The following is a 54,175-nucleotide window of genomic DNA, read 5'->3' as shown; positions in this document are numbered from 1 at the left end:
GCCCAGCCGGTGGTGCAGGTCGAGGATCTCGACGTCTATTATGGCACCAGCCAGATCCTGTTCGGCGTCGGCCTCTCGGTGCGGCAGGGCGAGACCATGGCGCTGCTGGGCCGCAACGGCGCCGGCAAGTCGACCACCATGAAGGCGATCATGGGGCTGGCGCCCGCACGCCGCGGCAAGGTGACCTTGCGCGGCCAGCTGGTGTCCGGGATGAGGCCGCATCACATCGCGCGGGCCGGGCTCGGCTTCGTGCCGGAGGACCGGCAGATCTTTCCCGCGCATAGCGTCGAGGACAACCTCGTCATCGGCCAGAAGAAGGGACCGGACGGCGAGGACGAGTGGTCGATCCGCCGCGTCTACGACGTGTTCCCGCTGCTGGAGCCGCTGCGGCACCGGATCGCCGGACGGCTGTCGGGTGGCGAGCAGCAGATGCTGGCGATTGCCCGCACGCTGATGGGCAATCCGGTGCTGCTGCTGCTGGACGAGCCGAGCGAGGGGCTGGCGCCGATCATCGTGCAGCGCATCGGCGAGCTGCTGCGGCAGCTCCGCGGCACCGGTGCCACGGTATTGATCGCCGAGCAGAACATGCATTTTTGCCTTGGCCTTGCGAGCCACGCGACGGTTATCGACAAGGGACAGATCGTCTACACATCCTCCATCGAAGAGCTGAAGGCCAACGACAACATCCGGCAGCGCTATCTGGCGCTGTAGGGCATGATCCGGAAAAGTGCGCAGCGGTTTTCCGAGAAGATCGTGCCCAAGAGAATAAGGCTCTTCGACAGCTGTGGGAGGACAAATGGCGGGCGAACGCAAGCTGACGCCGACGCACGAGGCGCCGTATCGCGGGCTGAAAGTACTGGATTTCGGGCAAGGGATCGCCTCGCCCTATTGCGCGATGCTGCTCGGGGTCTACGGCGCCGACGTCATCAAGGTCGAACCGCCCGAAGGCGACTGGTCGCGCTATCTGGGCACGACCTACGGCAATCACACGACGCTGTCGGCCGTCTATAACCGCGGCAAGCGCAGCCTGTGCCTCGACATGAAGCACAAGGACGGGATCGCGATCGCGCAGCTTCTGGCGCGCGAGGCCGACGTGCTCATCGAAGGGTTTCGTCCCGGTGTCGCGGAGCGGCTCGGGCTCGGCTATGAGAGCCTGTCGCGCGACAATCCGGGCCTGGTCTACCTGTCGGTCAGCGGATTCGGGCAGAACGGGCCGTATTCGAAGCGACCCGGCTCGGACTCGGTCGCGCAGGCGTTCTCCGGGCTGGTCTCGGTCAATATTGGTACCGATGGTGTGCCGCATCGGGTCGGCACCACGATCTCCGACGTCGTCACCGGCGTCTACGCATTCCAGGCCATTGCCACGACCCTGTTCGCGCGTGCGAGGGTCGGCACCGGACGCTGGATCGACGTCAATCTCTGCCAGTCGACGTCGGCGCTGCTCGGCCACAAGGTCGCGGAGTTCATCCTCGAGGGCGGCGCGCCGCGTGCGCTCAACGTGCCGGCCGGCACCTACCAGACGCAGGACGGCTGGATGATGGTGACGCTGGTGAACGAGCCGCAATACAGGCGGCTGTGTGGTGCGATCGGCCGCGAGGATCTCGCCGCCGATCCGCGCTTCGCCGACTTCGCCCGGCGTGCGGATGCGGCCGACACGCTGATCCCGCAGCTGCGCGAGGTCTTCTTGACCCAGCAGACCGATGCCTGGCTGGCGCGGTTGCACGCCGCCGATATCATAGCGGAGCGGATCCTCGATCCCGGCGAATGGCTGCGCAACGCCCATGTCGAGGCGACCAGGGCGTCGGTGTGCCAGGATACGCCCGGGGTCGGCCCCGTCTACACGCCGCGCACACCGGGGATCGCGAGCCTGTCCGAGGATCATCTTTGTCCCGCGCCTGATGTCGGGCAAGATAGCCGCGCTGTGCTGGCAGAGGCTGGTTTCGGTACCGCCGAGATCGATGGCTTGCTGCTGTCGGGCGCGGTGCGGCAGGCCAAGGCGATGACAGGAGGCAAGACATCATGAGCACAGACCTCGTTCGCTACTCGGTTCGCGATCAGATTGCGGAGATCGTGCTGGATCGCGCGCCGGTCAACGCGCTCAGCATCCCCTTGATCGACGCGCTGCTGGCGGCGCTGGCAAAAGCGCGCGATGATGACGCGGTGCGCGCCGTCGTCATCAGCAGCGCCCACAAGGTATTCTGCGCCGGCCTCGACCTCGACATCGTCAGGGGCAAGCCCGCGATCGAGACCAAGACATTCCTCGAGCGGCTGTATTTCGCGCTGAATGATACGCAGTACCGCATGGGCAAGCCAACGATCGCGGCGATCGATGGTGCGGTCCGGGCTGGCGGCATGACGATCGCGATTTCCTGCGACATGATCGTTGCGGGCGACGGCTCGACCTTCGGCTATCCAGAGATCGATGTCGGCCTGATCCCGGCGATCCACTTCGTGCGGCTGCCGCGGCTGGTCGGCAAGCACCAAGCGTTCGGCCCGCTATTCCTCGGCGAGCCCTTCGACGCGGCGACCGCCTTCCGCATGGGATTGCTCAGCGAGGTGGTGCCGAAGGGCACCGCGCTGGCTCGGGCCCATGAGATCGCACGCAAGCTTGCGTCGAAATCGCCCATCGTGATGAAGATCGGCCGCGATGCCTTCACGCGCGCGGTCGATGCCGATTTCCGCCGCTCGGTCGAGAACACGGCGGAAAGCTTTGTGGTGGTCGCATCGACGGAGGACTGCCAGGAAGGGCTGAATGCGTTCGTTGAGAAGCGAACGCCCAACTACAAGGGACGGTAAATGGCTGGATTGTATTTCGAAGAGTTCGAGGTCGGGCAGGAATTCCATCACGAATTCAGCCGGACCGTGACGGAGATGGACAACACGATGTTCAGCCTCCTGACCATGAATCCGCAGCCACTGCACCTCGATGCGCATTTCGCCGAGAAGACCGAGTTCGGCCAGCGGCTGTTCAACAGCCTCTATACGCTCGGTATCATGATCGGCATGAGCGTGTACGACACGACCTTGGGAACCACGGTCGGCAACCTCGGCATGACCGACGTCAAGTTTCCAAAGCCGGTGTTTCATGGCGACACGCTGAAGGCGCATACCAGGATCATCGGCAAGCGCGCCAGCAAGTCGCGGCCGACCCAAGGCATTGTCGAATTCGAGCACACCATGACCAACCAGCGCGGCGAGGTTGTGGCAAGCTGCCGCCGCACCGGCCTGATGCACTGCAAGCCGAAGGCATAGACGATGCGATCGTTCCTGTTCGTTCCCGGCGACAGCACCCGGAAATATGAGAGTGCGAAGAAGACCGCGGCCGACGCATTGATTCTCGATCTCGAGGATTCCATCGCACCGGAGCAGAAGGTTGTCGCGCGTGGCATCACGCGCGAGATGCTCGATGCGCGCAATCCGGACCAGAAGCTCTATATCCGCGTCAATGCGCTCGATACCGATCTGACGCTTGGCGACCTCGCGGCGGTGATGCCCGGGAAGCCCGATGGCATCGTGCTGCCGAAATGCGCCGGCGCTGCCGATGTCAACAAGCTCGCGCTCTATCTCGATGCATTCGAGGCCGCCTCAGGTATCGCGCAGGGCACCACGCGGATCGTCACGGTGGCGACCGAGACGGCGCGCGCGGTGCTGAAAATCCTCGACTTCGAGAACATGAGCCCGCGGCTTTGGGGCATGATGTGGGGTGCGGAGGACCTTGCGGCCTCGCTCGGCGCAACGCGCAACCGCACCGACGGCCGCTATCACTCGCCCTTCATCCTCGCCCGCGATCTCTGTCTGATCGGCGCGGCCGCAGCCGGCGTGGTCGCGATCGATACCATCGCCACCGACATCAACGATCTCGATGCGCTGAAGGCGGAGGCGATCGCGGCGCGGCAGGACGGTTTCCTCGCCAAGGCCGTGATCCATCCCAAGCATGTCGATGTCGTCAACGCGGCCTTCATGCCGACCGATGAGGAGGTCGCGTGGTCGGAGCGGGTGATCGCTGCGTTTGCCAACAATCCGTCCGGGGTCGCCAAGATGGACGGCAAGATGCTGGACAAGCCGCACCTGCGCGCCGCCGAGAAGATCCTGGCGTCGCGCAGGAAATAGTCAGTCGGGGTCGATCAGCGCGCCCTCCTTGAGGAGGGCCGCAATCTCCGCATCCGCAAGTCCAGCCTCGCGGAGGATCTCCCGGCCATGCTCGCCGAGGTTCGGCGGATAGGTCCGGATCGAGGGCGGCGTCTTGCTCCAGGTGGCGGGCGGGCCAGCCACGCGGAGCGTGCCTTCGGTCGGATGCTCCAGTGATTGGATCAGCCCAACGGCGGTCAGATGCGGATCGTCGATCAGGCTGTCGAGGTCGTGCAGCGGCGCGTGCGGAATGTCGGCCTCTTCGAAGAAGCGCATCCATTCGGCGGTGCTGCGGGTCTTCATCATCTGCGAGAACCAGTCGTAGACGAAATCGTAGTTCCGGGTTCGCGCAGAGATGCTGTTCAGCCGCGGGTCGCGGTCGGCCTCATTGGTGAGGCCGATCTTGGCGAAGAACGCGTTCCATTGCTTGTCGGAATAGACCAGCGCGCAGATGTAGCCGTCGCTGGTTTGATATGGACGGCGGTCGGGCGACAGCAGCCGGGAGTAGCCTGATGGGCCAATCGGTGGCGCGAAGCTGCGGCCGGCCATGTGATCGCCGAGCACGAACTGCGCCATGGTCTCGAACATTGGGATTTCGATCGCCTGGCCTTCGCCTGTGCGCTCGCGGTGGAACAGCGCGGCCAGGATGGCGTGGACGGCATTGAGGCCGACGATGCGGTCAGCCATGGTCGCCGGCGAGTAGCGCGGCTCACCGGTGATCCTGCCGGTCAGCGCGGGCAGGGCGGTCAGCCCCTGGATCAGGTCGTCATACGCGGGCCGGCCGGCATAGGGCCCGGTCTCGCCGAAGCCGTGCAGGCTGGCATAGACAAGCCGCGGGTTGGTGGCGAGGAGATCGTCGGCACCGAGCTTCAGCCGCGCCATCGCCGCAGGACGGACGTTGTGGACGAACACGTCGGCATCGGTGGCAAGCCGCAGCAGCGCCGCGCGGCCGCCGGCCTTCTTCAGGTCGAGCATGATCGAGCGCTTGTTGCGGTTGCCTTGCAGGTACATCGCGCCCATCGCATGATGGCGCATCGGGGCGGCGTGGCGCATCACATCGCCATCGGGGCTCTCGACCTTGATCACGTCGGCGCCGTAGTCGCCGAGGATCATGGTCGCGTAGGGTCCCATCATGACGCTGGTGAGGTCGATGATCCTGACGCCAGCGAGCGGACCCGCCGGCGCGGATGGTTTTTCTCTCGTCGGTGCCTTGCTCAATGTGTAGCGGCCAGTGCTTCGGTGAAGGCCTTGAAGACGTCGGTGCCCGGCTTGCCGCGCTTGTCGACGTCCTTCACCCAATCCTGGGCCACCGACTTGAAGGCGGTGTCGAACACCTTCTTGTCGTCAGCGCTGAAGTTGATGACCTTCATGCCCTGCGACTTGATCTTGTCGGCAGCGGCCTTCTCGCCGTCCTCGAACCGCTTGCAGGCCTCGCGCGTGGTCTGCTCGCCGGCCTCGACCAGCGCCTTGCGCACATTCTCGGGCAGCGACTTGAATTTCAGCTCGCCGATCGAATAGGTGAAGATCGCCGTGCCGAAGTTCAGCCCCTCGGTACCCGACTTCAGGATCTTCCCGAAGTCGTAGGATGCCGAGCTCTGGTAGGAGAAGATCAGCCCGTCGAGCGTGCCGCGGGTCAGCGATTCATAGATCTCGGGTGCCGCCATCCGCACCGGAACGCCGCCGATCGAGCGCATCATCAGGTCCATCGCGCCGCCGGTGGTGCGGATCTTCAGGCCTTCGAGGTCCTTTGCCGTCTTCACATCGCGGCTGGTCGCAAGCTGGACCTGGTAGGCCGGCAGCGCCAGCGTCACCAGCGGCCGAATCTGGTTCGGCGCAAACTCCTTGGTCTCCAGGATGCCGCCATTGTGCGAGATCTTGTAGAAGGCGAGCGAGCCCTGGCATTCGCTGTCGAAGATGCCGGGCAGTTCGGCGACGGCCGTCAGCGGAAACTTGTCCGACGAATAGGACGGCACGATGTAGGAGACGTCAGCGACGCCAAGCGCGGTGAGCTGGGCCATGTCCTTGGCCTTGCCGAGCTGCTCCGCCGGGAAGTGCTGGAACGTGACCTGGCCGTTGGTCAGCTTGGTGACGAGCTCTGAAAACGGCTTGCCGACGAGCTCATGGATCACGTGGCCGGAGGGCAGGCTGTCGGCAAGGCGCAGGGTGATCTTCTCCTGGGCAAGGCCCGATGATGCGGAAGCCGCCAGCAAGGCGGTGGCGACACCTGCGCCGGCGAGGAAACGGGAAGAGAAATTCATAACAGTCTCCCAGAGATGGCCGTCTCGACCGACGGCTTCTTCAATGTTGCATGTGGTTCGGCAGCCAGAGGATGATCTCCGGGAATGCCACGAAAATGGCGATGGCGATCAGATGGGCGATGAAATGCGGGAATGTGCCGTGGAACACCTCGCCCACGGGACGATGTGCGTAGCGTGCGACGATGAAGCAGTTCAATCCGATCGGCGGGGTGATCATGCCGACCTCGGCGGTCACGATCTTGATGACGCCGAACCAGATCGGATCGAATCCGAGCGATTTGATCAGCGGCAGCACGATCGGAACCGTCAGCACCAGGATCGCGATCTGATCCATGAACGAGCCGAGCACGATGTAGCCGCACAGGATCAGCGTGATGATGATCCAGCGCGAGACGTCGAGCCCGCCGACCCACCCGACGATGTTCTGCGTCACTTGGGTGAGGGTGAAGAAATAGCCGAAGATGTGCGCGCACATGATGATCAGCACGATCATGCAGGTGCCCTGGGCGGCATGCCGTAACGTCGTGTAGAGCGAGGCCAGGTTGATCTTGCGCTTCCAGCAGGCGAGGCAGAAGGCGCCGAACGCACCGAAGGCGGAAGCTTCCGTCGGCGTCGCGATCCCGAGATAGATCGTGCCTGTGACGATCGAGAACAGGACCACCATCGGGCTGACCTGCCAGAGCAGGCTGAACCGCTCCGACCATGTCACGGCCGAAATCGTCGGTGCGCGCGAGGGATCGAGCAGCACCAGGATATAGATTGTCGACATGATGATGATGGTGACGAAGATCGCCGGGATGATGCCGCTGATCAGGAGCTTTCCGATGTTCACCTCGGCAAGCAGGCCGAAGATCACCAGCGCCACCGAAGTCGGCAGCAGCATCGCCAGCGTGCCCGAGATTGCGACGACGCCGGCCGCCATTTTGGGCTCGTAGCCCTGGCGGATCATCGCGGGCAGGCTGGTCGAGGACAACGTCGCGGCCGAGGCCGTGCTGGTGCCGCAGATCGAGCCGAAGCCCGCACCGGCCAACGCGGTCGCCATGCCGAGACCGCCGGGGATGCGTCCAACCCAGGCTGCGGCGGTCTTGAACAGATCGTCGGCGACGCCCGACAGCAGCACTAGGTCTGCCATCAACAGGAACATCGGGATCGTGATCAGTTCGTAGGAGGTGACGGCCGACAGTGGCGTCGTCTGCAGCACGCCGAGCAGGATCGGCAGGCCGCCGGTCAGATAGAGGCCGAGCCCGCCGGAGAATGCCATGGCGAACGCGACCGGCGTTCCGATCGCAAGCAGGAAGAACAGCAGCGCGAGGATGAAGGTCGGGATCATTCGAAACCTCCGGCAGCCTTGTCCGAATGACCGGAGATGGCCGGCAGCGGCAATAAATTCTCGCCGGTCAGGAGGCTTGCGGTATTGGCAATGAGATGAACGGCAAGGCGCAACGCGAGAATTCCCGCACCGACCGGCACGAAGATCGAGGACGCCCAGGTCGGCCACGGGATCGCACCGGCCATCACGTCGCCCGACACATAATTGTCGAGCGCGCGCTGATAGCCGAGCCAGGCGATTGGAACGAAGATCGCGAGGCCGACGACATTGGAGATAATGACGCAGAGGCGCTGGACGATCGCCGAGAAGCGCGGCAGCAGGATATCGACGCTGATATGGCCGTTCACCGCGTAGGTGCCGGAAAGGGAGAGAAAGAATACACCGGCCATCACGTAGAGCGAGATCAGGTCATAGGCCCAGGAGAACGGCCGGTTGAACACGTAGCGCATCACGACATCGGAGAACACGATGATCATGATCGCAAACATCAATGCCGCGGCGATGGTCGAGGTCACCTTCTCGATGGCGGTCAGAGCCTTCAGGCTTGTCTTGATCACGTTGGGCTCCGTCCGCGCTATTGGGCCGGCACGGCCGCAACGGCGGCGCTGAATTCCTTCAGGGCGTCGCTACCGTGCTTGCCGCGTGCATCGAGCCCGTCGGCCCATGCCTTGCCCACGCCCTTCGTCAGGTCCTTGAGCTTTGCGACGACGTCAGGCTGCAAGGTATCGAAGTGGACGCCTGCGGCTTCCATCGATTTCATCGTCTCGGTGTCCTGCTTCTGTACTTCCTTGCAGGCGGACGGCAGGATTTCCTCGGCGGTGTCGATCATCGCCTTCTGGATCTCCGGCGACAGTTTCTTCCAGGCGTTCTCGCTGATCGAATAGGCGACCACGAAGCTCGCGAAACCGAAGCCGTCGGTGGAATGCTTCACGAGCTTGTCGGCGCCATAGGCAACGACGCTCTCGAGCGGAAACAGCAGACCGTCCATGGTGCCGCGCGACAGCGACTCATAGGCGTCGGGTGCCGCCATGCGCACCGGCACCGCGCCGATCGCGCGCAAGGTGAGGTCCTGCGCTCCGCCGGTCGACCGCAGCTTCAATCCATTGATGTCGGCTGTGTCCTTCACCGCCTGCTTTACGGTCAGGATGCGATAGGGCGGCAGGCTCACCGCGAGCAGCAGACGAATGCCGTTTGCGGTATAATCCTGCTGCGCGATCACTCCGCTTCGCGCGGTCTTCCAATAGGCAAGCGTGCCCTGGCAGGAATGCTCGAACGCGCCGGGGAGCATCGCGACTTCGGAGACCGGCATCTTGTCGGACACGTAGGCGGGCGCGACGTAGCCGATATCGGCGACGCCGGTTTGCGTCAGCGTGAGCATGTCGGCGGCCTTGCCGAGCTGCTGGGCCGGATAGTGCTCGAACGTCACGGCGTTGTTGGTGCGCTTCTGCACCTCGGCCATCCAGGGCTCGAGCACGAGGCGGACGAGGTAGTGCCCTTTCGGAAAAGAGTCGGCCACCCGCAGCTTGATCGGCTCCGCGGCTGCCGCCAGATTGATCGATGCGATGAGGAAGCCGCAACCGGCCAGCGCTCGCCGAAGCCCGCCCATTTTTCCTGCCCCTGAGTAGCCTTGTTATTTTGAGCAGCTGCGCACAAACGAATTTGCTCGTCAAGCATGGCTCGGCTGAGCATGCCTGATCGGACATCGGGAGAGCGCGGGCCGCCATGCGCCGACGCGATTGCGAGGGCGGAAGGGATCACGCGAGGACGTCGATGCGCTTGATTTCAAGCCGTAAGCGCGCGACGGCCAACTGGCTGGAAGCTGATGCTGAGAGGCAACCAGATCTCGATCAATTTTGTCCACCACGCGGGAAATTCCTCCGGTGTGCTCGACGGTTCAGCGCCGCCGCCGGCGGCATGGCGACCGCGATCATCATCGAGCGGGTCTGACGCCGGTTAGACCGCGGGAAACTCCAGCGCGAAAGCGACGCTCTGGCTGGCGGGCAGGAGATGGATCGTACCGCCATGGCTCACCATGACGGCTTGCGCGATAGCGAGGCCCATGCCGGTGCCGCCGCTGTCGCGGCGGGTGGTGAAGAAGGCATCGAAGATCTTGTCGCCGTTGGCGTCGGAGATCGGGTCGCCATCGTTGCTCACCGTCACCCTGACGGTCGAGGCTTCGGCGGTCGCTTCGAGCTGCACCAATTTGGCATTGTGACGGAACGCGTTGTCGGCCAGGTGCGCCAGCACCATCAGCGCCTTCTCGCCGGACATCCCGATCGGGCGGTCGAGGTCGCCGCTGGCCACGATCGTCCGCTGCGCAAAGCGGCTCTTCAGGTTCGCGATGACGCCAGAGAGTGAGGTCTGCTCGTTCTGCGGAGCGCTCTCCGCGCGCGCCAGCTCGCGCAGCCGCTGGCTCATCGCATCGAGCCGCGCGACGTCGGCAAGGATGTTCGAGATGAAGCTCTGTTGCTCGGATCGGGTCAGCGTGTCCGACTTGCTTTGAAGCGAATCCTGCAGCAGCTCGGCCGCGCCCCGGATCGATGTCAGCGGCGATTTCAATTCGTGCGTCAGGTGTGCCGAGAAGGTGGCGATGTAGTCGGAACGTCGCGACAGCTGCTGAGCCATGTCGAGGAAGCTGTCGGAGAGCTGGGCCAGCTCGCGGGTGCCATAGTGCTGCAGGGGCTGAAACGCATTGCGGTCGCCGCGGCCGATCAGCACGGCGCGATCGACGAGCTCGCGCATCGGACGCGTGACCGTGCGGGAGAACATCAGCCCGATTGCAACGGTTGCCAGCAGCACGGCCAATGTGGCGAGCAGGAACTTGCCGCGCTCCTGATAAAGATGATCGAAGATGTTGCTCGGCGTTCGCGACGTGTAGATCACGCCGGCGACGTGATCGTTGACGATCACGGGCATCGCGGAGAAGACATGGACACCGACGCCGCGGCTGATCGAATAGATCGGTGGCGGAGGTTTGTCCGGCATGCGGATCCGGAGCGCGGCGCTATACTGGCCGCCCAGCGCCGCAGCCACCTCCTCGATATGGGCAAGCGACTGTCCGACCTCCTGGCGTCCGGCGATCACCACGCCTTGCGGATCGAGAATACGGAAACCCGCCAGCGTGACCTTCTGGGTCTCCAGGATGATGGGCATGAGCGCGGTACCGATCTCGACATAGGCCGGATCCGCCGGCTTCGCCGCCGGCAGCGCATCGGGCCGCCGCCGCAGCAGGTCGTTGCCGGCGAGATCGAGCGCGGGCCGGATCGGCGTCACCTGGTCGCCGCGATCAGGCAGCGCCTCCGGCGGTACCGTGGCGCCGAGCGGGATGCCATCGCCAAGCCGTGCCTTCACGAGTTCGGCGTAGATCGCGGCAAGGACACGGCTCTGCGCGATCAGCTCGGCTTGCGTCTGGTGAATCAGCTGATTGTCGTAGAGGCGAAAGAAGAACAGCCCCATCAGTGGCAGGACCGCGACCGAGGCAAGCACGGTGAAGATGACCAGACCAAGCGACGGTCGCCACTTCTGGCGGGCGCGGAACGATGTCATGCTGGCTGCTCGCAGCGACCGAGCTTGAAGCCAACGCCGTGAACGGTTTCGATAACGTTGTCGCAGTTTACGGCTGCGAGCTTGGCCCGGATGTTGCGGATGTGGCTGTCGATGGTGCGGTCGGAGACCTGGATGTTGAGCTGGTAGGCCGCGCTCATGATCTGCTCGCGGTTGAACACCGCCGTTGGCCGCGTCAGGAAGGCGCACAGAATTCCGAACTCGATCGCGGTCAGGCGCAGCGGCACGCCTGCGAATGCCGCCACGTGCTGCTCGGGATCGACCGAGAGATGTCCCCGGGAGAGCACGCCGGCCTCTGTCCTTGTCCCCGCCTTCCGCGGGGTCATGCGCCGCAGGATGACATTCACCCGCGCGACGAGCTCGCGCGGGCTGAACGGCTTGGTCACGTAGTCGTCACCGCCGATCTCCAGGCCGAGGACGCGGTCGATCTCGTCGTCACGGGCGGAGAGGAACAGGATCGGCACGTCGGACGATTTGCGGATCTCGCGGCAAACGTCGAGGCCATCGAATTCCGGCATGCCGATATCGAGCACGATCAGGTCCGGCCGCTCGCCGGCAAACCGGGTCAGCGCCTCCTTGCCGTCGCGGGCCTCGGCCACGTTCATGCCGGCTTTCTTGAGCGCGACGCGGATGACCTCGCGGATATGCAGGTCGTCGTCGACGATGAGGATGCGGTGGGTCACGAGTCGTCTCCGAAAACCGGCGCTTCGACTATCCCGGCGCGTTGCTCTGCCGCCCGTCCAGGAAACGCTGAAGCCGCCAGCCGCGAAAGCTCCAGCCGCGCCATGAGGCCATCTGCTGGCGTTGCTGTTCTACAAGGCTATTGCGGCGAGAGACAAGGACCGGGTTGGCGTAACGCAGTTGGATCGCCTGGTCGATGGCCGGAAGCGCGTTCGGGCCGAGCTGGATCAGGTAGTCCATATCCAAACTGACGCCGCTGCCCGAGGCTTCGTGGCTGTGACTGACATTATAGTCGGCGATGACGGCGGCGAAATTGATCAGAGAGCCGACATAGAGCGCGATGGTCAGTACCAACAGGTTGCCGCGGACAAGCCATTCATTCGATGCCCGCAGGGCAATGCGCACCAGAATAAGGATCAGCCCGACGGCGACGAGCAGCATCCAGACGAATGCCGCGACGCGCCAGTAGGTGAGCAAATAGGTTTGGACATAGAGATCAAGCCGGAGCATCGAGGAGATCACCAGTAGAACATTCTGCCCGACCCAGAGGTAGACGAGCGGTCGGATCACCCGCGATTGCTCGGCCGGGCCGCCCGGCCGCATCGCGACCAGAACGAAGGCCGCGGCCAGGAGTGCCGTGACAATCAGCGGATAGGCGCCACGGTGGGCGTAGGACGCGTAGGTGATGGCGGCGGGAAGCGTAGCGTTGCCCCAGAGATAGATCGCATCGAGAATTGTCTGAATCGAAAACAGCAAGTTGAACAGGATCAGAGAGCGCAGGATGGTGCCTGCGCCGAACAAGTCGATGAAATGATCGGGTTCGGCCGGACCCTGCGCGGAAGATCGCGGTCCGTTGCGCGCGACGTTGGTGTAGCGCCGCCATTTGACATGGACGAATGGCCAGACCAGCGCCAGTACGAGGATCCAGAACAGCATGCGACCGAGGCTGAGGCTGGCGGCGGGATTGCCGGGGTTCAGCTGGCTGATCCATATCTCCAGCACCGGATTGGCTGCGACGAACAGAAAGACAAACACGGTTCCGAGCAGCAACGGCACGAACCATAGGATGAACCCCCTGGTGAGGCCCGGCAGGTCGAATGCGCTGACGACGTCCCGGAACAACCTGAAAGGGCTGACCAGAAAGAGATCCACCAGCGAGGCAGCTCCCCTGGTCGCGCTGTCGAGACAGGGATTGGTCGTCAGAGCAAGCGCGGTGCCGAGCGCAAGAATGGCGAAGGCCAGCGAGACTGCGTTGACCTCCTCCAGGGCAGGGAGTAGCCCGGCCACAACGATCGCGCCGGCGATCGGCAGCCTGTGGCGAGCGACGTGACCGAAGTTGGCGGCCAGTGACACGCCGGCCAGCGCGAAGGCGAAGAGGACCACCGAGAGCCCGGCATTCTGATCATAGAACAACCAATCGGCCAGCGCGGCGAGCGCAAGCGCGGCGGCGGCCTTGGCCGGCGGCAAACCATTGGCAATCGAGTGAGTCTCGGTTTCCGGTGACTCTAGGCTTGTCATCATGACCTCTGGATTGAAGGACGTGTGGACTTCGGCGGTCGCGCTGACGTCATCGACGGGTGTCCGAACGCGATCCTGGTTGCGGCAGGGCGCACCTTGGGTTGACCGCGTGCAGACGGCGGGAAGGCGATCAGCAGGAGTTCAGGATTGTTATGCAGATTGCGTGCAGAGTGGTTTTATCCGCTCGCTGCGGCGAGTCCGGTCTGATACGGACGATACGTTCGGTTCGTTCACCCGTCGTCTCCATGCAAATCATCAAGCGCGTCGGCATTGCCCTGGCCTGGATCGTCGGGCTCGTATTCGTCTTGGCCGGCGTCAACAACAACGATCCTTATCTGGTCCCGTTGCGCGGGGCGGGCAATCTTCTTCTCGTGCTCGCAAGCATCGCCGTCGTGTTCATGCTGGTCCGCGGCGCCGCGTGGTGCAGGCGGACGCGGGCAGGAAGGCTCCTGGTGATCCTGTGGTGTCTGCCGCCGCTCGCGATGCTCGCCGCGCATGGCGTGTTCGAGGTGCGGAAGCACCGCGTTCTCCAGACTGAGCCGGTCCTCGCGCGGTCGCTGGGGCAGCATTTTATCGTCGGCTATCGGTCGTTCGACGAGGTCGCGCCGCTTGTGGAGAAGGGGTTCGTTGCGGGCATCTATGTCACCCGGCGCAACATCGCCGGCAGGACGGCTGACGCCTTGAAGGCTGACATCGCCACACTGCAGTCGAGGCGGCGGGTCGCGGGGTTGCCGCCGCTGATGGTCGCGACGGATCAGGAGGGAGGCATCGTTTCGCATCTGGCACCGCCGCTCACGAGACTGCCCGCACTGGCCTCCCTGGCCGAGCTGGCGCCGGATGAGCAAAAGGCGAAAGCCGAGGAGTTCGGGCGCATCCATGGACGCGAGCTGGCGTCGCTTGGCATCAACCTGAATTTTGCCCCGGTGCTCGACCTGCGGCCGGCGGCGAAGCACAACCTGCTCGATTTCAATACGCTGATCAATCAACGCGCGATCTCCGATGATCCGGCCAAGGTGAGCGCGATCGCGGGCGCCTACATCCATGGCCTCGAGTCCGCGGGCGTCAATGCCACCGTGAAGCACTTTCCGGGATTGGGCCGCGTGCGCGCCGACACGCATCATTTCAACGCCGATCTCGATACGCCGGTCGGCGAATTGGAGGCGACGGACTGGCGCCCGTTCCGCGATGTGCTGTCGTCGACCGATGCGCGCCTGATGGTCGGGCACGTGGCGGTGAATGCGCTCGACCCGGGACGGCCGGCGTCGCATTCAAAGGCCGTGGTCGACGGGCTGATCCGGAAGAGCTGGAACTACCAGGGCATCGTCATGACGGACGATCTGGTGATGGGCGCGATCTATCAGCACGATGTCTGCACCGCGGTCGTGGAGGCGTTGAACGCGGGCGTCGATCTGTTGCTGGTCGCCTATGACGGGTTGCAGTTCTACCGCCTGTTCGATTGCGCGACGGATGCAGCTGCGCGAGGGGGCCTCGACAGCAGCATGCTGCACGACAGCGAGACGCGGTTAAGGCGCGCGCTGCTGGTCGACTAGATCGATGGATTCAGGAATGAGCGCCGACCGCCGATTTGTTGTCCTGTCGCTTCGACCACGAGACGTAGTAGGCGACAGCCGTCATTGCCGCGAGACCGGCGAGGCTGACCGCGACCTGCCTTGTCAGTGAGTAAGGGCCGGTGATCAGAATCAAATGCGCTGCGAAGGAGAGGAACACGCCTGCACAGAACACGGCCAGCCATTCCTCGCCGCATTTGATGATCGGCTGCAGGGCGTAAGATCGCAGATACCCCCAGTCGCGCGGCACCAACCAGGTGAACAGGAATGTCAGGGTCAGGAAATGCAGGATGCGGTGAGGTGCGACATCCTCCCGGTCGTTCTGCAGCAGCATGTCGTTCAGTCCGCTGGGCATCATTTGGGCGAGTGCCGGGATATCGCTACTGGAGACGATCGTCAGCGCGAACAGCAGGTACAGCAACGCCGTGGCGCGCAGCGCGGTAACGGCCTGCATTGCGCGGATCGCGGGTGCATAGCGCGTGCCGATGAGCGCGAGCCAGCCACCCATCACGAACAGCAATTGCCAGCAGAACGGATTAAGGTACCAATCTCCGTACGGATATGAAGTCAGGTTCCAGTCGAACACGCGGGCGGTAGCGTAAAGCGCCACGGACGCGAGAAGCGTTGCGTTCGGCACGTAGAGCAATCCGAATACGACGAACGGCTGAAAGGCCATCAGGGCGATGGTGAGTTGCAGCACGTCGAGATTGAGGGGTTTGGCCTGCAGGAACAAGCCGTAGATCAGCGTTCGGATCGGGTGGTCGATGAATCCGGTGATGTTGAACTCGCTGATGATCTCGGGCGCCGCGGTCCGCGTGGCGACATAGCTGATCAACTCGACATAGATCACGAACAGGACGATGTAGGCAGCATAGAGCTGCCATACCCGCTTGAAGATACGGGTCGCGGCCACCACGAATCCACGCTCCAGCGCCATCCGGGCGTAGAAGAGCGTCACTGCATAGCCGCCAATGAACACAAAAAGGTCGGTCGCGCCGCTAAAGCCGAAATTGCGCATGGTCAGCGCGCTGACGACGTTATGCGGAACGTGATCCAGGAACAGAAACCAGTTTGCGATACCAAGCAGCAGCGCGATCCTGAGATCGCCATCGGCTCTCGCGATCTCGGCGTTTGTTGTCGAAGTCATCTGAAGCTGAAATCTGCCGGCCCGGGAAAACGATCGCTAATCTAGTGGAAACCCACGCCCGGTCCGAATAGACTCTGCGTGAACCCTATCTAGTTCGTTTCGGGTTCCGGCCAAGTGGCCGGTTCAAGAAAGATCACGTTTTCGCAACCGCCGCGTGAGCGCGGTCAGACCGGCTCGTGTTTGCGCAGGTCGCGGGCGTGATCCAGTGTATTGGCTTGCAGGTTTGCGCCGGTCGGGGCGACCTCCGGCAGGGCAGCCTCCGCGAGGATATCGTCCGTGATATCCTCAACCGAGCACTCGGCAACCTCGTGGATGAAGCTGATGTTGGTGTATTCCCCTGACGCGACCCGTGAGATGACCTCGCGCCGCGTCATTTCGGGATCGACGATCGCCTCGCGGCCACGGCGGCCATAGTCGATCATCACAACAAAATACTGCATTGCCTGGCGGTTCGATACGTTGACTTTTGTTGGCTATTATTTCCGATAATCGGAATTATGTCAAGGGAAATTGACGATAATCGGAACTCAGGCGCGGGCGCTCCGACCGATTCGGCCCGAAGGCATCCGAATCGGTCAGGCCGGCCCCTGCAGCTGGGCGGCTATTTCTCGGACGACCGTCCGCCCTGCGCCCGGGCGGATTTGCGGCCCTTCGCCGCCGTCTTGCCGCGCAGTCTTTCGATCTGGCCGCGGGGCAGGGTGACGCAGATCTCGCCGATCCATTCGAGCTTGACGCCGTTGATCGGCTTGGCATTGAAGCTTTTGAGGTTGACCGTGCCGGACGAGCTGCCCCGCTCGATCGTCTTCAGATAGCGCTCGCCGGTCTTCAGCCGGACCGCAGCTTCCTCTCCGTAGAAGCTCGACAGCGGATAGCGCTGCTCGCGATACACCACGATGACATCGCCGTTCTCGTATTTCGGTAGCATCGAATCGCCCGAAACCTCGAAAGCGACGGTTTCCTCCGTCATCGGGAACGGGAGCTCGATCTCGCCGAGACCCTCCGGCGGGACCTGCTCAAGCTCCGGCTGGATCGAGGCGCCGGCGCCGACCCGGCCCACGATCGGCACCGAGTTCAGCTCCAAGTATTCCATGATCGGGGCGATCTCCGACGCCTTGATCAAGCGGATTCCTGACAGGATTTCGGACACCGCCCCGGCCCGAACCCCCATTGCGCGGGCAAGCCCGCCCTTGCTCTTTCCAGTCTTTTCCAGTGCTCGTTCGATAAGTGCCGCGTCCAGCATGTTTCATCCTCTCCAAAGCTGGACATACTCTTACCGTTACGATTATCAGAATTCAAGCTTGACTTTTACTTCGGAATATCGGAAGGTATGCGAGGCGCCGGCGGAATGACAAAAATGGGAATTTGGAATGGATATGGTGAACTGGCTGCCGGAGCATTCGGCTGCCTTGCAGGACCTGCGCGCCCGCGGCTTGTCCTATTCGGAAATCGCTGACACGATCAACGCAACCTTCAGCACGGCCTATACACGCAACGCGGCCCTCAGCCGGGCGCAGCGCATGGGGTTGGCGGGCCTTGATCGGCCGGAGCCGTCCCTGCCAGGGCATCTCGATCCACCCAAGCCGGCCTTGCCGGAGCCACCGAGGATCGGGCGCCTGCGTGAAGGGCGGGCCGAGCTGAAGTTCGATCTGCTTCGCTGGCCGAAAAGCTTCACCGAAACGGTGGAGATGCCCCAACTTCGTTGCGCGGCGGTCGCGCCACGGCACCTTTCACTGTTCGACCTCAAGCGCGGAGACTGCCGCTATCCCTATGGCGGGGATGCCGACGGCGAAACCATGACCTTCTGTGGTCACCCGTGCCGGCCGGGCTCGAGCTATTGCACCCCGCATTTTCATCTGAGCCGCGATCCCGAGGCATCGACGAGGCCGGTCCTGAACGACGCCTGGCTTCAAGCCATCGGGGCCATCTGAGGCCGCTCACCTTCCGACTGTCCACACAACCGCGATCGCGCGGAAGACGCCGCGCGCTTTCATCACACATTTCGGAGGTCACCAATGCTGCGCGCAAAACGCCGGAAACCGTACGATCCCGCTGGAACACATGATCGGCGCTCCCAGGATCTGCCCTTCAACGCCGAGGTGGCGACCGTCGAGATCGACGATCCCCTCGCGCTCGAGCCGGGCGAGAAGATCGTTGCCTTTCGCTCGATCCGCAACGATCCGCTCGGCCGGTTGCATGCACACCGGCAGATCGACGACACCCAGTACCGAAGCGGTCGGGCCTTCCAGAACGATTGGGAGAAGGCCGAGCGCGGCCCTCGCGCGGTGGATACGACGCGTGAATATGTTGACGGCGGTCAACAACGTGAGCCGATCACGGAGGGGCAGCGCCAGGCGACCTTGCGCCTCAATCGCGCCGAGCATGAGCTCGGTGCCGACGGTTCGGCGCTGGTGCACGACGTCCTGATCCTCGGCATGACCATGGAGCAGGTTGGGCAGCGGCGCGGCTTGCGTACGCAGCGCTGGCAGGACTATTTTGCGCGGCGCCTCAAGGAATGCCTGGATCGGCTGGCGCTGATGTACGGCCTTGCCACGCCGAACAAGGTTCCCGTGAAGGACCATCAACGCTGATCCGAAGTGATGTGCTGACGCGCCGGTTGCCGCACAGGCAGCCGGCACGGCAGCGATTCATCACATTGCGGCACTGTGCTTTGCCTCACACTGAGCTCGTCCTGATCTGTTTCGAAGACGGTCGACAGCCGCGCGGACTCTCATGTAACTTCGCTCGCGTCGACGATCTGCCCGCATGGGGGCGCAGTGTGATTGCCTCCGGTGCGAGGAATGGTCTGGTACGTCCACAAGGGAGTTTGCAGCGGCCAAGCCCGCCTTGATCGTATCCTGCATCGCGAACATCACGAGTAACGTGGGTCGATGCCGGCGCGGAGTCCAATCAATTCACCCAAGGGAGAACCGAGCGATGAATCACACTGGAACCTGCTTTTGCGGCGCGGTCGAACTCAAGGTCACTGGGGAGCCTGAGGCGATGGGCTACTGCCACTGCCGTTCATGCCGCTCCTGGTCCGGCGGCCCGGTGAATGCATTCAGCCTCTGGAAGCCCGAGGCGGTCGAAGTCACCAAGGGCGCCGATCATGTCGGGACGTTCGAGAAGACCGCGATGAGCCAGCGCAAATACTGCACCAAGTGCGGCGGTCATCTGATGACGAACCACCCGACGCTTGGTCTTGTCGACGTGTTCACGGCAACCATCCCAACGCTGAAGTTCACCCCCGGCGTTCACGTCAACTATTCCGAGGCGGTGCTGCCGATACGCGATGGCCTGCCGAAGCTGAAGGACTTTCCGGCCGAATTCGGCGGCTCCGGCGAAATGATCGCCGAATAGCGCGATGGTTCTCGAGCGGGTGGCGACGGAGCGTCGCTACCCGCCAATGTCCATTCTTCCGTCGGCCGGACGCGCTGACAGATTCGGTATCCGGCGGGTTTCCTCGACATTCGAATCGTTTGACCGTGTCGGCGGTGCCGACACTACGGGACCCCCTTGCCGGTGACAGCCATGTCAGGCGAAGGTCCCGCCCTGCAAAATCCGGGTTTGGTTTTGGTGACGAGCATCCGCTAAAAGGCAGGCAGTGCCGGTCCTGGCAAGGGCCGTCGTATTTCGCCTGACAAAATAACAGAGGAAGCGTCGGATCATGACCAAACCAGAATTGCCAGGGCGCGCGCCGCGCGGGGAGGGAGTTCCGACGGCGCTCGCTGGCCTGCTGGTGGTCGACTTCACCCGAGTCGTCGCCGGCCCGGCCTGCACGCAAACGCTGGCCGATTTCGGGGCCGAGGTCATCAAGATCGAGAATCCGGACGGTGGGGACGACACGCGCGCCTATGAGCACGCTGAAATTGGTGGGGAAAGCGCAGCGTATCTGAGCCTCAACCGCAATAAGCGCGGCATTGCGCTCGATTTCAACAATCCGGCCGCGCTTGAAGTCGCGCGCGCGTTGATTGCCAAGGCAGACGTCGTGGTGGAGAATTTCTCCGGCGGCGTGATGAAGAAATTCGGTCTCGACTATGCGTCGGTGGCGCCGACCAATCCGCGGCTGATCTATTGCTCGATCTCCGCCTACGGCCGCAAGGGTGATTTCGCGCTGCGCCCGGGCTTCGACCCGATTACGCAAGCCGAAAGCGGCTTTATGTCGCTCAACGGCTTTCCGGATGGCGAACCGGTGCGCACCGGGCCACCGATCGTGGACATGGCAACCGGCATGTCGGCCTGCAACGCCATCCTGCTCGCCTTGATTGCGCGGGATCGGCTCGGTCGCGGGCAGCAGGTCGAGGTCGCGTTGATCGACACCGCAGTGTCGATGACGGGCTTCTACGGCATGGCCTATCTCATCAACGGCAACAACCCCGGCCGCTTCGGCAACTCTCCGAACGGTTCGCCGACCGTCGGCGTCTACCGGGCGTCCGATGGGCCGCTCTACATGGCCTGCGCCAACGACCGGCTCTATCGCCGGCTCGTGACCGACGTACTTGAGCGCCCGGATCTCGTCACCGACCCGGAGTTTGCTCACCGCAAGGCGCGGACCGCCAACAAGGAGAAGTTGCGCGCTATCATCGCCAGCGTGTTTGCAAGCGACACGCTCGAGCATTGGATGGCAAAGATGAAGAAGGCCAATATTCCGGTTGGCTATCTGCGTACGGTCGAGGAAGGCTTCAACGCACCCGAGGTGCGCGATCGTCATCGCCTGAGCAGAATCGCGCATCCGACCGCCGGCTCGGTTCCGAACATCGAGTCGCCGGTCAATATGAGCCTGACACCGACGGTCGATCCCGTTGCGGCTCCGCTGCTCGGTCAGCACACCCGGGATGTGTTGAGCAAGACGCTTGGCTACGACGACCGGCGCATCGCCGCTTTGGCCGAGGCAGGCGCGTTCGGCAAGGCAGGCAACACCGGCTAGCCGTTTGGTCTGAACCAAAGATCAGATACGCGCCAATCACCTGACCCGAGGCGAGAGGGAAGCCTCTCGCCTCGCAAGATGTCGTTCAGACGTCACGGTTCCCCACCGCGAGCCGGCGGCCTTCGACCCGGAAACTGGCCCGTCTGTGACCTCAGTTCGGCTTGCTGCGCAAGTTGTTCCTTGGCATACTTTCAACTTCCTCGGGCTCCGCCCGATCAATCTCGAGACGGGCCATCCGGAGTATGAGGGTTGCCGTGGTTAGGCCAAGGCGTTCGGCCTCTTGCGCTGCGGTGTCGACCTTCTGGGCCAAGCCTTCACGTTTACCTGGGTATGCCATTCGTAATCCTCACTTAAGGTGCGAGATGAAAAATCCCACATACGTTGCAGAGCTGCAGAACAAGCTCGGAGCTCCATCGAGCGAAACACTGGAAAGCCTGCGACTGTTGAAGGCTTTCCTTCGACTTGCGCCCGACCAGCGTTCCGAGGTCATCGAGCTGGTCGAACGTTTGGCGGTTGAGCCGCCGCGCGATCCCTCACTGTCCTGAGGTGTTCGCGTTTTTCCTGGATGTCAGTTGTTCATTGGCCTGGCGGGCGGCTGTGTCGCGATCACGTAGATTGCACCACCCTCGAGCGCTTCGGATTGATGCCGGGTGCCGGCAGGCAGCAGGATGGTGTCGCCGGCACTGACGACCCGCTCACCGCCGTCCCAGATGAAGTTCAACCGGCCGCTGATGATCATCAGGATTTCATCGACCGGATGGGTATGGAAGTGATGCACCTTGCCGGCTGCATCATGCTGCAGCTCGACGGACCCCTGGGCCGGGAGCAGGTTCAGGATCTCCGGATCGATGGCAAATTCGGTCTTCGTGCCCGCGATGATTTGAGTCATGCTGCCTGTTCCTTGTTCGCGATGGCTGGCGTCTTGTTCTGCGCGAGCTTGGCAAAGGGGCAGCCTCCGCTCGCATTGTTGTCGTCGTGCAGGAAGTACTGCAGATATTCGCGGCCATCGGTCGCGCCGTAGCGGCCAAGAAGCGGAGAGGGGCTCGCGCTGTCGTACGGGATCAGGCGCTTGCGCACCTCGGCGAACGCGGCAGTCGCGGCCTTTTCCGTCCCGAGGATCTTGTCGAACACCCAGCGCGGCTGGAACGTGAGCATGAAGGCGCTGGACCGGCGGCTCTGGCGCATCACATGGGCCGGCGTCGTGCACACGACGAAGATCGGCTCACCCGCAAACGAGAACTCCCACATCGGGTGGTCGATCTGTTCCGGAATCTCGGTCGGCCACGGGTTCTTGTCCAGGCGTGCGAGCTGGTCGAGCGTGAGCCACATCTTGCGATAGTAGGCATCGAGCGTCTGCACGGGGCGGGGACGCGTGAACACGATCAAGGAGGTATTGGGGCCGAACGAGCGCGCCTCTGAGACATATTGTGCGAGCTGCTCGCCGAGCACTGCGACGTCATACGGATCGAGGAAAAGATAGCGGAGCTGATCCTGGCGATGTCCGGTCACCCCGAACACGCAAGGGAACGGCCTTGCCTCGCTGCTCATCTGCGCTTCAAACTCGGAGAACATCACGCTCTGCCAGCTGCTGACCGGAAAGCTTGACGCGACTTCGCCTTTTCTCAAGAACAAGCGCTCCATAACACCCCCTACACTCATAACGACACTAACGGGCTATCAACTTGCTTCTCATCAATAGCGGCCCGGCAATGCCCGGCAGCGACATGAGAAGCAGAATGACGATCAAGGCGCTGTAGCCGCCGTCACCGATCGCGGCCTTGTTGTGCACGGCGTCGGTTCCGGAGGCGTTGCTGGCGGCAAGCATCGCAAAGCCGATGATCGGCTGCGAGACGCCGGCGAATATCCCGGCAGCAGTGGTGTTCACAGAAGCGCCGACACCGATCAGTTCGGAGGTGTAGAGCTTCTTCACGCATTTCAGCACCAGCGGGACGGTGCCGCCAGCGACGAGCCCCAAGGCCGTGAACACGACGGTGACGTAGGCGAGACCAAATGTCCGGGCGACCTGCGGCAGCAGCATCGCGATCAGAAGCATGCGCAATACGCAAATGCCGATCAATGCGCGGTCGAGCGCCGCCGCGGCACGATCGGCGGCGTGACCGAGGAAGATCGAGCCGAGCGCATTGCCGATCATGAAGGCGAGCAGCGGCGTGCCGGCAGCCGTCGGAGAGATATGGTAAAAGTGGGCGACCATCGGAATGCCCCAGACGCCCGACAGCGTCGTCACAACCGCGAAGTGCGACGCAAACGTCATTGCACAACCCCAGTTCGCGATATGGGCCAGCGATTGCCGCGCAGCGATCACGACGCCCTTCAGCGTCTTGTTGCTATGCGATGCCGGATCAGGCTTGAGCGCGAGCTTGGCGAAGGCGAGGTTGGCGAGGCCAATGCAGGCGATGAACAGGAAGCAGGCCCGCCAGCCGAACCCCGAGACGGCGGCTGCGAGCGGCGTGGTCGCGATCACGCCTCCGACATAGCCGGAGACCTGCGAGATGCCCGACATCATGCCGAACCGCTCGTCAGCGAAACTTTGTGCCACGAGCTTGAGGAGTGCCGTGAAGACCAGCGCATCGCCGCAGGCGACAATCAGGCGCGCAGCAAAAACGTCGAGCAGGTTCGGCGCCAGCGCGAACGCTGCACTGCCGAGCGACGAGGCGATCATGCTGAGGAGGACGACGCGCTTGACGCCGTAACGATCGACCAGCAGGCCGGCCGGAATCTGCATCAAGGTGTAGCCCCAGAAATAGCTCGAGGCGAGCATCGCAACACCGGCCGCATCGGTGCTGAAGTCGTGCATGAAACTGAGGCTTACCGATTGCGGTGACACCCGCTGCAGGAAGGCAATGGCGTAGGCGACGGCGACTGCCGTCCAGGCGAGATAGGCGCGGTCAGTGAAACGCGACGTCGGGGCGTAAACGGCTTGTTGTCCGAGCATCGACATCACACCCTCGCGTAACCTACCGAGAACAGGGCATCTGCTGAATTCGGAATCTTCCGCGACATCGCGGCATCGACCAGTGACGCGGTGCCACGATAGGCCTGCCGATGGTGCTTAATGTGGCCGTAAGCGCCCCGCATGATCATGTCGGGCAGTTCGAGCGGCTTGCCCGGATAGAGTGAGGTGCACATCTCGACACAGGCCGCCTGCAACGCCGGGTCCTGCGCGTCATCGAGCAACGATGGAGAAACTTTCTCGCAAATTTTAGCGTTCGCTGCCCAGACGATCGGATTGCGGGTCCGCCAGCCGTAGAGCACGTTGCCGTCGGCCCTCTCGGCGGCGCCCGAGCACTTCAGAACTTCCGCCGTAAAGAAGCCGTAGAGGCCGCGGCCCTGATGCGCCGGGAGTACTTCTGTCCCGCTGCGATAGATTCCAAGTCCGGCCGACATCTGCAGGATGCGGTAGACCGAGAAGGCCACGAGGCCGGAGCCGTCATAGACGAGGATCAGGCTGTACTTCTGGTCGAAGGGTGAGGAGGTTGCCGTCCAATGCGGCTCGGTGGCCTGCCAGTTGACGGCAATGATGCCGTTCATGGCGTCCATCAGCGGCTGGCGGTCGCAGGCTTCGATCCGGGAGGCATCGGGTAGACTGTAGATCGCGTAATCCGCCCAAGGCGATTTGATCGCCTCGTATCCGCTGCCCAGATTTCGCGACATGGCAGAACTCCAGAATTCCATTGCAAGCTATACAGGGCAGCCTCGAATGGCTTAAAGGACAATATGCCCTCGAAAACTGCCAAGCCGCCCCGGCCCGAGCCGCGCGACAAGAAAGCGACGCGGCGGATTGCGATCGTTGCCTTTCCGGGCGTGACCTTGCTTGACATCTCGGGGCCGGCTCAGGTGTTCGCGGAACTGGAGGCGATCGAACTGCCCGGGCCGGATTATTCGCTATCCTACCTGTCGACTTCAGGCGGCTTGGTGCCGACCGATGTCGATATGATGATCGACACGGCGCCGATCGCCAGTGTTGCGCCCGCCGAGGTCGACACGTTGGTGATCCCCGGCGGACCCGGCATCTGGAAGATCCGTAACGACGCCGAGTTGATGAATTGGATTGCGGAGGCGCTGCCGAAGGCGCGCCGTATCGCATCAGTCTGCCTCGGCGCATTTGCGCTGGCCTGGACCGGAATTCTCGACGGCAAGCGTGCTGCAACGCACTGGCGCTATTGTCCGCGTTTGCAGGACAGCTTTCCCGACATCCGGGTCGAGCCCAACGCGATTTTCGTCAAGGACGGACATGTCTGGTCGTCGGCGGGTGTCAGCGCCGGCATCGATCTGGCGCTCGCGATGATCGAGGAGGATTTCGGCCACACCATCGCACTCGATGTCGCACGCAGACTTGTGGTGTTTCTGAAGCGGCCGGGCGGTCAGAGTCAGTTCTCGACCGTCCTTGCGGCCCAGGCCTCGGACGTCGAGGGACGCTTCAGCGCGCTGCATGCCTGGATCATCGAGAACATCACGAGCGACCTCAAGGTCGAGACCCTCGCGGAAAAGGCCGGGATGACGCCGCGCACCTTTGCCCGGACCTATGTCAGCCGCACCGGCATGACGCCTGCTAGCGGTGTCGAGGCGCTGCGCGTGGAGACCGCGCGCTTGCTGCTCGAAAGCCGCCAGATCGGCGGCGTGGTCGAGGTTGCCAAGCGCGCGGGATTTGGCGACGACGAACGAATGCGGCGGGCCTTCCTGCGCCACCTCGGCGTGTCGCCGACCGAGTACCGAAACCGGTTCTCGGGCAGCTAGCTCGCGTCGGACGGCTCAGTTCGGAGCCGGCCGCTTGGTGTCGAAACCCGATCCCTCTCACAAGCGAATAGCTGGCCTTCGCTGGCCGGATTCGTCGGTCAAGGTGGTAGCTTTTCCGGTTTGTCTGCGGCTAATGTGCCGGCCAAATCGGGAGAAGAAACGACCATGAATGACGGGACCCCCATTCAGCAGGCGCGCAATGTCGAACTCGGCGCCAGCGGCGAGGAATTCCAGAACCTGCACGAATTCGCGCAAAAGGCCCGCGCCAGGCTGAACCAGAACGCCTGGGACTACATCGTCGGCGCCTCGGAAACCGAGACCACGATGCGCCGCAACAGAATGGCGCTCGACGAGATCGCGTTCCGGCCGCGCGTGCTGCGCAACGTCATCAATGTGGATCCATCCACCGAGGTCTTCGGCCGCAAGCTCCGGCTTCCCGTGATGATCGCGCCGGTCGGCGCGCTCGAGATATTCGATCCGGAGGCGGGCGCGGCCGTCGCGCGCGGAGCGGGAACGTTCGGCGCGGCGCATATGCTGAGCTCGGTATCGGAGCCGGGGCTGGAGAATACCGCCAAGGCGGCGCCCGATGCCTTGCGCATCTTCCAGCTCTATGTGCGCGGCGACGATGCGTTTGTCGAGGATGTGGTCAGCCGCAGCATCGACAACGGCTACGCTGCGTTCTGCCTCACCGTGGACACCGCCCATTATAGCCGGCGTGAGCGCGACATCGCCAAGCGCTACGTCCGTGAAAGCCGCATCCGCGCCACCGGCGGCGATTTCCAGAAGGGGCTGGAATGGCGGACGGTGAAGTTGATCAAGGACAAGTTCAAGATTCCGCTCATCCTCAAGGGAATCGCCACCGCCGAAGACGCCAAGATCGCCCTCGATCACGGGGTCGACTGGATCTACGTCTCAAATCACGGCGGACGGCAGCTCGACCACGGCCGTGGGTCCATGCACGTCCTGCCCGAGATCGTTCAGGCCATCGCAGGCCGTGCCAAGATCATGGTCGATGGCTCGATCTGCCGTGGCACCGACATCGTGAAGGCCATCGTCTCGGGGGCCGATCTCGTCGGGATCGGCCGTCTGCAATGCTGGGCGCTCGCTGCGGCCGGCGAGGCAGGCATTGTCCGGATGCTTGAATTGCTGGAGGACGAGGTGATCCGCTGCCTCGGTCTGCTCGGCGTCACCAGCTTCGCCGAACTGGACAAGTCCTATCTGCATCCGGCGACGCCGAACAATCTGCCGAGCGTGTTCAGCGCATTCCCGCTGCTCGATATAGATCCCTACCGCTACTGAGCCGCGCCGCTGCGAAGACATATTGAGTGATGACGCGATCGGGGCGCCGGGCACCTCGATCGCGCCGGCTCGCCGTCAATCTGTGGTGTCCATGAAGCCGCCGCGGCAAAGACAAAGTCTGATCCAAATGCCGCACTAGTCGACGCGAATGGCAAACAATCCATTCGCTGAATTTTCACTTGAGCGCGCGATCGCCTTGCGCTGGACCCTCCGTGATATTCAGGCCGGCCGGCTCAAACTGTCGCCGGTCAGCGGCGAGGATCTGGGCGTCCTCATCGAACTCGGTCTGGTCGAACTGTATGACGACCAGCCCGAGCTGACGGAGGCGGGGGCCGCGGTGCTGAACGACTGAACGGGCCGATAGCCTAGCGCGCGTTCACGAAGCTTTCGCCGGAATTGCACGGCGCGCACTGATAGGTCAGCACGTCGTAGAATTGGTCGCGCGGCTCGATCAAGGCGAGCCGCATTTGCGTGCCGCACTTCATGCACGGCATCTCTATGCTGGTCTTGAAGCGGGTGCAGGTCGGTGTTGGACGAACGGCGCGCAGCATCGGATCCCCTTATTCCCCACAAGAGACGCGAACGCGACCAACGACGAGGCCGAATCACTATGCCACAGTGCTGACACGATTGGAATCGGCCTGCGATGCAGTCCGGTCGCCGCTAGGTAAATTTTCCTCGGCTGCAAGGATGAGTGGGCCTCTCATGGTTTGGCGATACGGCGCTGACGCCGTCACAATCTATGCTAACCTTGGCAAACGCTTTTTTCAGGGGGCGCGATCATGATTGAGCCGAAGCTTGAAGTTCCCGCCGAGTTGCGCGATTTGGCGGAAAAGACCATCGACCAGGCCGAACAGGCCTTCAGCCTGTTCTTTGATGCCGCGAGCAAGTCGATGACGGCGATGCCGGGCACGGGTACCGAGATTTCAAAACAGGCGCTGTCGTTCACCGAGCAGAACATGAAGGCGGCGTTCGAGCATGCGCGCAAGCTCGTGCACGCGACCGATCTGCAGGAGGCGATGCGAATCCAGTCGGAATTTCTGCGCAGCCAATTCACCAATGCCGGCGAACATATGCGGCAGATCAGCGGAAGCGTGATGTCCGCAACCAAGGACGCCACCAAGGGCAAGTTCTAGGGGCAGGCGGCCTTCACAGCGTGTCGACGCCTAGCGCCGGCGCGCTGCAGCAACGCCGAGCAGAAACGCGACGAACAGGCTTGCGAGCGGCGCTTCGCGCGTGACCGCGCTCACGGTGGCGAGGACGCCGCCCGGCCGGCGTGAGGTCGCGATCGCGTCGCTGAGGCGATCGGCCGCCGCTCGAAGTCCGTCCGACACCTCCGTGATGGTACGCGAGACGTCCGTCGCGGTGTCGATCGCCCGCTCACCGAGTGTGGGCTGAAGCGGAGACTCGGGTGTTTCAGAGCTCATGTGCCGTGCCGCGATTTTCACCAAAGGTGGGGTGGCCGTTACCCTGGCTATCCGCGCGTGCGCGTAGCGACGTCCACATATTGGGGAAATTCAGCAGCTGGGGATTGGTTCCACCAACATGCCTCGCTTTCACATCGCGGAACCGGAAACTTACGCGCCGGTTGCGGCTTGTGTCCGTGGAGGAGACGATGATGACAATGCAGGCGCATGGCATATCGGACAGTCGTTCGATCAAGCATCGAAATCGGCACGGCGGAACGCCGCTGTTGATCGCGGCCCTGGTTGCGATCATCGGCGTGCTGGGCATGCTGATGGTCGACCACGGTCCGTGGAGCAAGCCGAAGGTGCAGCCGGCCGCTTCCGCCAACTATTCAACGACCGGCGAGGCGGCACGTGCGGCGGGCGCAAAGGTGATGCCGACCGAGCCCAAGACACCGATTGAGCCTGATCCACCCGGTCCAAAGCCCGCTCAGCCGGCAAATCCGAGCACGCCGTAATAGATGCGGGGTGTTCTTGAGATTGCATCCGACGCAAAGTGCAGGAATTGACTCGTCGGGCAAATCAGCGACACAAAGCTATAGCCGAAATGCTGCGGGACGATCAGCGCACGCTGACGAGCATGCCCCACGCTGCGGCGAACCCGGCACCGACGAGAACCAGCACCGGGCTGTCGCAGAAGATGCCGCCATACTGGCACATGGTGGCACCGATCGAACCGATCTCATGATGGCCCGCTGCATAGAACAGGCCGGACAGGACCGCGAGCACGGCAGCAACGAAATACATCGGCGCTTCCTCCTTGCAATCAAACTGCGGCGCGGGTCGACCGACGCGAGCCAAAACTGTCCTGATGTCGATCCAAATGTTGTGAGCCGCTTGTCCGCTTGACGCGTCGGGCAACTCAGCGGCACACTGACATCATCGCACCAAGCATACGGCCGATCGGCGCAGCTCGTATTGCGATTCCGGATCATGTGTCGACTTTTGGTCGAAGCGGTTTCTCACCGTCGAAGCCGACGCATCACATTTTACCGATCGCATTCAGCTCGCAAAAACATTTGACACGTCGGGCAACTCAGGGGCATAATCCGAAAATCAGAAATTGTTGAGCCCGCGCGGAGCAATCCGCGGCGGGCTTTTTGTTTGCCGTTTCACCAATCGGACGGCGGCCGCAACGTCACGACGCCACATCCTCCCAGCCCGTCGCCAGAGCGTCGCAAGCGAGCCGCCGTCCGAACCCATTGAAACGAGCATGAAATTGGCCGGTGCGCGCGAACGCGCCGGTCCTGCGGCGCGGCGAAAGCCGGCGCCGCTCGCGGCCCCACTCGTCAGGGATAAGGTTCGCGCCCCAAAGATCGCCGCCCGCTGCGCGATCTGCCGCATCTTTAATTCGATGGCCGCATCGCGCGCTGCCGGCCGATCAACGAGGTTTGCATGACTGCCCATCTGATATCGCTCGCGCTCGCGGGCCTGATCGCCATTGCATTGTCGGAGTTTGTATGAGCGCAGAGATCATACAGTTCATCCCCCGTTCGCGTCACGAACGCGAGCGAACGGATTTCCCCACGATCGCATTTCGCTCGGTAGTGCCCGATCCCGACACGGATCACTCCGATACGGCGCCTAGCGAATATCTCCCGTCCGATTGGCAGGAGAAATAGGTTGGTAAAGTCGATCACTCAGATTCGTTCGCTTGCGCGGAGCCATACGAGAAGCGCACTCAACGCACTGGTCGGTGTGATGCGATCGACCAGCGCAACTCCGGCTGCCCGCGTATCCGCAGCCAATGCCATCCTCGATCGCGGCTGGGGCAAAGCGCCGCAGGCGATCGAAAATGGTGACGGGCCGCTCGAACTTGTGCACCGCATCGAGCGAGTCATTGTTGAGCCCGAGGAGGTTGAGGACGAAGATACCTGAGAGCGGCGGCCGCAGTTCATCCAACCCCAACGGATTGCTCGAGTTACTTGGTCCAAGGTCTTTCCGAAACGTTCAATCACATCATCGAGAACTCAGACCGCTATCGGGGCCACTCGCGGCATCGTGTGCCCGGTTCTGCGGGGTTGCTCTTACCTACGTGCCAGCCGGCATGATATCAATCATAGCTTGTCCAAGCAGAGCGCCGCTATGGCGAGGGCCAATGTGGATTGTCCAAAGCTTTGTTGAGGTGCTCTTCTACTTCATCGTCGATGTAATTGGATATACCGTGGCGCGGCTCATCCTGCCGGTCGTCTCGTTTGGACGAATTCGGGTGGCCGCCTACAATTGCGACGAAGGAGAGTTTGGTTGGCTTGGCGGCCGGCGTGACGGTTTTGGGCTGTTGGAACTCGGGGCCGGCGTCGCCAGTGGGATCGGCCTTGTCATCTGCGCGCTCTATCTGGCCGCGGTTTTATGGTTCGTAGGATGATGTGACGAGCCTATTTGGGCGGCCCGTTTCGTATTTTTTGCGAAGAGATATTAGGCGGCTTGATCAAACGAGTGATCTGTTGCGCCAGCCTTGCGGTGATCGCGCATTCTGCCGCTGATCGCCTTAACAGGCGTTCTTTGTCCCCAAGACGTCAGAGCGGTCGAAGCGACGTGTCGACGGTCTCAGTGTTGCGCGCTCGTTCGAGCCTGGATCACGCGATGGCGATCGCAAAGCTGCGGGAACGCCAAATGGGGCGTGTCGCGAATGCCGAAAATTGGCAATTGCTCTGCGCTATTTCGTGGAATTTTCCGTTGCCTTTAGCTGAAGTGGAGATTGCTTGTGTGGCAATTGTTCTTGGATGAGTTCGCCAGGCGGCTTGTATCGCAAGCCGTGAAGGGCGAGGGCTGGAAGGCCGTCCCAGGAGCTCTTCCGCAATGATCTGAGCAAGCCGGAAGCGTATGCTGACCGGATTAAGCGGGAGTTCGGTCTCCGCGATTATCCTCAAGCGCGGGCTCTCTACGATTCAAACCCTGCCTACTGGGAAGACATCTACGGCAGCGATCCGAACTCCCGCAATCATCCTTCGTCTCCTCCGCGCAGCTTGTTGCCGCGCGAGGCCGCGGCGCGCGATCCCGGCTATGATTATCTCGGGCCGTCGCCGAGCCATTCCGGCGTCTTCGGCCGGTTCGGCACCGGCGGACAGTTTTCGGCAGGATCTGCTACATCGTCGCGACCGCTCTACGAGATGCAGTCGTTCGTTGGGCCGCCCGATGACCCCCCGCCGGAATCGATCAGGGAAACACCTGTCCGACGCCTGGTGTGGGTATCGCCGACAGACGAGAGCCAGGCTGATTTCGACGGCGGAGCGCCTGCCGTGCCGTTCGTTCCGTCGGCTTCGATTCCGCAGGCAGGTCAGCCCGCGACATTCGACCAACGCTTCGGGACTTTCGCGGGTGCGCCTCCGGCTTCGACCAGACCGCTGAGTCCATTCAGCGGGCAGCCAATGCGATATTTGCCGCCGTCGGTGTTTAGTCTTCCGGACGCCTCAAGCGCGGCGAATGGCAATCTGACAGACTGGCTTGCCGACCTGATCAGGGCGCGCCCTCTTCAATGACCATTCAAGCGAGATGATCGCCGCTCGGCACTAAGCGGGCGCTCGATCCGATTTGCCTTACCGAGAGCAGCCTTGTCGATCCTGAAAATTCCAACCGCAAAAGTGTTCGAGCCGCTGCTTCGGCCGGCGCGCTATAAGGGGGCATTCGGCGGCCGAGGATCAGGAAAATGCGTGATGTGGGACAAGGTTCTCGGCCTTGGGACGACGCCGCAACTCGCGGGAGACGTGAGCACCTGGGCCGGCATGATCATGGGCTTCTACTTCGGAAAGCGTACGTTTGAGAATGTCGCCCGCATCATACGAAGGTGATCCGATGCGCGAAGCCGATGTCAAAGCAATCGTGATGGAAACGCTGATCGAGCAAGATCGGGTTCGCCGAAGCGACATTGATGCCGTCGTGGTCAAGACCATCGCGACAGTTCTGACTTCATTCGGATTTGACGAGGGTGACCGACGAGAATTGCGCGCGGACTTTCAGCATCTCCGGCGGTGGCGAAAGAGCGTGGAGCAGGCGCAAAGCTATACTTTCAAGGCGGTGATCACCGTGATCGCTACCGGCTTTCTCGGCGCTGTTTGGCTGGGGATCAAAGCCACGCTCGGAAAGTAATTCGTGTTGCAGCTCGAGTGGGCGCATCTCTCTCCAGACTGGAGAACCAAGTACCTTGGCGGACAATAGAATATCGGGGTGCGAAGAATGTACAGGATACGCGAGGTTGATCCGCAGGACGAAGAGGTCGCGGATACGCTCGCCGAGCTTCATCAGCTGACCTTCTGCGATGGGACTCGTGTGCCCGACTTCGAGCAGGGGTATTGGTGGATTGCTTTCCGTGGGCTGAAGCCGATTGCATTCGCGGGCGTCGTTTCGTCAACCCATGTTGCCAACGCCGGATATCTGTGCCGCGTTGGGGTCGTGATACCGCACTGCGGCCACGGCCTGCAAGTGCGGCTTACTCGCGCGCTGGAAGCGCGAGCGCGGCGCTCCGGCTGGAAGGCGATCGTCTCGGATACGACAGACAATCATTTCTCGGCCAACAACTTCATCCGGCAGGGCTATCGCCTCTTCGAACCGGCCTCGCCCTGGGCATGGCAGCACACGCTGTATTGGCGGAAGGAACTCGTCTAGATCCTGTGAGGTGGATCTGACGACTGCTGACAGTTCGACGACGTAGAGCGCCCGGCGGTCGATTGGCGGCCGGGCTTCTTCGCGTGCCTTGAATTCGCCGGACGCAGGTTCGCGCTTCTTGATCTCTGGTGATCACTCGATAAACTGAGCCGAGCGGCCCGGTCGCGCGAATGTTTGGGAGATCGAACGAAGGAAGAGACCATGGTTGAGGTTGGCCGCGGGCTCGATGCGAAGGTGCCGCCAGGCCCGGATATGGATCGTTATTCGGTCATGGTCGCACGAGCCAGGGCGCTTGTTCCCGCGTTGCGTGAACGGGCGTCGCGGACCGAGGAGCTGCGCCACCTGCCACCGGAGACAGAGCGCGATCTGCATGATAGTGGCCTTTTCCGAATCCTGCAGCCTAAACGCGTCGGGGGCAGTGAGCTCGACTATGTTGCGCTGGTCGATTGCGCCGACGCCTTGGGGCAGGGCGACGCCTCGGTCTCCTGGAACTTTGCCAATCTTGCGAGCCACCACTGGATGCTGGGTATGTTCGCGCCCGAGGCGCAGAGCGTCGTGTGGGGCGAGAATCCCGATACGCTGATCGCGTCTTCCTTTGTTTTCCCGGCAGGACGGGCCAGGAAGACAAGTGGCGGTTATTCGCTGAGCGGTCATTGGCCGTTCTCGTCCGCGGTGGAAGCGTGCGGGTGGAACATGCTCGCGAGCGTGGTTGCCTCGGACGATGAGGCCGACGGCGTCGAGTATCGGCTCTTCCTGTTGAACAGACGGCACTACAGCATCGACGACACATGGAACGCGGCAGGTCTGCGCGGAACGGGATCGAACGATGTGCGAGTAACAGACGCATTCGTTCCCGAGCATATGACGGTTGCCGTCAGCGATCTTGCGGGTGGCGCAACGCCTGGCAGCGTCGTCAATCCGAATGCGCTCTACATGCTTCCGGTTTTCTCGTTGTTTCCTTACGTGCTGTCTGGTGTCGGTCTGGGGAATGCCCAGGCTTGCCTTGACGATTACGTCGAGATCGCGCGACACCGTGCCTCGACATACAATCGGGCCAAGCTCGGCGACCTGCAGAGTACACAGATCAAGATCGCCGAGGCTTCTGCGAAGATAGATGCCGCACGGCTGATCATGCGCACGAATTGCGTTGACGTGCTTGCAGAGATTCGGCGTGGTGATATCCCCAGCATTGCGGCGAAGACGAGGCTCCGGCGCGATGGCGCATTCGCGGTCAATTTGTGCACCGAAGCCGTCTCTCTTCTGTTTGCAGCGAGCGGGGCGCGCAGCCTGTTCACCTCGGGAGCACTGCAGCGCCAATTTCGCGATGCGCATGCAGTGAACGCGCATCTCGCCTTCAATTTCGATGCGGCGGGCACCAACTATGGGCGAGTAGCTCTTGGGCTGCCGTCTGAAAACCTGACACTTTGAGGCGAGCCGGATGTCTGACTCACCTAAACATCCGCCGGACCCGGCCAGTGAACTCGCAAGCGACAGCTCGACGATCGATCCCCGCGACTTCCGCAATGCCCTCGGTACGTTTGCGACCGGTGTGACGATCGTCACCGCGATGTCGACCGAAGGACATCCGTACGGAATCACTTGCAATTCCTTTGCGTCGGTGTCGCTCAACCCTCCACTCGTGTTGTGGAGCCTGGGGATGTTTTCGCAGGGACTGCCGATCTTCCAGAATGCCAGTCATTTCACGGTCAACGTTCTTGACGCGTCGCAGCAGACGCTGGCGATAAAGTTTGCCAGATCATCGGGTGACAAATTCGCCGGTGTGAGTTGGTCACCAGGCCTCGGGAACGCCCCGTGCTTGCCGACGTGGTCGCAAATTTCCAATGCCGGGCTGCCAGCCGCTACTACGGCGGCGATCACGTCATTTTCCTTGGTGCGGTGGAGGCCTACGCCTATAACCGGAACAATCCGCTGCTGTTCGCGCAGGGAGGTTTTGGCCGGTTCCTGGCCGACGATGACGGCAACGCCTCATGAATCGAAAGGCGCCCGTCAAGCGAACTCGTGCCAAGCAGAGGCGGCTGTCGGCCGACGATCGTCGCAGTGAATTCGTCAGCAAGGCGACAGAGCTTTTCGCGGAGGAAGGATTTGGCGGCGGCACGCGTGCCCTCGCTCGCAGGCTCGGCGTGACGCAACCGTTGCTCTATCGCTACTTTCCGAGCAAGGACGATCTCATCAAGGAGGTCTACCGCAGGGTCTATCTCGAGCCCCTTGAAATCGGCTGGGAAAAGTTGCTCTCCGACCGGTCGCGTCCACTCCGCGTGCGGCTTCAGGAATTTTACGAAGTCTACACGGACGCAATCTTCAACCGAAAATGGCTGCGGATCTATCTCTACTCTGGACTGAAGGGCATCGATATCAATCGTTGGTATGTTGGCATGGTCAAGGACAAGATCCTGACACGCATTGTCAGGGAATGTCGCCACGACGCCGGCCTCGCCACGCAGAGCAGGCCAAGCGCTGCCGAACTGGAGCTGGCCTGGGTGTTTCACGGCGGCATCTTCTATTACGGTGTACGCAAGTACATCTACGAAGCGCCCGTCCTGGAGGACAAGGCGCAGATGATCAGTGATGCGCTGGATCTTCTTCTGGCGGGATTTGAGAGGGTGGCGGAGGGTGCAACCGATCGTCGGCGGGCGCCGATCAAGGTCGTTGGCTGAGCCGGATTACCTTGCCGCCATCTGGTCCCGATACCAATCTCCAATCTCGCTCGCCGTCATGAGCGCGACGCCGTCATGACCTATCACGTAATCGAGCAGGGCCTCCAGGTATTTGATTCGATGTGGTACCCCCGTGATGTAAGGATGCACCGAGATTGCCATGATCCGCGCGTTCTCTGCGCCTTCGAGATACAACCGATCGAACTGGTCGGTACAGCGCGTCAGGAACTGTTCCGACGGCAGGTGCTGTAGCGCGTGAATGACAATGTCGTTGGTCTCGACGGAATAAGGAATCGTCGTCACAGTTCCGTGCGGTGTCGCGATGTCCTGAGGAAGATCGTCGATCACCCAATCGGCCACATATTCGATCCCGTTGAGGCGCAGGAGATCGAGTGTTTCTTCGGTCTCGGTCAGGCCGGGGCTTTCCCACGATCGCGGCGGCTTGCCGGCAAATGCGGCGATCGTGTCGACAGCACGCTTGATCGCATCCGCCTGGTCTTCGACCTTGTGCATTGGGCCCTGCACGAAGCCATGCCCCATGAATTCGAAGCCCGCCTCGCGCGCCGCCGACGCTACGCGCGGATAGCTGTTGCAGACGTTGGCATTCGTGGCCAGCGTCACCGGTATCTTTCGGTCGGTGAGGGCTTTGAATTGCCGCCAGAAGCCGGCGCGCATACCGTATTCATGCCACGACCAGTTCGGCACGTCAGGCAGCAGCGGCTGGCCCATCGGTGGGCTCAGCACGGTGCGCGGCATCGCATTTTCGATACGCCATTCCTCGACATTGAGGATGACCCAAACAGCAAGCTTCTTGCCATCAGGCAACGCCAGTTTCGGTCGATCGATCTGAGCCTGGTACGGAATGCGATCGGTGAAAGCCACGTCGAAACTCCTTAGGTCACACGGATGATCCGGCGGCGGCGTTGATCTGTGGCAAGACCTTCTCGGCCATCAGGATCATCGATTGACGACCGAGCTCGCGATCCTTCCAGTCCTTGCCGGCATAGAGCAAGGTTCCGAAGGTGCCGATCTCTTCCTGGAATGCCAGCAGTTGGTCGGCTACGCTTTCAGGCGTGCCGTAGATGATCAGCTTCTCGCAGATCGATTCGAGGGTGACCTCCGAGTCTGGTTGATCCCGCCTCGTCTTGAACAGTTCGAGCCGGCCGCCCCGCTTCAGCTTCGTGAACAACTGGTGATAATAGTACACGTAGGGGCTATCGGGCGACGTGGCATAGGCCTTCGCGGTTGCTGCGTCCTTTGCAACGAACACGCTCTTGGCAACGCGCCAATTGGCGGGGTCAGCGACCCGGTTCGCACGCTCGCAACCCTCGACGTATTTGGGCCAATGGCTCTTCACCCAGGCAGGCATCAGGAAGTTCGCCGAGATCGGATGCCAGCCGCGCGCCGCGGCTTCCGTGACGCCTTTTGAGAACGGTGCGACCGCTGTCACCACAATCGGCGGGTGAGGGGTTTGCAATGGACGGGCAATCAATCCCTGGCCAATGTCCTCGATCAAGGTCCGCTGGACCGAGACATTCCAGTATCTGCCCCGCAGATCATAGGGCGGCTTGCCTGCCCAGATATCGAGAACCTGATTGATCGCCTCCACGAACATGGCATTGCGGTCGGCATCGAGATTGCCGAACACCTCCGCGTCGGACAGCAATCCGCCGGGGCTTATTCCGAGTATGAAGCGGCCATCGAGCATGTGATCGAGCATGGCGACGGATGCGGCGACCGCTGCCGGATGAGTGTTCGGCATGTTGATGGTGCCGGTTCCAAGCTTGATCTGTCTGGTTGCGGCCGCGAGCCAGGCAATGAACGCAATACTGGAGGTGATGTTCTCGGCTTTGTCGGTGACGTGCTCGCCGACATACGCCTCCGTGAACCCGAGCTCGTCCGCGAGCAGGAAGGCTTCCCGATCCTCCCGGAGCGATTGCCGCCAATCCTTGTCGAGAGGATGGATCGGCATCGTAAAGAATCCGAGCTTCATCATCCGCCTCCCTTTGCGTTGAACTTTAGTTGGCAAGGAACCTGCGGCCTTCCCAGAGCCAAGACAAGCCCCGCTGCGCAAATAATCACTCGATAAACAAACTTGACCTTTGAGGAGGGCGGCCCTCTAATCGGACAAACCAAAATTCGGCCCGGGAGGCCACGCCCACATGAAAGCTGCGGCTTTCGCCTACGCCCGCGCGACCAGCGTCGTGAATGCGCTGGAGTTGCTTGCCGCGCATGGCGACAAGGCGAAGGTTTTGTCGGGTGGCCAGAGCCTGATGCCGGCCATGAACCTTCGGCTTGTCTCCCCGGACGTTCTGGTCGATATCGGTGGCCTCGCCGAGTTGCGTGGCATCGCCGTGAGGGCAGGCGTGCTGGTCGTTGGTGCGCTGACCCGACATGTCGACCTGCTCAGATCGACAGACGTCGCGCTGCATGCGCCGCTGCTGCGGGACGCCGTTGGCTACGTCGCTCACCCCGCAATTCGCAATCGCGGAACGATAGGCGGTAGCCTTGCGCATGCCGATCCGGCATCGGAGCTGCCGGCCTGTGTTGTGGCGCTTGACGCCACGATCGTTATTCGCGGCCCGACGGGCGAGCGCCGGATTGCTGCGACCGAGTTTTTCAAGGGCATCTACGAAACGGCGCTGTCGCCAGACGAATTGCTTGTCGCGATCGAGGTGCCAATCGCGGACCAGGGCTCGACATTTTTCTTTCAGGAGTATGCCCGGCGGCATGGTGACTACGCCGTCGTTGGTCTTGCTGCGCGGGCTGCTGTTGCAGCCGGCAGGTTCACGGATCTTCGGCTCGGCTTCTTTGCGGTCGGTGACCGGCCTCTGCTAGGGGCGGCCGCAGGTCGGTTGATCAATGCATCCGTGACCCCTGCCTTGCTTGCAGAAGCGGCGACAGCGCTGGTCGATGAACTTGATCCACCGGAAGATCAGCAGGCGACCGCGGCGATGCGCCGACATCTTGCTACGGTCTTGCTCCGGCGCTGCGTGGCGGCATTGCTGGCGCGGCCCGATCTGGCAGCGGGAGTGACTGGATGAGCACTCCGGTGTCGGTTTCGCTTCTGGTCAATGGCGAGCCCATTGATGCATTTGTATTGCCGCGTCTCAATCTCGCTGATTTCCTCAGGGAAAATCTGAAGCTGACCGGAACCCATATCGGTTGTGAGCACGGCGTTTGTGGTGCCTGCACGGTCCGGATTGATGGCGAGATCGTCCGCTCCTGTCTGATGCTGACGGTCCAGGCGCAGGGGGCGTCAGTTGAGACAATCGAGGGGCTGTCCGACAGCGGCGAAATCGCCGATCTTCAGGCGGCCTTTCGCGAACGCAATGCATTGCAGTGCGGCTACTGCACGCCCGGGATGCTGATGACGGCGCAGGACCTGCTGAAGCATTTGCCCGTACCTGATCGTCAAGCGATCCGCGAGCATCTTTCCGGCAATTATTGCCGCTGTACCGGCTATCAAGCCATTGTGGACGCGGTGGAGGCGACAGCTAGGATGCGCGCGGAGCGACCGGCATGATGGTGACCCGGGCGCCAGCGGAGACACTTTCGGTGCTCGATCGCCCGAACTCCTATATCGGAAAGACGGTGCCACGACCGAACCTCGACAGGTTGCTGCAAGGGCGTGGACAGTATGTCAGCGACCTGGAATTGCCGCGGATGGCGCACGTGGTTTTTTTACGGTCGCCTTATGCCCACGCAAGAATTGTGGCGATCGATGCCGACGCGGCACGACGTATGTCCGGCGTCATTTCCATCGTTACGGGTCGAGAGCTTGAGGCAGTCATCACGCCATGGGTCGGCGTGCTCTCGCATCTGAAGGGATTGAAGTCGGCGCCACAGCATGCGATCGCGATCGATCGGGCCTGCTGGCAGGGTGAGGCAGTCGCGGCGGTTGTCGCAACCAGCCGTGCGGTGGCTGAAGATGCAATGGAGCAAATTGCCGTCGACTACGAGGAACTCGAGGCGGTCACCGACATGCGCACTGCGCTCGATCCGGCAACGCCTGTCATTCACGCCTCGCTCGGTGACAATCTCGCTTTTGAACGGACCCTCAACGCCGGCGATGTGGACCAAGCATTGTCGGGGTCGGAGGTCGTCGAAGCCGACTTCGTGTTCGGGCGCCACACCGGCGTGACGCTTGAACCGCGAGCGGTGGTTGCCGACTGGAATGCGGCCGAGGCGCGGCTGACGATCTATCAGGGCACACAGGCGCCCCACATGGTGCAGAACATTGCAGCCCTGCATCTCGGACTAAGGGAAGCGCAGGTCCGGGTGGTCTGCAAGGATGTCGGCGGCTCGTTCGGCATCAAGGTTCACATCTACGCCGACGAAATGGCGACCTATGCGCTGTCCAAGCTGCTACGGCGGCCGATCAAATTCGTGGCTGACCGTGTGGAGAGCTTCAACACGGACATTCACGCTCGCGATCATCGATGCAGGGGCCGGATCGGCGTTAAGCCGGACGGCACCATCACGGCCTTCGAGATCGACGACCTGACGGGGATCGGTCCCTATTCGATGTATCCGCGCACCAGCGCCATCGAGGCCAATCAGGTGGTCAATCTGGTTGGGGGGCCGTACGTCACCCCGAACTATCGGGCGCGAGCGCGGGTCGTCTTCCAGAACAAGAACGTGATGTGTCAGTACCGGGCGGTCGGACACCCGATTGCCTGTTCGGTCACCGAGGGTCTGGTCGACCTTGCCGCAGCGAAGATCGGCATGGACCCCGTCGAGATCCGCCGGCGCAACTTGATAGCCGACGATGCCTATCCCTGCGCATCACCTTCCGGCATGAAATTCGAGCAGCTTTCGCATCATGCCTCGCTGGCCAAGCTGCTGCAGATGATGGATTACGACGCATTGCGTGCTGAGCAAACGGCGTTGCGCGCGAGAAATATTCACCGGGGTATCGGAATCGCCAGCTTCATCGAGGTCACCAATCCCAGTGCTGCCTTTTACGGCGTCGGCGGCGCGAAAATCTCGTCGCAGGACGGTGTTGCGGTTCGGCTCGACGCGCAGGGCTCGGTGATCTGCCAGACCAGCATCACGGAGCAGGGGCAGGGCTCGGAATCGCTGACCGCCCAGATCGTGGGCAGCGTGCTGGGCGTTTCGATGGAACGGGTCCGCGTGATCCTGGGCGACACCGACAACACGCCCTATGGTGGCGGCACCTGGGCCTCGCGCGGTGCCGGCATCGGCGGCGAAGCCGCGTTGCAGGCCGCTAAGGCCTTGCGCCAGAATGTCCTTGATATCGCCGCGGCCATCCTGCAATCGACGTCGGGCGGGCTCGATATCGTCAACAACAGCATCGTCAGTGCCGACGACGGTGCGCCACGGATCGAGCTGAGCGAATTGGCGCGGATCGTCTATTTTCGGCCGGATACCCTCCCGCCGGGCATCCAGCCTGAGTTGATGGCGACCCGACATTTCGTGCCGCGCCAGTATCCCTTCGCATTCACCAACGGGGTTCAGGCGTCTTGGCTCGAGGTCGATACCGAGACCGGGTTCGTGACGCTGCTGAAGCATTGGGTCGTCGAAGACTGCGGCACCATCATCAACCCGCAACTGGTCGACGAGCAGATCCGGGGCGGGGTCGTGCAGGGGCTCGGCGCGGCGCTGTTCGAGAAATGCATCTATGACGAGCGTGGTCAGCTGACCAACGCCAATATGGCGGACTACCTGGTCCCGATGTCCGGCGAGATGCCCGATATCGAGATTGGCCACGTGGTGTCTCCGACTCGGGAATCGGAGCTCGGAGCCAAAGGGGCGGGTGAGGCAGGGACAGCCGGCGCGGCAGCTGCGGTTGCCAACGCGGTCAACGATGCGCTGCGCCCGTTCGGCGCAACAATTACCGAGATTCCGCTCACGCCTCAGGTTATCCTGACGGCCTTGGGACGAATCTGAGGTGGAGACGTTCCGGCAAAGATAGCGATAACAAAACACAGACAGTTCTTGGGGAGGAATAGTCATGACGAACAAGGTCACCAAAGCTGGATCGATATCGCGGCGTCGCCTGCTGACGACGGCAAGCGCCGGCGCCGCTCTCGCCGTCTCGCCTTTTCGCATCAATCTGCTCCAGGCCGAGGAAGCACCCATCAAGATCGGCTTCCCTGTTCCCTTGACCGGTCCGTATGGTGCCGAGGCCCAGGACCAGGTGCGGGCGGGGCAGCTCGCTGTCGCCCAGTTCAATGATGCTGGCGGTCTCAACGGCCGCAAGGCCGAGCTTGTCGTGCGCGACGACAAGCTCAATCCCGGTGAAGCGGCAACGCGGACATTGGAACTGGTCGAGAAGGAGAAGGTGAATTTCGTCGTCGGCAGTCTGTCCGCGGCGGTTCAGCTTGCGATCAACAACGTCACCAAAGAGCGCGGCGTCATCTTCAATTCGATCAGCCAGTCCGACGCCATCAACGAGGCAGCCGACTTCAGCAAGTACACATTCCACGAAGCGCTGAACCCGCACATGACGTCAGGTGCGGTCGGCCGCTATGCCTTCGCCAAATTCGGCAAGAAGGTTGCGTTTCTCACGGCGGATTACGCCTACGGTCACGAGATGGTTCGCGGCTTCCTCGAGGTCGGCAAGGAATTCAACGTCGAGAACCTCGGCGACATCCGCCATCCGCTGGGAACGACTGACTTCTCCACGCTGCTGCCGCGTCTCCAGGCGCTGAAGCCCGATATTCTGTGCATCAGCAATTTCGGCCGGGACCAGCAGATCGCGCTGAAGCAGGCGACCGACTTTGGCATCAAGAAATCGATCCAGATCATCGCGCCGCTGCTCTCGCATGCCAGCCGTGTCGCGGCTGGCCCCCAGGCATTCGAAGGCGTCGTCGGCGGCTGCTCCTTCTACTGGGGTATCGAGGACAAGTTCGCCTCGACCAAGGCGTTCAACGATGCGTTCCGCAAGATGTACGACGGCAAGCTGCCCACCGACTACGGTGCGCTCGGCTACGGCGGTGTTCGGACCGTGCTGGAGGCGGTCAAGGGCGCCGGCAGCGTCGAGACCGACAAGGTCGTCGCTGCATTGGAAGCTCTGAAGTACGACGACTACAAGGGCCCGCAATATTATCGCAAATGCGACCACCAGTCGGTGCAATCGGTGCTCGTGATCAAGTCGAAGTCCAAGGACATGAGGAACGAGTCCGACGTGTTCGAGGTTCTGTCGACCGAAGAACCCAACGAGAAGTACCTGCGCACCTGCGAGGCGCTCGGTCACAAGAGCTGAGCTCGTGCGACGGCGTGCGCCGCGGGTCGGTGCGCGCCGTGCGGAGGGGAACAAATGGCGGGCCTGAGCTTTGACCTGATCGCGCTGCAACTGTTCGCGGGGCTGGCGCTCGGCGCCATCTACGTGCTGTTTGCGATCGGCCTCTCGCTGATCTTCGGGATGTTGACGGTCGTCAACTTCGCCCATGGCGCGTTCTACATGGTCGGCGCTTATGTCGGGCTCTATCTGATCTCGATCGGGGGCAATTTCTGGATCTGCCTCGTGGCTGTGCCGATCGCCATCGGACTGTTCGGCCTTGCCGTCGAGCGCGTGCTGATCCGGCCACTTTACGGCCGCGGCATCGACTATCCGTTGCTGCTGACCTTCGGGCTCAGCTACGTGATGGTCGAATGCGTGCGCATTGCCTTTGGCAAGACCGGCTATCCTTTCGACACGCCCGAAGTTCTGCAGGGGGCTGTCGACATTGGCGTCGGCTATTTCCCGCTCTACCGCCTGTTCGTGATAGGCGCGACGGCCGTCGTGCTGCTGGCGCTCTGGCTGTTTCTGGAGAAGACCAGCTTCGGGCTGATTATCCGCGCCGGGGCGCGCGATCCGCAGATCGTCCGTGTTCTTGGGGTCGACGTTTCCAAGGTCTGGTTGATCGTGTTCGGGATCGGTACCGCGATTGCGGGCTTTGCCGGCCTGCTGGCCGCGCCGCTTCAGGGCGTCATTCCGGAGATGGGCGGCACGATCCTCGCCGAAGCCTTTGTCGTGACCGTGGTAGGAGGGATGGGGTCGATCGGCGGCGCCGTACTGGCAGGCCTGCTGGTCGGTGTGGTGGTCAGCATGACCTCGCTGTTCGCACCCGAGATGGCCAAGGTTTCGATCTTTGCCTTGATGGCCATCGTTTTGATCGTTCGTCCCCAGGGCTTCTTCGGCCGCGCCGGATTGATGAGCTGAGCCCGGCATGACCGAAACCACTCAATCGATCAAACAGCCCGGTGCCGCGACAGGCGGTTGGTACGAGTTCGCCACGCAGCATCGCGCCAGCATTGTCGCGGCGGTCATCCTGGTTTTCCCGCTGTTGATGCCGTTCACGGCCCTCGCCGTGAATATCCTGATCTATGGGTTGTACGCCCTCGGCTTCAACCTCGTGTTCGGATATCTGGGTCTGTTGTCGTTCGGTCATGCGGCGCTGTTCGGGACGGGTGCATACCTCTGTGGTATCGCCATCGTGCACTTCGGCTGGCCGTGGTATGCGGCGATCGCCGTCGGGGTCGGCGGCGGATTGTTGATGGCGCTCTTGATCGGCGTGCTCGCGATCAGGACCCGCGGCATCTACTTCGCCATGGTGACCATGGCGCTGTCGCAATGTGTCTACTACCTTTTCTACCAGGCGGTTGACTTGACCGGTGGCGAGAACGGCCTTCGCGGCATCAACGTCCGCAACATCGATCTGTTCGGCCTGCGGATCGACTTCATCAATCCGATGGTTCGCTACTACGTCATCGCGGCTTTTGTGATCGCCGCATTCTTTGTGATGTCACGCATTCTAGCGTCGCCCTTTGGTGCCGTGATTGAAGCGGTGCGCGAGAACGAGCTGCGTGCACGCGCGTCCGGCTACGACGTGACCCTGACGCGATTGCTGACCTTCGTCCTGTCCGGCGGTTTCTGCGGCCTTGCGGGTGCTTTGCAGGCCCTGCACCTGTCGATCGTTCCGATCGAAATCCTGCATTACGAGACCTCGGGCCTGGTCGTGATGATCGCTCTCTTGGGCGGTATGGGGACGTTCTTCGGGCCGATGATTGGTGCTGCGGTCTTCCTGGTCCTGGAGAATGTGGTCTCGGTGTGGACCGTTCACTGGCAACTGATCGTTGGAGCCATCTTCATTGCATGCGTGCTGTTCTTCCCGGCGGGCATCTGGGGCACGCTGATCGCGCGGGGCAGACGATGAGCGCCGCAGAAGGCCACGCCAGAGAAATCATTCTGCGCACCAGGGGCGTCGGCAAGACGTTCGGGAAGTTTGTCGCCCTCAACAATATCTCGGCCGAGTTTTCCAGAGGAGCGATCACCTCCATTATTGGTCCGAACGGGGCTGGAAAGAGCACCTACTTCAACCTGCTGTGCGGCGCCCTTCCGCCGACGAAAGGCAGTGTCGAGTTCGAGGGCAGGGATGTCACCGGCCTGCCGCAACACCGCTTTGCGCATATGGGGATCGCGAAATCCTTTCAGATTACCAGCGTGTTTCCGCAGCTTACGACACGAGAGAACATCCGCGTCGGCCTGCAGGCGCTGGTGTCGCGATACGATATCTGGCGTCCCCGTGCGCGCCTGACCGAACTTGTCGAGCGGGCGGACGATCTGCTGGCGCTCGTCGGGTTGTGGGAATCCCGGGAACGTGCGGCCAAGACGCTGGCCCATGGTGAGCAGCGGGCACTGGAGATCGGCATGGCGCTTGCCAGCCAGCCCCGCTTGCTGCTGCTGGACGAGCCGACGGCCGGCATGAGCCCGGAAGAAACCCGGACCATGATGGATCTGATCGTGAAACTCGCCAAGGCGCGTACGGTCATCCTTGTCGAGCACAAGATGAAGCTGGTGCTGGGCATCAGCGATCGCATCCTCGTGCTGCACCACGGAGAGCTGCTGGCCGAGGGAACGCCGCAGGAGGTCCGGCAGAACGAGGCGGTGAAGCGGGTCTATCTCGGCCAGCGGGAGCATTGACGGGATGTTGCAGATCAGCAAGCTCAATGCCTGGTATGGCGCAAGTCACGCGTTACAGGACGTCAGTCTCGAGGTGAGCAAGGGCGAAATCGTCTGCCTGATCGGTCGCAATGGAGCCGGCAAGACGACGACGTTGAAATCGATCATGGGGTTGATGGGGCGGGCGCGCGGCTCGGTCACCTTCAAGGGTGAAGAGCTGCTGCGCCAGCCGGCGCATGTGCGCTTCGCGTTGGGACTGGCTTACGTTCCAGAGGAGCGACGGATTGTGCAGGGACTGACCGTGCGGGAGAATTTGCGGCTCGGGCTGGTGGCCTCGAAGGAGAAGAAGCGGGAAGCCGAGCTGATCGACGAGATCGCTGCGATCTTCCCCCGACTGGCCGAGCGCATGGATCAAGAGGCGGTCACGATGTCCGGCGGCGAGCAGCAGATGCTGGCGATCGCGCGGGCGATGATCGCAAAGCCCGACCTGATCATGCTGGATGAGCCGTCGGAGGGCATCATGCCCGTCCTGGTCGACGAGATGTTCGAGCTGTTCAGCAGCATGAAGGCGCAGGGAACGACGGTTCTGCTGGTCGAGCAGAACGTCGAGCTTGCACTCGGCATTGCCGATCGTGCCTATGTGCTGGATCAAGGGTCCGTGGTGCATCAAGCCTCGGCGCAGGCGCTGCTCGCCGACGACGAGATCAAGGAGCGCTACTGCTCGGTGTGAGCAGGGTCTCGGATCAGCGCGCGTGCCACCGGCACGTATGAACTTTACTCCGCAGCGCTCGCGATCGCGTCGGCTTTCCGATTGGTGACGACGACCTTGATCGCGTCATCAACGCGGTCCCGCGCATATCTCAGCGCCGTCGGCAGGTCGGCCAGCGGAAACGTGTGCGTGTGGATCTTGGTCGCGTCGAACCGCTTCGCTGCCATCAATTCCATCGCGCGGTGTGTGGCGCTGCGGCCTTCGCCCCGGATGCCATAGGCATAGATGTTGTTTCGAACGAGGTGCGCGATGTCCAGCGTCGCGGCCTCGTGCGGGAAGGCGGCCAGACAGATCTTGCCGCCGCGATTGGTCATGTGAATGGCCTGGTTGAGTGTCGCTTCGGCGCCGGCACATTCGACGACATAGTCCGCGCCGATCCCCCCTGTTAGTTGCTTCACGACATCAACGACGTCTTCGTCGTTGATGTTGATGACGCGGTCGGCCCCCAGTTCCCGGCGATCGCCAGCCGCTTGTTGCGCGTGCCGGTCAGGATCACCGGGCTTGCACCAAGCGCCTTGGCCACCGCAACTGCGAGAAGTCCGATCGGCCCCGGGCCGATCACCACGACGCTCTCGCCGGCCACCAATCCCCCCAATTCCGTCAAGCCATACATCGACGTCCCGGCAGTCACCACGAGCGTTGCTTCCGCATCGCTCATGGTATCCGGGACACGCGCCAGCGTATTGATGTGATTGACCGCGTATTCGGCGAATCCGCCGTCGGTCGTAAAGCCGTTGGCGCGGTGACCCTTCTCCGGCCTTCCATAGTTGAGGCACGATGTGTACATGCCCTGGCGGCAGCGTTTGCATTGGCCGCAGCCGGCGTGAATCTCGACGCTGACGCGCTCTCCGATCCTGAACTCGTCGACGTTTGGACCGAGCGCGGCAACCGTGCCCATGTATTCGTGACCCGGCGTAAAGTTCTTGTTGAAGGGCGCGCCACCTTGAATGCTTGCCGGCGACCCGGCGTGGATGATTTCGAGATCGGTGGCGCAGATCGCAACCGCGTCGATGCGCACCAGCACCTCGGCGCGCGACGGGATCGGCGTCGGCTTCTCGCGAAGCAGGAGCTGGTCCGGGTCACCAAGGACCCAGGCTCTCATCAGGTCGGGGACGGGAAGGTCGGACGATGTCTTGACGCCGGGCGGCTGGTACATGGGCGCTTCCTCTTTCGGCTCGCAGCCTAGCGCGAAACGACGGTTTGCCGCGAGCCTCCGGTCAATGGCATCCGGGCTGCTGCATTTGCTGCACGGCAGCAAGCGCGTCGCAAAACCTTCATGCGCGGTCTATACTTGGTCGCTCCATTGATGTTGAAATCCGCATCGCATCCTCTCCCAGACCGGAGCCTGCCATGAAGACCGTCCGCCTTGTCCTTGCGTTGCTGGCGCTGACACTGCTCGCGCCGTGGCAATCCGCCAGGGCGGCCGACGTGATCTGCTATAATTGTCCGCCCGAATGGGCCGATTGGGCGTCGATGCTGAAGGCGATCAAGGCGGACCTCAACTACGATATCCCGCATGACAACAAGAATTCCGGCCAGGCGCTGGCCCAGATCCTGGCCGAGAAGAGCAATCCGGTCGGCGATATCGGCTATTTCGGCGTGACCTTCGGCATGAAGGCCAAGGCCCAGGACGCGCTTGAGCCATACAAGCCCGCGAATTGGGATCAGGTGCCCGCCGGCCTCAAGGATCCGGACGGATATTGGACCACGATCCACTCCGGGACGCTCGGCCTGTTCGTGAACAAGGACGCGCTTGGCGGCAAGCCGGTGCCGGCCTGCTGGAAGGACCTCCTGAAACCTGACTACAAGGGCATGGTCGGCTATCTCGACCCGTCGTCCGCAGCGGTCGGTTATGTCGGCGCGGTCGCCGTCAATCTCGCGCTGGGCGGCTCGCCCACCAATTTCGATCCGGCGATCACCTTCTTCAAGGAACTGCGCAAGAACGATCCGATCGTGCCCAAGCAGACGTCATATGCCCGCGTCGTCTCGGGCGAGATGCCGATCCTGTTCGACTATGACTTCAACGCTTACCGCGCGAAATATTCGGAGAAGGGCAACTTCGAGTTTGTGATTCCCTGCGAGGGGTCGGTGGTGTTTCCCTATGTCGTTGGCCTCGTGAAGAACGCGCCCGACAAGGAGAAGGCGAAGAAGGTGATGGACTATCTGCTGTCCGACAAGGGCCAGGCGATCTGGACCAATGCCTATCTGCGTCCGGCCCGCCCGATCGAGCTGCCGGCCTCCGTGAAGGGCAAATTCCTCCCCGACAGCGACTATGCCCGCGCCAAGAGCGTCGACTGGGGCGAGATGGAAAACGTGCAAAAAGCCTTCGTCGACCGCTATCTCGCCGAGGTTCGCTGAGGCAATATGGTGCCTTCGACGGGGCACCATTCTTCCGATGTCGCAAAAATCCTTCGTTTGGCTCTGCCTGCTGCCGCTTGTGCTGGTGACGACGGCGTTCTTCCTGTTGCCGATGGCACGGCTGGTGGTCGCAGGCGCCGAAGGGCCGCATGGGCTTGCCGGATATCTCGCCATCCTGACCGAAGGCCGCTATCGCGCGACGCTGATCAATACCGTGCTGCTGGCGGCGGCAACCACGGTCGTCACGCTGATCGTGGCGACGATCGCCGGAATGTTCCTGCAGCGGCACCGCTTTCCCGGGCGGGCCGTGCTGATTGCGATGCTGACCTTTCCGTTGGCGTTTCCCGGCGTGGTGGTCGGCTTCATGATCATTCTGCTGGCAGGGCGGCAAGGGCTGATCGGCGATCTCTCGAACCGGATCTTCGGCGAGAAGTTCGTTTTCGCCTATTCGATCTACGGGCTCTTCCTCGGCTATCTCTATTTCTCGATCCCGCGCGTCATCCTCACCATCATGGCGGCCGTGCAAAAGCTCGATGTCGGTCTGGAGGAAGCCGCGCGTTCGCTCGGCGCCAGCCCATGGGCGGTGCAGCGTGATGTCGTGCTGCCGGCACTGGCGCCGGCCTTCGTCGCGTCCGGTGCGATCGCATTTGCGACAGCGATGGGCGCCTTCGGCACCGCCTTCACGCTGGCGACGAACATCGACGTGCTGCCGATGCTGATCTACACCGAATTCACGCTGGCCGCGAATTTCGCGACCTCGGCGGCGCTGTCGGTGGGGCTCGGCCTGATCACCTGGCTCATCCTTGCGCTGGCCCGCACGTTCAGCGGAAGCGCGGTCGCAGCGGCTGGGTGAAAAGCATGCGCGATCGCCTGATCTTCACCGGCCAGTTCATCTTCACGCTGCTCGTTGCCGCATTCCTGGTGGTGCCCGCGGGGCTTTCGATCTCCGCCGGCGTCACCGTGAATTATTTCCGGGGCATTCAGTCCGGCGTGACCCTGCAATGGGTCGCCCAGGTCTGGGAGCTCTATGCCGGCACCATTCTGCTCTCATTCGTGATCGCCTTCGCGACGCTCGCCGTCACGCTGCTCGCCGGCGTCCCCGCGGCCTACGCGCTGCACGCGCGGGGAGGCCGCCTTGCCCGCATCGTCGAGGAGATCATCACGCTGCCCTTGGCGATCCCCGGGCTTGCGATCGCGCTTGCGCTGCTGCTCGCCTATGGAAGCTTCGGAGGCTTCCGCCGTTCCTGGCTCTTCATCCTGGTCGGTCACGTGATCTTCACCATGCCGTTCATGGTGCGGTCGGTCATGGCGGTGTTTGCGACCGTGGACATCAAGACGCTCGATGAGGGCGCTGCCTCGCTGGGGGCATCGCCATGGCGGCGCTTTTGCGATGTCATCGTGCCGAATGCGCTGCCGGGAATTCTGGCCGGCGCACTGATGGTGGTCACGTTGTCGCTCGGCGAGTTCAACCTGACCTGGATGCTGCATACGCCGCTAACAAAGACGCTGCCGATCGGACTCGCCGACAGCTATGCCTCGATGCGGCTCGAAGTCGCCTCGGCCTACACGCTGATCTTCTTCGTGATGATCATTCCGCTGCTGGTCGCGATGCAACTGCTGGCCGACAGGGATCACAAGCGATGAGTACGGCGGGGCATGGTGCAGCAGTGCGGATCGAGGCGTGCGGCAAGACCTTTGCCGATGGGACGCGCGCGCTTGATCCCGCAACCCTCGACATCGCGCGCGGTGAGACGCTGGTGCTGCTCGGCCCATCCGGCTGCGGCAAGACCACGATGCTGCGCATCATCGCGGGCCTCGAGTTGCCGGATGCGGGCGGCAAGGTGCTGTTCGACGGCAAGGATATGACCTCGGTCCCGATCGAGCGGCGCAATGTCGGCATGGTGTTTCAGTCCTACGCCCTGTTCCCCAACATGACGGTCGCGGACAATATCGCCTACGGCCTGAAGATCCGGGGTGTTGCCAGGGGCGAGCGTGCCGCCCGCGTCGCCGAGCTGGTGGCTCTCACGAACATCACGGGGTTGGAGAACCGCCGCATCGACCAGCTTTCGGGCGGCCAGCGCCAGCGTGTGGCACTGGCGCGTGCCGTCGCGATCCGGCCGGGCATATTGCTGCTCGACGAGCCCTTGACCGCGCTTGATGCCGCCTTGCGGGACCGGCTGCGAGGCGAGCTCAACCGGCTGTTGCGAGCACTTGGTATCACGACGATCTATGTCACCCATGATCAGTCCGAAGCCATGGAATTGGGCGACCGCATCGTCGTGATGCGGAAAGGTGCGATCGCCCAGATCGGCACGCCGCGCGAGGTCTACTTCGCACCGAAGGACCGCTTCGTGGCGGAGTTCATCGGAGCAGCGAATATAGTTGAAGCTCCGATCGAGAACGGCATGCTGATCCTGCCCGGCGGGCGATTGCCGATCGAGGGTGGCGCGACAGCTGCGAACGCGACCGTCATGATCCGTCCCGAAACCATTCGCGTGACGGATGCCGGGGCAGCCGTACTCTCGGGAGTTGTCGATTCCGTCAGCTTCATCGGCGACCGGCAGCGGCTCGTCGTGAGTGGTGCGTCGAGCAAGCCACTCAATGTCGACGCGCCCAACACAATCCAGGCCAAGGTTGGCGATCGAATCGGGCTTTCGATCGCGGCCGACGCTGTTCGTCTGCTCCCGTCCGAACCCTGAGATTGATCGATGCCGCCGAAACCCGTCCTGATCGCGCAGATTTCCGACCTCCACATCAAGCCGCCGGGAGCGCTGGCCTATGGCCGGGTCGATACCGCGAAGGCGCTTGAGCGCTGTGTGGCGGCGCTCGGGGCGTTCGAGCCGGCGCCCGATTTCGTCGTGATCTCGGGCGACCTTGTCGATACGCCGTCGGTCGAGGAATACGACTATCTCAAGCGATTGCTCGCGCCGCTGCGCCTGCCGTTTGCCGGCATTCCCGGCAATCACGACTCGCGCCAGTGGATGCGCGAAGCGTTTCCGGCCGCGCCCTATGTTCACGCAACAGGTCCGCTCGACCAGAAGATCGAAGTGAATGGCCTCGATCTCCTGCTGCTTGATTCAAGCGTAGCCGGCAAGCCGCACGGCATGCTCGAAGCGTCCACGCTGCAATGGCTGGACGCGGCGCTGGCGACGGCAGTCGACCGGCCGGCACTGCTTTTCCTGCATCACCCGCCATTCAAGGGCGGCATCTGGCATATGGACCGGCAAGACCTCTTCAATGCCGACGCATTGGCAGGAATCGTCAGGCGTCACCCGCGTGTGCGGTTGATCGGGTGCGGGCACGTCCATCGCGCGATGCTGACCAGCTTGGCCGGGATTGCCGTGACAATATGCCCCGCGCCGAACCACGCGGTCGACCTGGACCTCGGACAGCTCCGCGAACCATCGTTCAAGGTGGAACCGCCCGCATTTCATTTGCACACATGGTTTCCCGGGCAGGACTTTGGACAGCTGGTTACGCACCAGGTCCCGATCGGTCAGTTCGACGGGCCGCATCCGTTCTTTGGGCCGGACGGCAAGCTGCTGTGAGCTGGGCGGCGATGACCCGTACAGAGGGTCTTGCCAGGCGAGATTGTCGCTGATGGACCGGGTTTTCCAGATCACGGACAATCGCCGGCTACAATTGAGCGTTGCAACTAAGCGCATATTTATTCCAAGTTGTACCTTGGATGCCTTCTAGCCCGATTTCACCGGCTTGGACCTTTGTTGCTGTAGGCCCCCGGTGGGGCTATAGTCCTTTCTGCTTTCATTGATCGATGGCTCGTCGGTGTGTCGCGCTGCTGGCGCGCCGATTGAACGCAACACAATCAGTCTGGATCACAATGACCGGTGCGCTGCCCATAGAACGAACTGCCGGCGCGCCGTTGTTTTCGAACAACAAGCTATCGGTGCTGCGCAAGCATCCATACTTTGCCGATCTCGAGCCCGAGGCATTCGATCAGCTCTGCCGCTATGCCAAACACACCACGCTGAAGCGCGGAACGACGATCTTCTCCAAGGGCGATCCGGGCACCAGCCTGATCGCGGTGATCTCGGGCACGGTGAAGATCAGCATCTCCTCGCCGGACGGTCGCAACGCGATCCTGAACCTGATCGAGGCAGGAGAGATATTCGGCGAGATCGCGCTGCTCGACGGCTTGTCGCGGACGGCCGATGCCACCGCCAACACCAATTGCGAGCTGTTCGTCATCGACCGGCGCGAGTTCATTCCGTTCGTGCGCAGCCAGCCGACGCTTGCGATGAAGTTCATCGAGCTGCTGTGCGCAAGGTTGCGCTGGACCAGCGACCAGGTCGAGCAGGTGATCCTGCAAGATTTGCCGGGCCGTTTGGCGAGCGCGCTGCTGCGCCTGAGCGACAAGCACAAGCCCCAGGGGCGCACCATCTCGATCACCCAGCAGGAGATCAGCGAGATGGTCGGGATGACCCGCGAGAGCATCAACAAGCAGCTCCGCGCGTGGGCGACACGCGGTTGGGTCAGGCTCGAGCATGGTGCGATCGTCGTGCTGAAGCCCGAGTCGCTGCAGGCGCTGGTCGACGCCGGGGCTGATGACGGCGAGTAGTCGCTCTCCCGTCTGCGCGGTCGCTCCGGCATTTCACGAAATGGTGATCCGGACAAAGCCTGTGAAACCATTCACATCGGCCGCGCGTGCCCTGCGGTAAGTGACGCTTCGGTGGAGCACACTCGCACTGTGGAGGAATCCATGCAGGGCTCTTTCGACAACCGGCAACAGGATCCGGAAAGCAACTACGGGAGCTTCAGCATCAAGCTGATCGCTCTGCCGGTGCTCGTGATCGTTGCATTGATCGGGATGCTGGTCAGCCACCCCGCCGCAGTGAAATGGATATCGGACGTGGCACAAGCAGAGTTCGCCGGAACCGACGTCGTCGACGTCGATCCATTGACCAAGATTGCGCAGCCGGCACCCACGGCGCTGCCGCACAATGAGATGCGGACGGTGAAGGCCAACTGATCGTCGGCACCGTCGTCACGCGGCAATGCCGAGCAGCTTCGCTGCAGTCCGGCCGAGAATGTTGGCCTTGTCGTCGTCGCTCAGCGATGAGCAGGCGAAGATGTGGTCGGCCGGTGCCATTTGCCATGGATAGGGATAGTCGCTTCCCAGCACAATCTGGCCGGCGCCAACCTGGGCGGCGAGATGCCGGATCGCTTCGGGCGTGAAGACCAGAGAGTCGACGTAGATCTGCT

64 protein-coding genes and 1 pseudogene (2 of these 65 only partly in view) are annotated in these 54,175 nt (G+C 62.4%); 41 read left to right on the top strand and 24 right to left on the bottom strand.

What is annotated here, in order from left to right; translation table 11 throughout:
- From HU230_RS21145 to HU230_RS21125, 5 genes are all read left to right on the top strand, one after another.
- A protein-coding gene (locus HU230_RS21145; RefSeq protein ID WP_176530011.1) for an ABC transporter ATP-binding protein crosses the window boundary here: on the top strand, positions 1-711 show its 3' portion. Its footprint begins 6 nt before the window's first position; the window shows 711 of its 717 coding nt (coding positions 7-717); its start codon lies off the left edge, out of view; the stop codon is at positions 709-711.
- Positions 712-796: 85 nt separating this feature from the next.
- On the top strand, positions 797-2,023 hold the full coding sequence (locus HU230_RS21140; protein WP_176530012.1) for a CaiB/BaiF CoA transferase family protein: 1,227 nt from the start codon (positions 797-799) through the stop codon (positions 2,021-2,023).
- Positions 2,020-2,796, top strand: coding sequence for an enoyl-CoA hydratase/isomerase family protein (locus HU230_RS21135; protein WP_176530013.1), 777 nt, complete (start codon positions 2,020-2,022; stop codon positions 2,794-2,796). The genes HU230_RS21140 and HU230_RS21135 overlap by 4 nt, the downstream gene beginning before the upstream one ends.
- The gene (locus HU230_RS21130) at positions 2,797-3,252 is read left to right on the top strand and encodes a MaoC family dehydratase (RefSeq protein WP_176530014.1); all 456 of its coding nucleotides are present in this window, start codon (positions 2,797-2,799) and stop codon (positions 3,250-3,252) included. It begins immediately after the preceding gene.
- 3 nt (positions 3,253-3,255) lie between these two features.
- Positions 3,256-4,110 carry an HpcH/HpaI aldolase/citrate lyase family protein gene (locus tag HU230_RS21125; protein ID WP_176530015.1) on the top strand — a complete coding sequence of 285 codons (855 nt, stop codon included), beginning with the start codon at positions 3,256-3,258 and terminating at the stop codon, positions 4,108-4,110.
- Here the strand turns inward: HU230_RS21125 and HU230_RS21120 are convergent, their stop codons facing one another.
- The 5 genes from HU230_RS21120 to HU230_RS21100 form a co-directional block, all read right to left on the bottom strand.
- Entirely contained in the window at positions 4,111-5,262 is a 1,152-nt protein-coding gene (locus HU230_RS21120) for a CaiB/BaiF CoA transferase family protein (protein ID WP_234633887.1), read from the bottom strand. It abuts the gene before it with no gap.
- An 80-nt stretch (positions 5,263-5,342) separates the two neighbouring features.
- Positions 5,343-6,386 carry a TRAP transporter substrate-binding protein gene (locus tag HU230_RS21115; RefSeq protein WP_176530017.1) on the bottom strand — a complete coding sequence of 348 codons (1,044 nt, stop codon included), beginning with the start codon at positions 6,384-6,386 and terminating at the stop codon, positions 5,343-5,345.
- 40 nt (positions 6,387-6,426) lie between these two features.
- Positions 6,427-7,716 carry a TRAP transporter large permease gene (locus HU230_RS21110; protein WP_176530018.1) on the bottom strand — a complete coding sequence of 430 codons (1,290 nt, stop codon included), beginning with the start codon at positions 7,714-7,716 and terminating at the stop codon, positions 6,427-6,429.
- Positions 7,713-8,273, bottom strand: a complete 561-nt coding sequence (locus HU230_RS21105) for a TRAP transporter small permease (RefSeq protein WP_176530019.1) — start codon at positions 8,271-8,273, stop codon at positions 7,713-7,715. The genes HU230_RS21110 and HU230_RS21105 overlap by 4 nt, the downstream gene beginning before the upstream one ends.
- Positions 8,274-8,290: 17 nt before the next feature.
- Positions 8,291-9,322 carry a TRAP transporter substrate-binding protein gene (locus tag HU230_RS21100; protein ID WP_176530020.1) on the bottom strand — a complete coding sequence of 344 codons (1,032 nt, stop codon included), beginning with the start codon at positions 9,320-9,322 and terminating at the stop codon, positions 8,291-8,293.
- A gap of 164 nt (positions 9,323-9,486) precedes the next feature.
- Between HU230_RS21100 and HU230_RS21095 the strand changes: the two genes are divergently transcribed.
- Complete coding sequence (locus HU230_RS21095) at positions 9,487-9,663, top strand: hypothetical protein (protein ID WP_176530021.1); 177 nt, start codon at positions 9,487-9,489, stop codon at positions 9,661-9,663.
- Between the two features lie 6 nt (positions 9,664-9,669).
- Here the strand turns inward: HU230_RS21095 and HU230_RS21090 are convergent, their stop codons facing one another.
- The 3 genes from HU230_RS21090 to HU230_RS21080 are packed head-to-tail and all read right to left on the bottom strand — an operon-like array spanning position 9,670 to position 13,428.
- Positions 9,670-11,262, bottom strand: a complete 1,593-nt coding sequence (locus tag HU230_RS21090) for an ATP-binding protein (RefSeq protein WP_176530022.1) — start codon at positions 11,260-11,262, stop codon at positions 9,670-9,672.
- Positions 11,259-11,963: a response regulator transcription factor gene (locus HU230_RS21085; protein ID WP_176530023.1), complete on the bottom strand. Its 705-nt coding sequence runs from the start codon at positions 11,961-11,963 to the stop codon at positions 11,259-11,261. The genes HU230_RS21090 and HU230_RS21085 overlap by 4 nt, the downstream gene beginning before the upstream one ends.
- A 28-nt stretch (positions 11,964-11,991) precedes the next feature.
- The gene (locus HU230_RS21080) at positions 11,992-13,428 is read right to left on the bottom strand and encodes a DUF4153 domain-containing protein (RefSeq protein WP_338077460.1); all 1,437 of its coding nucleotides are present in this window, start codon (positions 13,426-13,428) and stop codon (positions 11,992-11,994) included.
- A 296-nt stretch (positions 13,429-13,724) separates the two neighbouring features.
- Here HU230_RS21080 and HU230_RS21075 point away from each other — a divergent pair, with 296 nt between their 5' ends.
- Entirely contained in the window at positions 13,725-15,029 is a 1,305-nt protein-coding gene (locus HU230_RS21075) for a glycoside hydrolase family 3 protein (RefSeq protein ID WP_176530025.1), read from the top strand.
- Positions 15,030-15,039: 10 nt separating this feature from the next.
- Here HU230_RS21075 and HU230_RS21070 read toward each other — a convergent pair whose 3' ends face one another.
- From HU230_RS21070 to HU230_RS21060, 3 genes are all read right to left on the bottom strand, one after another.
- A complete protein-coding gene (locus HU230_RS21070; RefSeq protein ID WP_176530026.1) occupies positions 15,040-16,194 on the bottom strand; it encodes an OpgC domain-containing protein in 1,155 nt (384 codons plus the stop codon).
- Between the two features lie 164 nt (positions 16,195-16,358).
- Positions 16,359-16,634, bottom strand: a complete 276-nt coding sequence (locus HU230_RS21065) for a hypothetical protein (protein ID WP_173637767.1) — start codon at positions 16,632-16,634, stop codon at positions 16,359-16,361.
- 161 nt (positions 16,635-16,795) lie between these two features.
- Positions 16,796-17,434 carry a LexA family transcriptional regulator gene (locus HU230_RS21060; RefSeq protein WP_176530027.1) on the bottom strand — a complete coding sequence of 213 codons (639 nt, stop codon included), beginning with the start codon at positions 17,432-17,434 and terminating at the stop codon, positions 16,796-16,798.
- Positions 17,435-17,561: 127 nt separating this feature from the next.
- On the opposite strand from HU230_RS21060, the gene HU230_RS21055 reads away from it, so the two are divergent.
- The 5 genes from HU230_RS21055 to HU230_RS21035 all read left to right on the top strand — a co-directional run bounded on the left by HU230_RS21055 (position 17,562) and on the right by HU230_RS21035 (position 21,663).
- On the top strand, positions 17,562-18,122 hold the full coding sequence (locus tag HU230_RS21055) for a GcrA family cell cycle regulator (RefSeq protein WP_176530028.1): 561 nt from the start codon (positions 17,562-17,564) through the stop codon (positions 18,120-18,122).
- An 84-nt stretch (positions 18,123-18,206) separates the two neighbouring features.
- Complete coding sequence (locus tag HU230_RS21050) at positions 18,207-18,782, top strand: DUF6456 domain-containing protein (RefSeq protein ID WP_176530029.1); 576 nt, start codon at positions 18,207-18,209, stop codon at positions 18,780-18,782.
- Positions 18,783-19,128: 346 nt separating this feature from the next.
- Positions 19,129-19,551: a GFA family protein gene (locus HU230_RS21045; RefSeq protein WP_176530030.1), complete on the top strand. Its 423-nt coding sequence runs from the start codon at positions 19,129-19,131 to the stop codon at positions 19,549-19,551.
- A 304-nt stretch (positions 19,552-19,855) separates the two neighbouring features.
- Positions 19,856-21,118, top strand: a complete 1,263-nt coding sequence (locus HU230_RS21040) for a CaiB/BaiF CoA transferase family protein (protein WP_176534936.1) — start codon at positions 19,856-19,858, stop codon at positions 21,116-21,118.
- A 362-nt stretch (positions 21,119-21,480) separates the two neighbouring features.
- Positions 21,481-21,663 carry a hypothetical protein gene (locus HU230_RS21035; RefSeq protein WP_092115610.1) on the top strand — a complete coding sequence of 61 codons (183 nt, stop codon included), beginning with the start codon at positions 21,481-21,483 and terminating at the stop codon, positions 21,661-21,663.
- A 23-nt stretch (positions 21,664-21,686) separates the two neighbouring features.
- On the opposite strand, the gene HU230_RS21030 is transcribed toward HU230_RS21035, so the two are convergent.
- The 4 genes from HU230_RS21030 to HU230_RS21015 are packed head-to-tail and all read right to left on the bottom strand — an operon-like array spanning position 21,687 to position 24,790.
- Positions 21,687-22,007, bottom strand: coding sequence for a cupin domain-containing protein (locus tag HU230_RS21030; protein WP_176530031.1), 321 nt, complete (start codon positions 22,005-22,007; stop codon positions 21,687-21,689).
- Positions 22,004-22,744, bottom strand: a complete 741-nt coding sequence (locus tag HU230_RS21025; protein ID WP_224943406.1) for a YqcI/YcgG family protein — start codon at positions 22,742-22,744, stop codon at positions 22,004-22,006. The genes HU230_RS21030 and HU230_RS21025 overlap by 4 nt, the downstream gene beginning before the upstream one ends.
- 40 nt (positions 22,745-22,784) lie before the next feature.
- Complete coding sequence (locus tag HU230_RS21020; protein WP_176530033.1) at positions 22,785-24,077, bottom strand: MFS transporter; 1,293 nt, start codon at positions 24,075-24,077, stop codon at positions 22,785-22,787.
- Positions 24,077-24,790, bottom strand: coding sequence for a hypothetical protein (locus HU230_RS21015; protein WP_176530034.1), 714 nt, complete (start codon positions 24,788-24,790; stop codon positions 24,077-24,079). Before HU230_RS21015 ends, HU230_RS21020 begins: the two co-directional genes overlap by 1 nt.
- A gap of 63 nt (positions 24,791-24,853) precedes the next feature.
- On the opposite strand from HU230_RS21015, the gene HU230_RS21010 reads away from it, so the two are divergent.
- From HU230_RS21010 to HU230_RS21000, 3 genes are all read left to right on the top strand, one after another.
- On the top strand, positions 24,854-25,873 hold the full coding sequence (locus tag HU230_RS21010) for a GlxA family transcriptional regulator (protein WP_176530035.1): 1,020 nt from the start codon (positions 24,854-24,856) through the stop codon (positions 25,871-25,873).
- A 165-nt stretch (positions 25,874-26,038) separates the two neighbouring features.
- Positions 26,039-27,172, top strand: a complete 1,134-nt coding sequence (locus HU230_RS21005; protein WP_176530036.1) for an alpha-hydroxy acid oxidase — start codon at positions 26,039-26,041, stop codon at positions 27,170-27,172.
- Between the two features lie 148 nt (positions 27,173-27,320).
- Positions 27,321-27,524 carry a hypothetical protein gene (locus HU230_RS21000; RefSeq protein ID WP_176530037.1) on the top strand — a complete coding sequence of 68 codons (204 nt, stop codon included), beginning with the start codon at positions 27,321-27,323 and terminating at the stop codon, positions 27,522-27,524.
- A 13-nt stretch (positions 27,525-27,537) separates the two neighbouring features.
- On the opposite strand, the gene HU230_RS20995 is transcribed toward HU230_RS21000, so the two are convergent.
- Complete coding sequence (locus HU230_RS20995) at positions 27,538-27,723, bottom strand: hypothetical protein (RefSeq protein ID WP_176530038.1); 186 nt, start codon at positions 27,721-27,723, stop codon at positions 27,538-27,540.
- 231 nt (positions 27,724-27,954) lie between these two features.
- Here HU230_RS20995 and HU230_RS20990 point away from each other — a divergent pair, with 231 nt between their 5' ends.
- Complete coding sequence (locus HU230_RS20990; RefSeq protein WP_021080362.1) at positions 27,955-28,308, top strand: phasin; 354 nt, start codon at positions 27,955-27,957, stop codon at positions 28,306-28,308.
- Between the two features lie 30 nt (positions 28,309-28,338).
- On the opposite strand, the gene HU230_RS20985 is transcribed toward HU230_RS20990, so the two are convergent.
- Positions 28,339-28,599, bottom strand: coding sequence for a hypothetical protein (locus HU230_RS20985; RefSeq protein WP_176530039.1), 261 nt, complete (start codon positions 28,597-28,599; stop codon positions 28,339-28,341).
- Positions 28,600-28,796: 197 nt separating this feature from the next.
- Here HU230_RS20985 and HU230_RS20980 point away from each other — a divergent pair, with 197 nt between their 5' ends.
- Positions 28,797-29,096 carry a hypothetical protein gene (locus HU230_RS20980; RefSeq protein ID WP_210284436.1) on the top strand — a complete coding sequence of 100 codons (300 nt, stop codon included), beginning with the start codon at positions 28,797-28,799 and terminating at the stop codon, positions 29,094-29,096.
- A 103-nt stretch (positions 29,097-29,199) separates the two neighbouring features.
- Here HU230_RS20980 and HU230_RS20975 read toward each other — a convergent pair whose 3' ends face one another.
- Both HU230_RS20975 and HU230_RS20970 read right to left on the bottom strand, forming a co-directional pair.
- Positions 29,200-29,385, bottom strand: a complete 186-nt coding sequence (locus HU230_RS20975; RefSeq protein ID WP_173637755.1) for a hypothetical protein — start codon at positions 29,383-29,385, stop codon at positions 29,200-29,202.
- A 309-nt stretch (positions 29,386-29,694) separates the two neighbouring features.
- Entirely contained in the window at positions 29,695-30,045 is a 351-nt protein-coding gene (locus HU230_RS20970; RefSeq protein WP_176530040.1) for a hypothetical protein, read from the bottom strand.
- A gap of 216 nt (positions 30,046-30,261) precedes the next feature.
- Here HU230_RS20970 and HU230_RS20965 point away from each other — a divergent pair, with 216 nt between their 5' ends.
- The 9 genes and pseudogenes from HU230_RS20965 (at position 30,262) to HU230_RS20925 (ending at position 35,915) form a co-directional block, all read left to right on the top strand.
- The gene (locus HU230_RS20965) at positions 30,262-30,516 is read left to right on the top strand and encodes a hypothetical protein (protein ID WP_176530041.1); all 255 of its coding nucleotides are present in this window, start codon (positions 30,262-30,264) and stop codon (positions 30,514-30,516) included.
- Positions 30,517-30,736: 220 nt separating this feature from the next.
- Positions 30,737-31,003: a hypothetical protein gene (locus HU230_RS20960; protein ID WP_176530042.1), complete on the top strand. Its 267-nt coding sequence runs from the start codon at positions 30,737-30,739 to the stop codon at positions 31,001-31,003.
- A 218-nt stretch (positions 31,004-31,221) separates the two neighbouring features.
- Positions 31,222-31,365 (top strand): hypothetical protein, encoded by a 144-nt coding sequence (locus HU230_RS20955; protein ID WP_176530043.1) that lies wholly within the window; start codon positions 31,222-31,224, stop codon positions 31,363-31,365.
- Between the two features lie 824 nt (positions 31,366-32,189).
- Positions 32,190-32,426 (top strand): hypothetical protein, encoded by a 237-nt coding sequence (locus HU230_RS20950; protein WP_176530044.1) that lies wholly within the window; start codon positions 32,190-32,192, stop codon positions 32,424-32,426.
- A gap of 4 nt (positions 32,427-32,430) precedes the next feature.
- A complete protein-coding gene (locus HU230_RS20945) occupies positions 32,431-32,724 on the top strand; it encodes a hypothetical protein (RefSeq protein WP_176530045.1) in 294 nt (97 codons plus the stop codon).
- Positions 32,725-32,811: 87 nt separating this feature from the next.
- Positions 32,812-33,240, top strand: coding sequence for a GNAT family N-acetyltransferase (locus HU230_RS20940; RefSeq protein ID WP_176530046.1), 429 nt, complete (start codon positions 32,812-32,814; stop codon positions 33,238-33,240).
- 252 nt (positions 33,241-33,492) lie between these two features.
- Positions 33,493-34,668, top strand: coding sequence for an acyl-CoA dehydrogenase family protein (locus HU230_RS20935; protein WP_420840891.1), 1,176 nt, complete (start codon positions 33,493-33,495; stop codon positions 34,666-34,668).
- A gap of 10 nt (positions 34,669-34,678) precedes the next feature.
- Positions 34,679-35,232, top strand: a pseudogene (locus HU230_RS20930) (flavin reductase family protein).
- Positions 35,229-35,915, top strand: coding sequence for a TetR/AcrR family transcriptional regulator (locus HU230_RS20925; RefSeq protein ID WP_176530049.1), 687 nt, complete (start codon positions 35,229-35,231; stop codon positions 35,913-35,915). Before HU230_RS20930 ends, HU230_RS20925 begins: the two are co-directional and overlap by 4 nt.
- Before the next feature lie 6 nt (positions 35,916-35,921).
- On the opposite strand, the gene HU230_RS20920 is transcribed toward HU230_RS20925, so the two are convergent.
- Positions 35,922-36,797 (bottom strand): polysaccharide deacetylase family protein, encoded by an 876-nt coding sequence (locus HU230_RS20920; RefSeq protein ID WP_176530050.1) that lies wholly within the window; start codon positions 36,795-36,797, stop codon positions 35,922-35,924.
- A gap of 16 nt (positions 36,798-36,813) precedes the next feature.
- Entirely contained in the window at positions 36,814-37,908 is a 1,095-nt protein-coding gene (locus HU230_RS20915; RefSeq protein ID WP_176530051.1) for an LLM class flavin-dependent oxidoreductase, read from the bottom strand.
- A gap of 169 nt (positions 37,909-38,077) precedes the next feature.
- Here HU230_RS20915 and HU230_RS20910 point away from each other — a divergent pair, with 169 nt between their 5' ends.
- The 8 genes from HU230_RS20910 (at position 38,078) to HU230_RS20875 (ending at position 46,555) form a co-directional block, all read left to right on the top strand.
- On the top strand, positions 38,078-38,959 hold the full coding sequence (locus tag HU230_RS20910; protein ID WP_176530052.1) for an FAD binding domain-containing protein: 882 nt from the start codon (positions 38,078-38,080) through the stop codon (positions 38,957-38,959).
- Positions 38,956-39,441 carry a (2Fe-2S)-binding protein gene (locus HU230_RS20905; protein ID WP_176530053.1) on the top strand — a complete coding sequence of 162 codons (486 nt, stop codon included), beginning with the start codon at positions 38,956-38,958 and terminating at the stop codon, positions 39,439-39,441. Before HU230_RS20910 ends, HU230_RS20905 begins: the two co-directional genes overlap by 4 nt.
- Positions 39,438-41,828: a xanthine dehydrogenase family protein molybdopterin-binding subunit gene (locus tag HU230_RS20900; protein WP_176530054.1), complete on the top strand. Its 2,391-nt coding sequence runs from the start codon at positions 39,438-39,440 to the stop codon at positions 41,826-41,828. The genes HU230_RS20905 and HU230_RS20900 overlap by 4 nt, the downstream gene beginning before the upstream one ends.
- A 64-nt stretch (positions 41,829-41,892) precedes the next feature.
- The gene (locus tag HU230_RS20895) at positions 41,893-43,146 is read left to right on the top strand and encodes an ABC transporter substrate-binding protein (RefSeq protein ID WP_176530055.1); all 1,254 of its coding nucleotides are present in this window, start codon (positions 41,893-41,895) and stop codon (positions 43,144-43,146) included.
- 54 nt (positions 43,147-43,200) lie between these two features.
- On the top strand, positions 43,201-44,085 hold the full coding sequence (locus tag HU230_RS20890) for a branched-chain amino acid ABC transporter permease (RefSeq protein ID WP_176530056.1): 885 nt from the start codon (positions 43,201-43,203) through the stop codon (positions 44,083-44,085).
- 7 nt (positions 44,086-44,092) lie between these two features.
- Complete coding sequence (locus tag HU230_RS20885) at positions 44,093-45,079, top strand: branched-chain amino acid ABC transporter permease (protein WP_176530057.1); 987 nt, start codon at positions 44,093-44,095, stop codon at positions 45,077-45,079.
- Positions 45,076-45,846: an ABC transporter ATP-binding protein gene (locus HU230_RS20880; protein WP_176530058.1), complete on the top strand. Its 771-nt coding sequence runs from the start codon at positions 45,076-45,078 to the stop codon at positions 45,844-45,846. The genes HU230_RS20885 and HU230_RS20880 overlap by 4 nt, the downstream gene beginning before the upstream one ends.
- A 4-nt stretch (positions 45,847-45,850) precedes the next feature.
- Complete coding sequence (locus HU230_RS20875; protein WP_176530059.1) at positions 45,851-46,555, top strand: ABC transporter ATP-binding protein; 705 nt, start codon at positions 45,851-45,853, stop codon at positions 46,553-46,555.
- A gap of 44 nt (positions 46,556-46,599) precedes the next feature.
- On the opposite strand, the gene HU230_RS20870 is transcribed toward HU230_RS20875, so the two are convergent.
- Positions 46,600-46,992 (bottom strand): zinc-binding dehydrogenase, encoded by a 393-nt coding sequence (locus tag HU230_RS20870; RefSeq protein WP_234633883.1) that lies wholly within the window; start codon positions 46,990-46,992, stop codon positions 46,600-46,602.
- Positions 46,989-47,750, bottom strand: coding sequence for a zinc-dependent alcohol dehydrogenase (locus tag HU230_RS20865; protein WP_224943404.1), 762 nt, complete (start codon positions 47,748-47,750; stop codon positions 46,989-46,991). Before HU230_RS20865 ends, HU230_RS20870 begins: the two co-directional genes overlap by 4 nt.
- Before the next feature lie 194 nt (positions 47,751-47,944).
- On the opposite strand from HU230_RS20865, the gene HU230_RS20860 reads away from it, so the two are divergent.
- From HU230_RS20860 to HU230_RS20830, 7 genes are all read left to right on the top strand, one after another.
- Positions 47,945-48,952, top strand: a complete 1,008-nt coding sequence (locus tag HU230_RS20860; protein ID WP_176530060.1) for an ABC transporter substrate-binding protein — start codon at positions 47,945-47,947, stop codon at positions 48,950-48,952.
- Between the two features lie 37 nt (positions 48,953-48,989).
- Positions 48,990-49,805: an ABC transporter permease gene (locus HU230_RS20855; protein ID WP_176530061.1), complete on the top strand. Its 816-nt coding sequence runs from the start codon at positions 48,990-48,992 to the stop codon at positions 49,803-49,805.
- A gap of 5 nt (positions 49,806-49,810) precedes the next feature.
- Positions 49,811-50,596, top strand: a complete 786-nt coding sequence (locus HU230_RS20850; RefSeq protein WP_176530062.1) for an ABC transporter permease — start codon at positions 49,811-49,813, stop codon at positions 50,594-50,596.
- A complete protein-coding gene (locus HU230_RS20845; protein ID WP_176530063.1) occupies positions 50,593-51,651 on the top strand; it encodes an ABC transporter ATP-binding protein in 1,059 nt (352 codons plus the stop codon). The genes HU230_RS20850 and HU230_RS20845 overlap by 4 nt, the downstream gene beginning before the upstream one ends.
- Positions 51,652-51,660: 9 nt before the next feature.
- The gene (locus tag HU230_RS20840) at positions 51,661-52,500 is read left to right on the top strand and encodes a phosphodiesterase (protein ID WP_176530064.1); all 840 of its coding nucleotides are present in this window, start codon (positions 51,661-51,663) and stop codon (positions 52,498-52,500) included.
- Positions 52,501-52,793: 293 nt separating this feature from the next.
- Positions 52,794-53,531 carry a Crp/Fnr family transcriptional regulator gene (locus HU230_RS20835; RefSeq protein WP_092115577.1) on the top strand — a complete coding sequence of 246 codons (738 nt, stop codon included), beginning with the start codon at positions 52,794-52,796 and terminating at the stop codon, positions 53,529-53,531.
- A 141-nt stretch (positions 53,532-53,672) separates the two neighbouring features.
- Positions 53,673-53,942: a hypothetical protein gene (locus HU230_RS20830; protein ID WP_176530065.1), complete on the top strand. Its 270-nt coding sequence runs from the start codon at positions 53,673-53,675 to the stop codon at positions 53,940-53,942.
- A 15-nt stretch (positions 53,943-53,957) separates the two neighbouring features.
- Here HU230_RS20830 and HU230_RS20825 read toward each other — a convergent pair whose 3' ends face one another.
- On the bottom strand, positions 53,958-54,175 hold the 3' end of the coding sequence (locus HU230_RS20825) for an amidohydrolase family protein (RefSeq protein WP_176530066.1). The gene runs 874 nt beyond the window's last position; the window shows 218 of its 1,092 coding nt (coding positions 875-1,092); its start codon lies beyond the right edge, outside the window — the gene reads right to left on this strand; its stop codon occupies positions 53,958-53,960.

It is taken from the genome of Bradyrhizobium quebecense (genome assembly GCF_013373795.3).
GTDB lineage: Bacteria > Pseudomonadota > Alphaproteobacteria > Rhizobiales > Xanthobacteraceae > Bradyrhizobium > Bradyrhizobium quebecense.
The sequence above is the reverse complement of the archived record's forward strand: the minus strand, read 5'-3'. Positions and strand labels throughout refer to the sequence as shown.

Coding starts and splice junctions, on each gene's coding strand:
- HU230_RS20935 (WP_420840891.1), top strand. CDS start 33,493: ATGGATCGTTATTCGGTCATGGTCGCACGAGCCAGGGCGCTTGTTCCC.
- HU230_RS21140 (WP_176530012.1), top strand. CDS start 797: ATGGCGGGCGAACGCAAGCTGACGCCGACGCACGAGGCGCCGTATCGC.
- HU230_RS20835 (WP_092115577.1), top strand. CDS start 52,794: ATGACCGGTGCGCTGCCCATAGAACGAACTGCCGGCGCGCCGTTGTTT.
- HU230_RS21120 (WP_234633887.1), bottom strand. CDS start 5,262: ATGATGGGACCCTACGCGACCATGATCCTCGGCGACTACGGCGCCGAC.
- HU230_RS20865 (WP_224943404.1), bottom strand. CDS start 47,750: ATGTACCAGCCGCCCGGCGTCAAGACATCGTCCGACCTTCCCGTCCCC.
- HU230_RS21125 (WP_176530015.1), top strand. CDS start 3,256: ATGCGATCGTTCCTGTTCGTTCCCGGCGACAGCACCCGGAAATATGAG.
- HU230_RS21060 (WP_176530027.1), bottom strand. CDS start 17,434: ATGCTGGACGCGGCACTTATCGAACGAGCACTGGAAAAGACTGGAAAG.
- HU230_RS20850 (WP_176530062.1), top strand. CDS start 49,811: ATGCGCGATCGCCTGATCTTCACCGGCCAGTTCATCTTCACGCTGCTC.
- HU230_RS21020 (WP_176530033.1), bottom strand. CDS start 24,077: ATGTCGATGCTCGGACAACAAGCCGTTTACGCCCCGACGTCGCGTTTC.
- HU230_RS21055 (WP_176530028.1), top strand. CDS start 17,562: ATGGATATGGTGAACTGGCTGCCGGAGCATTCGGCTGCCTTGCAGGAC.
- HU230_RS21065 (WP_173637767.1), bottom strand. CDS start 16,634: ATGCAGTATTTTGTTGTGATGATCGACTATGGCCGCCGTGGCCGCGAG.
- HU230_RS20985 (WP_176530039.1), bottom strand. CDS start 28,599: ATGAGCTCTGAAACACCCGAGTCTCCGCTTCAGCCCACACTCGGTGAG.
- HU230_RS20840 (WP_176530064.1), top strand. CDS start 51,661: ATGCCGCCGAAACCCGTCCTGATCGCGCAGATTTCCGACCTCCACATC.
- HU230_RS21100 (WP_176530020.1), bottom strand. CDS start 9,322: ATGGGCGGGCTTCGGCGAGCGCTGGCCGGTTGCGGCTTCCTCATCGCA.
- HU230_RS20885 (WP_176530057.1), top strand. CDS start 44,093: ATGACCGAAACCACTCAATCGATCAAACAGCCCGGTGCCGCGACAGGC.
- HU230_RS20970 (WP_176530040.1), bottom strand. CDS start 30,045: ATGGGCAGTCATGCAAACCTCGTTGATCGGCCGGCAGCGCGCGATGCG.
- HU230_RS20910 (WP_176530052.1), top strand. CDS start 38,078: ATGAAAGCTGCGGCTTTCGCCTACGCCCGCGCGACCAGCGTCGTGAAT.
- HU230_RS21095 (WP_176530021.1), top strand. CDS start 9,487: ATGCGCTTGATTTCAAGCCGTAAGCGCGCGACGGCCAACTGGCTGGAA.
- HU230_RS20900 (WP_176530054.1), top strand. CDS start 39,438: ATGATGGTGACCCGGGCGCCAGCGGAGACACTTTCGGTGCTCGATCGC.
- HU230_RS20980 (WP_210284436.1), top strand. CDS start 28,797: ATGCAGGCGCATGGCATATCGGACAGTCGTTCGATCAAGCATCGAAAT.
- HU230_RS20855 (WP_176530061.1), top strand. CDS start 48,990: ATGTCGCAAAAATCCTTCGTTTGGCTCTGCCTGCTGCCGCTTGTGCTG.
- HU230_RS20925 (WP_176530049.1), top strand. CDS start 35,229: ATGAATCGAAAGGCGCCCGTCAAGCGAACTCGTGCCAAGCAGAGGCGG.
- HU230_RS20960 (WP_176530042.1), top strand. CDS start 30,737: ATGTGGATTGTCCAAAGCTTTGTTGAGGTGCTCTTCTACTTCATCGTC.
- HU230_RS20880 (WP_176530058.1), top strand. CDS start 45,076: ATGAGCGCCGCAGAAGGCCACGCCAGAGAAATCATTCTGCGCACCAGG.
- HU230_RS20875 (WP_176530059.1), top strand. CDS start 45,851: ATGTTGCAGATCAGCAAGCTCAATGCCTGGTATGGCGCAAGTCACGCG.
- HU230_RS21050 (WP_176530029.1), top strand. CDS start 18,207: ATGCTGCGCGCAAAACGCCGGAAACCGTACGATCCCGCTGGAACACAT.
- HU230_RS21135 (WP_176530013.1), top strand. CDS start 2,020: ATGAGCACAGACCTCGTTCGCTACTCGGTTCGCGATCAGATTGCGGAG.
- HU230_RS21035 (WP_092115610.1), top strand. CDS start 21,481: ATGAAAAATCCCACATACGTTGCAGAGCTGCAGAACAAGCTCGGAGCT.
- HU230_RS20830 (WP_176530065.1), top strand. CDS start 53,673: ATGCAGGGCTCTTTCGACAACCGGCAACAGGATCCGGAAAGCAACTAC.
- HU230_RS20915 (WP_176530051.1), bottom strand. CDS start 37,908: ATGAAGCTCGGATTCTTTACGATGCCGATCCATCCTCTCGACAAGGAT.
- HU230_RS20955 (WP_176530043.1), top strand. CDS start 31,222: ATGGCGATCGCAAAGCTGCGGGAACGCCAAATGGGGCGTGTCGCGAAT.
- HU230_RS21070 (WP_176530026.1), bottom strand. CDS start 16,194: ATGACTTCGACAACAAACGCCGAGATCGCGAGAGCCGATGGCGATCTC.
- HU230_RS21030 (WP_176530031.1), bottom strand. CDS start 22,007: ATGACTCAAATCATCGCGGGCACGAAGACCGAATTTGCCATCGATCCG.
- HU230_RS20895 (WP_176530055.1), top strand. CDS start 41,893: ATGACGAACAAGGTCACCAAAGCTGGATCGATATCGCGGCGTCGCCTG.
- HU230_RS20990 (WP_021080362.1), top strand. CDS start 27,955: ATGATTGAGCCGAAGCTTGAAGTTCCCGCCGAGTTGCGCGATTTGGCG.
- HU230_RS21000 (WP_176530037.1), top strand. CDS start 27,321: ATGGCAAACAATCCATTCGCTGAATTTTCACTTGAGCGCGCGATCGCC.
- HU230_RS20975 (WP_173637755.1), bottom strand. CDS start 29,385: ATGTATTTCGTTGCTGCCGTGCTCGCGGTCCTGTCCGGCCTGTTCTAT.
- HU230_RS21115 (WP_176530017.1), bottom strand. CDS start 6,386: ATGAATTTCTCTTCCCGTTTCCTCGCCGGCGCAGGTGTCGCCACCGCC.
- HU230_RS21005 (WP_176530036.1), top strand. CDS start 26,039: ATGAATGACGGGACCCCCATTCAGCAGGCGCGCAATGTCGAACTCGGC.
- HU230_RS20845 (WP_176530063.1), top strand. CDS start 50,593: ATGAGTACGGCGGGGCATGGTGCAGCAGTGCGGATCGAGGCGTGCGGC.
- HU230_RS21075 (WP_176530025.1), top strand. CDS start 13,725: ATGCAAATCATCAAGCGCGTCGGCATTGCCCTGGCCTGGATCGTCGGG.
- HU230_RS21090 (WP_176530022.1), bottom strand. CDS start 11,262: ATGACATCGTTCCGCGCCCGCCAGAAGTGGCGACCGTCGCTTGGTCTG.
- HU230_RS20860 (WP_176530060.1), top strand. CDS start 47,945: ATGAAGACCGTCCGCCTTGTCCTTGCGTTGCTGGCGCTGACACTGCTC.
- HU230_RS20890 (WP_176530056.1), top strand. CDS start 43,201: ATGGCGGGCCTGAGCTTTGACCTGATCGCGCTGCAACTGTTCGCGGGG.
- HU230_RS21010 (WP_176530035.1), top strand. CDS start 24,854: ATGCCCTCGAAAACTGCCAAGCCGCCCCGGCCCGAGCCGCGCGACAAG.
- HU230_RS20945 (WP_176530045.1), top strand. CDS start 32,431: ATGCGCGAAGCCGATGTCAAAGCAATCGTGATGGAAACGCTGATCGAG.
- HU230_RS21110 (WP_176530018.1), bottom strand. CDS start 7,716: ATGATCCCGACCTTCATCCTCGCGCTGCTGTTCTTCCTGCTTGCGATC.
- HU230_RS20940 (WP_176530046.1), top strand. CDS start 32,812: ATGTACAGGATACGCGAGGTTGATCCGCAGGACGAAGAGGTCGCGGAT.
- HU230_RS21015 (WP_176530034.1), bottom strand. CDS start 24,790: ATGTCGCGAAATCTGGGCAGCGGATACGAGGCGATCAAATCGCCTTGG.
- HU230_RS21130 (WP_176530014.1), top strand. CDS start 2,797: ATGGCTGGATTGTATTTCGAAGAGTTCGAGGTCGGGCAGGAATTCCAT.
- HU230_RS20995 (WP_176530038.1), bottom strand. CDS start 27,723: ATGCTGCGCGCCGTTCGTCCAACACCGACCTGCACCCGCTTCAAGACC.
- HU230_RS20905 (WP_176530053.1), top strand. CDS start 38,956: ATGAGCACTCCGGTGTCGGTTTCGCTTCTGGTCAATGGCGAGCCCATT.
- HU230_RS21045 (WP_176530030.1), top strand. CDS start 19,129: ATGAATCACACTGGAACCTGCTTTTGCGGCGCGGTCGAACTCAAGGTC.